This window comes from Varibaculum sp. C0165D1 (assembly GCF_056590355.1).
In genome coordinates, this window is record NZ_JBWPVY010000001.1 from 114,925 (window position 1) to 172,595 (window position 57,671).

Annotated in this window: 51 protein-coding genes and 1 other RNA gene (2 of these 52 only partly in view); 45 read left to right on the plus strand and 7 right to left on the minus strand. The window is 53.1% G+C overall.

Translation table 11 applies throughout. The annotated features are described in order from the left end of the window. Positions 1-555: the 3' portion of an AEC family transporter gene (locus AC1EKS_RS00520; protein ID WP_481008318.1), read on the plus strand. Its footprint begins 357 nt before the window's first position; 555 of the gene's 912 nt are visible here — the last part of the coding sequence; the start codon falls outside the window, past its left edge; its stop codon occupies positions 553-555. A 19-nt stretch (positions 556-574) separates the two neighbouring features. Here the strand turns inward: AC1EKS_RS00520 and AC1EKS_RS00525 are convergent, their stop codons facing one another. Continuing rightward, positions 575-2,059: a DUF1846 domain-containing protein gene (locus tag AC1EKS_RS00525; RefSeq protein ID WP_481008319.1), complete on the minus strand. Its 1,485-nt coding sequence runs from the start codon at positions 2,057-2,059 to the stop codon at positions 575-577. Positions 2,060-2,270: 211 nt separating this feature from the next. Here AC1EKS_RS00525 and AC1EKS_RS00530 point away from each other — a divergent pair, with 211 nt between their 5' ends. Both AC1EKS_RS00530 and AC1EKS_RS00535 read left to right on the plus strand, forming a co-directional pair. Beyond that, positions 2,271-3,092, plus strand: coding sequence for a Nif3-like dinuclear metal center hexameric protein (locus AC1EKS_RS00530; protein ID WP_481008320.1), 822 nt, complete (start codon positions 2,271-2,273; stop codon positions 3,090-3,092). 11 nt (positions 3,093-3,103) lie between these two features. Beyond that, positions 3,104-3,835, plus strand: coding sequence for a zinc ribbon domain-containing protein (locus AC1EKS_RS00535; protein WP_481008321.1), 732 nt, complete (start codon positions 3,104-3,106; stop codon positions 3,833-3,835). A gap of 15 nt (positions 3,836-3,850) precedes the next feature. Here AC1EKS_RS00535 and gdhA read toward each other — a convergent pair whose 3' ends face one another. Next, positions 3,851-5,188 (minus strand): NADP-specific glutamate dehydrogenase, encoded by a 1,338-nt coding sequence (gene gdhA, locus AC1EKS_RS00540; RefSeq protein ID WP_481008322.1) that lies wholly within the window; start codon positions 5,186-5,188, stop codon positions 3,851-3,853. A 272-nt stretch (positions 5,189-5,460) separates the two neighbouring features. On the opposite strand from gdhA, the gene uvrC reads away from it, so the two are divergent. The 14 genes from uvrC (at position 5,461) to AC1EKS_RS00610 (ending at position 20,249) form a co-directional block, all read left to right on the plus strand. Continuing rightward, positions 5,461-7,422 carry an excinuclease ABC subunit UvrC gene (uvrC, locus tag AC1EKS_RS00545; protein ID WP_481008323.1) on the plus strand — a complete coding sequence of 654 codons (1,962 nt, stop codon included), beginning with the start codon at positions 5,461-5,463 and terminating at the stop codon, positions 7,420-7,422. Between the two features lie 29 nt (positions 7,423-7,451). Continuing rightward, positions 7,452-8,405 (plus strand): RNase adapter RapZ, encoded by a 954-nt coding sequence (gene rapZ / locus AC1EKS_RS00550; RefSeq protein WP_481008324.1) that lies wholly within the window; start codon positions 7,452-7,454, stop codon positions 8,403-8,405. Continuing rightward, entirely contained in the window at positions 8,402-9,400 is a 999-nt protein-coding gene (locus tag AC1EKS_RS00555; RefSeq protein ID WP_481008325.1) for a gluconeogenesis factor YvcK family protein, read from the plus strand. The genes rapZ and AC1EKS_RS00555 overlap by 4 nt, the downstream gene beginning before the upstream one ends. Before the next feature lie 61 nt (positions 9,401-9,461). Then, on the plus strand, positions 9,462-10,439 hold the full coding sequence (whiA, locus tag AC1EKS_RS00560) for a DNA-binding protein WhiA (protein ID WP_481008326.1): 978 nt from the start codon (positions 9,462-9,464) through the stop codon (positions 10,437-10,439). A 220-nt stretch (positions 10,440-10,659) separates the two neighbouring features. Continuing rightward, on the plus strand, positions 10,660-11,667 hold the full coding sequence (gene gap, locus AC1EKS_RS00565) for a type I glyceraldehyde-3-phosphate dehydrogenase (RefSeq protein WP_481008327.1): 1,008 nt from the start codon (positions 10,660-10,662) through the stop codon (positions 11,665-11,667). A gap of 108 nt (positions 11,668-11,775) precedes the next feature. Then, a complete protein-coding gene (locus AC1EKS_RS00570; RefSeq protein WP_481008328.1) occupies positions 11,776-12,972 on the plus strand; it encodes a phosphoglycerate kinase in 1,197 nt (398 codons plus the stop codon). 2 nt (positions 12,973-12,974) lie between these two features. Further along, positions 12,975-13,748, plus strand: a complete 774-nt coding sequence (gene tpiA / locus AC1EKS_RS00575) for a triose-phosphate isomerase (protein WP_481008329.1) — start codon at positions 12,975-12,977, stop codon at positions 13,746-13,748. A gap of 128 nt (positions 13,749-13,876) precedes the next feature. Beyond that, a complete protein-coding gene (secG, locus tag AC1EKS_RS00580; protein ID WP_215523135.1) occupies positions 13,877-14,125 on the plus strand; it encodes a preprotein translocase subunit SecG in 249 nt (82 codons plus the stop codon). Positions 14,126-14,167: 42 nt separating this feature from the next. Beyond that, positions 14,168-15,481, plus strand: coding sequence for a CapA family protein (locus AC1EKS_RS00585; protein ID WP_481008330.1), 1,314 nt, complete (start codon positions 14,168-14,170; stop codon positions 15,479-15,481). A gap of 205 nt (positions 15,482-15,686) precedes the next feature. Next, the gene (gene tig / locus AC1EKS_RS00590; RefSeq protein WP_481008331.1) at positions 15,687-17,045 is read left to right on the plus strand and encodes a trigger factor; all 1,359 of its coding nucleotides are present in this window, start codon (positions 15,687-15,689) and stop codon (positions 17,043-17,045) included. A 220-nt stretch (positions 17,046-17,265) separates the two neighbouring features. Next, entirely contained in the window at positions 17,266-17,883 is a 618-nt protein-coding gene (locus AC1EKS_RS00595; RefSeq protein ID WP_481008332.1) for an ATP-dependent Clp protease proteolytic subunit, read from the plus strand. A gap of 3 nt (positions 17,884-17,886) precedes the next feature. Then, a complete protein-coding gene (locus AC1EKS_RS00600) occupies positions 17,887-18,552 on the plus strand; it encodes an ATP-dependent Clp protease proteolytic subunit (protein ID WP_481008333.1) in 666 nt (221 codons plus the stop codon). 84 nt (positions 18,553-18,636) lie between these two features. After that, on the plus strand, positions 18,637-19,878 hold the full coding sequence (gene clpX / locus AC1EKS_RS00605; protein ID WP_481008334.1) for an ATP-dependent Clp protease ATP-binding subunit ClpX: 1,242 nt from the start codon (positions 18,637-18,639) through the stop codon (positions 19,876-19,878). A 47-nt stretch (positions 19,879-19,925) separates the two neighbouring features. Continuing rightward, entirely contained in the window at positions 19,926-20,249 is a 324-nt protein-coding gene (locus tag AC1EKS_RS00610; protein WP_481008335.1) for a chorismate mutase, read from the plus strand. A gap of 54 nt (positions 20,250-20,303) precedes the next feature. On the opposite strand, the gene AC1EKS_RS00615 is transcribed toward AC1EKS_RS00610, so the two are convergent. The 4 genes from AC1EKS_RS00615 to AC1EKS_RS00630 all read right to left on the minus strand — a co-directional run bounded on the left by AC1EKS_RS00615 (position 20,304) and on the right by AC1EKS_RS00630 (position 27,192). Continuing rightward, positions 20,304-22,220, minus strand: coding sequence for an AMP-dependent synthetase/ligase (locus AC1EKS_RS00615; protein WP_481008336.1), 1,917 nt, complete (start codon positions 22,218-22,220; stop codon positions 20,304-20,306). Between the two features lie 20 nt (positions 22,221-22,240). After that, positions 22,241-24,928: a valine--tRNA ligase gene (gene valS / locus AC1EKS_RS00620; protein WP_481008337.1), complete on the minus strand. Its 2,688-nt coding sequence runs from the start codon at positions 24,926-24,928 to the stop codon at positions 22,241-22,243. Positions 24,929-25,179: 251 nt separating this feature from the next. Further along, positions 25,180-26,142, minus strand: coding sequence for a DUF5692 family protein (locus tag AC1EKS_RS00625; protein WP_481008338.1), 963 nt, complete (start codon positions 26,140-26,142; stop codon positions 25,180-25,182). A gap of 3 nt (positions 26,143-26,145) precedes the next feature. Then, positions 26,146-27,192: a hypothetical protein gene (locus AC1EKS_RS00630; protein ID WP_481008339.1), complete on the minus strand. Its 1,047-nt coding sequence runs from the start codon at positions 27,190-27,192 to the stop codon at positions 26,146-26,148. A gap of 204 nt (positions 27,193-27,396) precedes the next feature. Between AC1EKS_RS00630 and AC1EKS_RS00635 the strand changes: the two genes are divergently transcribed. From AC1EKS_RS00635 to AC1EKS_RS00645, 3 genes are all read left to right on the plus strand, one after another. Next, the gene (locus tag AC1EKS_RS00635; RefSeq protein ID WP_481008340.1) at positions 27,397-28,743 is read left to right on the plus strand and encodes a DUF5692 family protein; all 1,347 of its coding nucleotides are present in this window, start codon (positions 27,397-27,399) and stop codon (positions 28,741-28,743) included. Positions 28,744-28,790: 47 nt separating this feature from the next. Next, positions 28,791-31,625, plus strand: a complete 2,835-nt coding sequence (uvrA, locus tag AC1EKS_RS00640) for an excinuclease ABC subunit UvrA (RefSeq protein WP_481008341.1) — start codon at positions 28,791-28,793, stop codon at positions 31,623-31,625. 115 nt (positions 31,626-31,740) lie between these two features. Next, on the plus strand, positions 31,741-33,558 hold the full coding sequence (locus AC1EKS_RS00645; protein ID WP_481008342.1) for an AMP-dependent synthetase/ligase: 1,818 nt from the start codon (positions 31,741-31,743) through the stop codon (positions 33,556-33,558). Here AC1EKS_RS00645 and rnpB read toward each other — a convergent pair. Further along, positions 33,559-33,909: RNase P RNA component class A (gene rnpB / locus AC1EKS_RS00650), an RNA gene on the minus strand. A 112-nt stretch (positions 33,910-34,021) separates the two neighbouring features. On the opposite strand from rnpB, the gene AC1EKS_RS00655 reads away from it, so the two are divergent. The 25 genes from AC1EKS_RS00655 to rpe form a co-directional block, all read left to right on the plus strand. Beyond that, positions 34,022-34,645: an L-threonylcarbamoyladenylate synthase gene (locus AC1EKS_RS00655; protein ID WP_481008343.1), complete on the plus strand. Its 624-nt coding sequence runs from the start codon at positions 34,022-34,024 to the stop codon at positions 34,643-34,645. Continuing rightward, the gene (locus AC1EKS_RS00660) at positions 34,645-35,997 is read left to right on the plus strand and encodes a replication-associated recombination protein A (RefSeq protein ID WP_481008344.1); all 1,353 of its coding nucleotides are present in this window, start codon (positions 34,645-34,647) and stop codon (positions 35,995-35,997) included. Before AC1EKS_RS00655 ends, AC1EKS_RS00660 begins: the two co-directional genes overlap by 1 nt. A 113-nt stretch (positions 35,998-36,110) precedes the next feature. Then, the gene (gene rpsD / locus AC1EKS_RS00665) at positions 36,111-36,734 is read left to right on the plus strand and encodes a 30S ribosomal protein S4 (protein ID WP_481008345.1); all 624 of its coding nucleotides are present in this window, start codon (positions 36,111-36,113) and stop codon (positions 36,732-36,734) included. A gap of 133 nt (positions 36,735-36,867) precedes the next feature. Then, entirely contained in the window at positions 36,868-37,218 is a 351-nt protein-coding gene (locus tag AC1EKS_RS00670; protein WP_481008346.1) for a DUF948 domain-containing protein, read from the plus strand. Positions 37,219-37,220: 2 nt separating this feature from the next. Then, positions 37,221-37,397 (plus strand): hypothetical protein, encoded by a 177-nt coding sequence (locus AC1EKS_RS00675; RefSeq protein ID WP_481008347.1) that lies wholly within the window; start codon positions 37,221-37,223, stop codon positions 37,395-37,397. Positions 37,398-37,447: 50 nt separating this feature from the next. Further along, on the plus strand, positions 37,448-40,129 hold the full coding sequence (alaS, locus tag AC1EKS_RS00680) for an alanine--tRNA ligase (RefSeq protein WP_481008348.1): 2,682 nt from the start codon (positions 37,448-37,450) through the stop codon (positions 40,127-40,129). Then, the gene (gene ruvX, locus AC1EKS_RS00685) at positions 40,129-40,605 is read left to right on the plus strand and encodes a Holliday junction resolvase RuvX (protein WP_481008349.1); all 477 of its coding nucleotides are present in this window, start codon (positions 40,129-40,131) and stop codon (positions 40,603-40,605) included. The genes alaS and ruvX overlap by 1 nt, the downstream gene beginning before the upstream one ends. Beyond that, a complete protein-coding gene (mltG, locus tag AC1EKS_RS00690; RefSeq protein WP_481008350.1) occupies positions 40,605-41,861 on the plus strand; it encodes an endolytic transglycosylase MltG in 1,257 nt (418 codons plus the stop codon). Before ruvX ends, mltG begins: the two co-directional genes overlap by 1 nt. Further along, positions 41,849-42,682 carry a shikimate dehydrogenase gene (locus AC1EKS_RS00695; protein ID WP_481008351.1) on the plus strand — a complete coding sequence of 278 codons (834 nt, stop codon included), beginning with the start codon at positions 41,849-41,851 and terminating at the stop codon, positions 42,680-42,682. Before mltG ends, AC1EKS_RS00695 begins: the two co-directional genes overlap by 13 nt. Before the next feature lie 4 nt (positions 42,683-42,686). Next, positions 42,687-43,337: a prepilin peptidase gene (locus tag AC1EKS_RS00700; RefSeq protein ID WP_481008352.1), complete on the plus strand. Its 651-nt coding sequence runs from the start codon at positions 42,687-42,689 to the stop codon at positions 43,335-43,337. An 85-nt stretch (positions 43,338-43,422) separates the two neighbouring features. After that, on the plus strand, positions 43,423-44,634 hold the full coding sequence (gene aroC, locus AC1EKS_RS00705) for a chorismate synthase (RefSeq protein WP_481008353.1): 1,212 nt from the start codon (positions 43,423-43,425) through the stop codon (positions 44,632-44,634). After that, positions 44,631-46,340 (plus strand): 3-dehydroquinate synthase, encoded by a 1,710-nt coding sequence (gene aroB / locus AC1EKS_RS00710; protein ID WP_481008354.1) that lies wholly within the window; start codon positions 44,631-44,633, stop codon positions 46,338-46,340. The genes aroC and aroB overlap by 4 nt, the downstream gene beginning before the upstream one ends. Continuing rightward, complete coding sequence (locus AC1EKS_RS00715; protein WP_481008355.1) at positions 46,333-46,860, plus strand: shikimate kinase; 528 nt, start codon at positions 46,333-46,335, stop codon at positions 46,858-46,860. Before aroB ends, AC1EKS_RS00715 begins: the two co-directional genes overlap by 8 nt. Before the next feature lie 84 nt (positions 46,861-46,944). Next, on the plus strand, positions 46,945-47,508 hold the full coding sequence (gene efp / locus AC1EKS_RS00720; RefSeq protein ID WP_481008356.1) for an elongation factor P: 564 nt from the start codon (positions 46,945-46,947) through the stop codon (positions 47,506-47,508). 6 nt (positions 47,509-47,514) lie between these two features. Then, on the plus strand, positions 47,515-47,967 hold the full coding sequence (gene nusB, locus AC1EKS_RS00725; protein ID WP_481008357.1) for a transcription antitermination factor NusB: 453 nt from the start codon (positions 47,515-47,517) through the stop codon (positions 47,965-47,967). Between the two features lie 67 nt (positions 47,968-48,034). After that, complete coding sequence (locus tag AC1EKS_RS00730; RefSeq protein ID WP_481008358.1) at positions 48,035-49,333, plus strand: dihydroorotase; 1,299 nt, start codon at positions 48,035-48,037, stop codon at positions 49,331-49,333. A gap of 18 nt (positions 49,334-49,351) precedes the next feature. Then, on the plus strand, positions 49,352-50,206 hold the full coding sequence (pyrF, locus tag AC1EKS_RS00735; RefSeq protein WP_481008359.1) for an orotidine-5'-phosphate decarboxylase: 855 nt from the start codon (positions 49,352-49,354) through the stop codon (positions 50,204-50,206). 100 nt (positions 50,207-50,306) lie between these two features. Next, a complete protein-coding gene (mihF, locus tag AC1EKS_RS00740; RefSeq protein WP_071128262.1) occupies positions 50,307-50,618 on the plus strand; it encodes an integration host factor, actinobacterial type in 312 nt (103 codons plus the stop codon). Positions 50,619-50,709: 91 nt separating this feature from the next. Further along, positions 50,710-51,261, plus strand: coding sequence for a guanylate kinase (gene gmk / locus AC1EKS_RS00745; RefSeq protein WP_481008360.1), 552 nt, complete (start codon positions 50,710-50,712; stop codon positions 51,259-51,261). A gap of 55 nt (positions 51,262-51,316) precedes the next feature. After that, complete coding sequence (gene rpoZ / locus AC1EKS_RS00750; protein ID WP_481008361.1) at positions 51,317-51,592, plus strand: DNA-directed RNA polymerase subunit omega; 276 nt, start codon at positions 51,317-51,319, stop codon at positions 51,590-51,592. Positions 51,593-51,599: 7 nt separating this feature from the next. Next, positions 51,600-52,811 carry a bifunctional phosphopantothenoylcysteine decarboxylase/phosphopantothenate--cysteine ligase CoaBC gene (coaBC, locus tag AC1EKS_RS00755; RefSeq protein WP_481008362.1) on the plus strand — a complete coding sequence of 404 codons (1,212 nt, stop codon included), beginning with the start codon at positions 51,600-51,602 and terminating at the stop codon, positions 52,809-52,811. After that, positions 52,808-54,886, plus strand: coding sequence for a primosomal protein N' family DNA-binding protein (locus AC1EKS_RS00760; protein ID WP_481008363.1), 2,079 nt, complete (start codon positions 52,808-52,810; stop codon positions 54,884-54,886). The genes coaBC and AC1EKS_RS00760 overlap by 4 nt, the downstream gene beginning before the upstream one ends. 42 nt (positions 54,887-54,928) lie before the next feature. After that, positions 54,929-55,882, plus strand: a complete 954-nt coding sequence (gene fmt, locus AC1EKS_RS00765; RefSeq protein ID WP_481008364.1) for a methionyl-tRNA formyltransferase — start codon at positions 54,929-54,931, stop codon at positions 55,880-55,882. After that, the gene (locus tag AC1EKS_RS00770; protein ID WP_481008365.1) at positions 55,882-57,408 is read left to right on the plus strand and encodes an RsmB/NOP family class I SAM-dependent RNA methyltransferase; all 1,527 of its coding nucleotides are present in this window, start codon (positions 55,882-55,884) and stop codon (positions 57,406-57,408) included. Before fmt ends, AC1EKS_RS00770 begins: the two co-directional genes overlap by 1 nt. Before the next feature lie 2 nt (positions 57,409-57,410). Then, positions 57,411-57,671, plus strand: partial view of a ribulose-phosphate 3-epimerase gene (rpe, locus tag AC1EKS_RS00775; protein WP_481008366.1) — the start only. The gene runs 399 nt beyond the window's last position; 261 of the gene's 660 nt are visible here — the first part of the coding sequence; its start codon is at positions 57,411-57,413; the stop codon falls past the right edge of the window.

The following is a 57,671-nucleotide window of genomic DNA, read 5'->3' on the forward strand; positions in this document are numbered from 1 at the left end:
ACTTCCGCAGTGGCACCGGTAATTATTTTCCAGCTTTGCTTTCTAACCCCGTTTTCTTTTGTCATGATCGACCTGGCGGCCAACAAACAAAAACTTTCGATCGGTCTGGCAACAAAAATGGTTTTCACCAACCCGATGGTGATTGCGGTACTGCTGGCGTTAGCGATTAACGCCGCCCAGCTGCCGGTACCACGCCTAGCGTCTTCGCTCGCTGACCTGTTAGGGTCAGCGGCACCGGCAATGGTGCTGCTGGCTTTCGGGGCCTCCCTAAAAGATATGCGCCCCAAAGAGCTTAACTGGAAAACTGTGGGGCTAGTGGCAGCCTGTAAAGAGATCCTGCATCCCCTGCTCGCGTGGAGCGCCGGGATGATGCTGGGGCTGAGCGGACACGCGCTGCTGGCCGTGACCGTCATGGCGGCGATGCCCTCGGCGCAAAACTGTTTCGTGGCCGCTACCCGCGCGAAAGCTGGTGAGCAGGCTGCCCAAGGGGGCATTATGGTCACTACCGCCTTATTTGCGCCGGCGGTAGTGACCATAGCGGCGCTATTAACCTAAAGCAGCGCCACTGCTTCCGTTATTTCTTGAATAGGGTTTTGCGGGCATATACCGGTTCGGAAGTTACCTGCAACCCTAATTGCCGGAAAATCTCGGTGTCGACCGAACCTAAAATGGTGGTGGTGTGCACTTCGCTGCCCCGCAAATGCACCAGTTCATCTAGGGCTTTGCGCGCATTTTCATCGGTGTCAGCCGAAACTGATAGCGCAATCAAAACCTCATCAGTATGCAGCCGCGGATTACGTGCCCCTAAATGGTCAACTTTTAGGGTCTGGATAGGTTTGATTGACGAGGGCGCCAGCAGTTGGACCTCTTCATCAATGCCCGCCAAAATTTTCAAAGCATTAAGCAACATGGCAGAACAGCATCCCAACAGGGGAGAAGTCTTACCGGTAATAATCCTCCCATCGCTCAGCTGCATAGCTGCCGCCGGAGCCCCGGTTTCGGCCTCTAAATTTAAAGCCGGCCGAACCACGTAACGATACTCTTTGGTAATCCCCAGTTTTGCCATAGTCATCGCAATCCGGTGCGATTCGATGGGATCAGCATGAGTTGCTTCCTCGTTACCCAAGGCGTGATAGTAACGGCGTACCACCTCTTGTTTAGCGGCTTCTTGACAAACTAAATCATCGCTAATACAAAAGCCCGCCATATTAACCCCCATATCAGTAGGGGACTGGTAGGGGCAGGAACCCGCTAGTTGCTGCAGCAGGGAGCGCAGCAGGGGAAAAACTTCCACGTCGCGGTTATAGTTAACTGCCTGTTTGCCGTAAGCCTGCAGGTGGAAGGGATCAATCATATTAACGTCATCCAGGTCAGCAGTGGCCGCTTCGTAGGCGAGATTCACCGGATGATCTAGAGGGAGATTCCAAATTGGGAAAGTTTCAAACTTGGCGTAACCAGCTTTTATACCTCGTTGATATTCGTGGTAAATCTGCGAGAGACAAGTTGCCAGTTTTCCGGATCCCGGTCCGGGGGCAGTTACTATCACCAAGTCGCGGGTAGTTTCTACATATTCATTGCGCCCGAAACCGTCCTCCGAAACGATGAGCTCAGTATTGGAGGGGTAACCGGGAATCGGGTAGTGCCGCGCAACTTTTAGTCCGGAACGCTCTAGACGTTCTTTGAATAACTTGGCGTTGTGATTATCCTCTTCCATCTGGGTCAAAACAATGTTTTCGACTAGGAAGCCGCGTTCGCGAAATACATCAACTAGGCGGAGAACATCTTGTTCATAGGGAATCCCGAGATCGGCGCGAACTTTCTGGCGGTTGAGATCTTTGGCGTTAATCGCCACAATGATCTCCATTTCGTCTCGCAGACGTTCCAACATCGAAATTTTATTATCGGGGGTAAATCCTGGTAAAACCCGAGAGGCATGGAAGTCGTCAAAAAGCTTGCCCCCCATCTCCAGGTATAGCTTGCCGCCTATCTGTTTGCGACGCTCATCAATATGCTCCGATTGCGAAGAAATATACCGCTCAGAATCAAAACCAATACGCATTGCGCCCTTCCTGTCGTACAACTTAGCGGGGGACAAGGCGCCCTTACCCATAATAGTGTCTTAGTGCCTAAGGGTTAAACCTGGAGGATATCCGGAAAGTCGTGGGTTAGAAACGGGGCTATGGTGAGGGGCTAGGTTACGGGCCAGCAAATATCCTTGGTCAGGGGCGCGGGGTGCCCTCAGCTTTCCATTTGTCTATTAAGATCAAATAGTGAGTGTAAAGTTAAGTCGCATTGTGGAGCGCTTAGAAGAGCTGTATCCGCCCCAGTTAGCCGAAGAGTGGGATCGGGTGGGATTAATCACCGGGCATCCAGATTTTGAAATAGAAAAAGTCCTGGTAGCGGTAGATCCGGTGGCCAAAGTTCTGGAACAAGCGATCGAGGTCGGAGCACAACTTATTGTTACCCACCACCCCCTCTATTTGCGAGGAACCTCTTTTGTGGCAGCTACGGATCCGAAGGGAAGCCTGGTTCACCGGCTAATAGAAAACGGAATCGCCCTTTTCAATGCCCACACCAACGCCGATTCTGCTGCTGGTGGGGTTGCCGATTGCTTGGCGCAGACAGTGGGGCTAGCAGATACCCGTCCGCTGATACCGCTTACGGAAAATACTGGTAGTGGACGTATCGGAGATTTACCGGTCGCTTTACCGCTGAAAGATTTTGCCCGCCAGGTAGCACAGTCTTTACCGGCTTGCCCAGCAGGAATCCTGGTGGGGGGAGACTTAGAGGCGAAAGTTAAAACTATTGCGGTTAGTGGCGGCAGTGGCGACTCTTTCTTAGATACTGCCCGCAGTGCGGGCGCAGATGTCTATATTTGTGCCGACCTGCGACACCACCCCGCTTCGGAACATTTAGAGGCGGGAAAACCTTATTTGATATGTGCTACCCATTGGGCCAGTGAATGGCCCTGGGTGCCACAGTGCGCGCGCAACCTAGAACTAACTTTTGGGGGAGAACTAGCGGTGGAAGTTTCGAAGATTTGCACCGACCCCTGGGCGGAACGGATCACGCCCGAACTATCGGAAAATTAGAGGAGAACGTGATGGAAGCCCCTTGGAAAGATCAGCTAGCGCTATTAGATTTACAAGAACTCGATACCAAAATCACCCGGCTGCGATTTCGGCTCAAAAAAATGCCGCAGCTAGCGCAACTAGCGCAGGTCAGCGAAAAAGACCGGAAACTAGATGACAAACAAACGCAATTGTCGGCCCAAAAAACCGATAGGCAGCGAGAAATTACCGGTCTAGAAAATGATTTGGCCTCTATTCAAAACCGGCTACAAACTCAGCAGGAGCGCTTAGATGCCGGACAGGGCAGTCCCAAAGAGCTAGTCAGTCTGCAAGAAGAAATCCAGCAGATGAACAAGCGGATCGTTGATTTAGAGGATCAAATGCTCTCGGTGATGGACGAGATGGAGCGCTTAGAGGATATCGGACAGCAAATAAAACAGCGCAAACAGGAATACGCTCAGGAAATTTCTCAGCTAAAAGATGAGGTAGGAGAAGAAAATTCCCAGATTACTGCTCAGCTCGAGCAGCTAGAAAGTCAGCGTGAGCAAAAGGCCGGTCCTGTGAACGAGCAGCTGCTGGATCTCTATGAGCAGGTAAGAGCCCAAACCGGTGGGGTAGGTGCCATCAAGGTAGTTGCTGGCAGGCCAGTAGGATACGACTTGTCTTTTTCGGTAGCCGAAACCGCGCGCTTGCGGGCAGCTAAACCAGAAGAAGTTATTACCTCCGAAGACGAAGGCTATCTGCTGATTCGCTGCCCGCAGTAGTCGCTGTTCTGTTATTTAGACGATGCCCTGTTCCGTCATGGCGTGAGCAACTTTCAGGAAGCTATTGATATTAGCGCCCATCACATAGTCGCCGGCGTGGCCATATTCTTCGGCGGTTTGCGCGCATTCATCGTGAATGTTGTGCATGATCTTGGTGAGTTCCTTCTCTACCTTCTCGAAGCTCCAGGAAGCGCGGGAAGCGTTTTGGCTCATTTCCAAGGCGGAGGTGGCGACCCCGCCCGCATTTGCCGCTTTACCGGGAGCGAACATCACCCCGGAATCTTGGAACAAACTGGTGGCATTGGGAGTGCAGGGCATGTTCGCGCCCTCGGCAACAACTTTCACTCCGCCATCAAGCAGGCGCTTAGCATCCTTGGAAGTAAGCTCATTTTGAGTGGCGCAAGGCAGCGCAACCGTTCCGCCAACCGCCCAAGGCTTGGAACCGGAATGATAGGTAACGCCGGGCTTGCGGTTGGCGTACTCGGTTAGGCGGGCGCGTTCTACCTCTTTGACCTGCTTCAGTAGCTGAACATCGATTCCGTCCTCATCTAGAACCCAACCGGAAGAATCAGAAACGGTAACTACCTTCGCGCCTAGCTGCTCAGCCTTTTCAACCGCGTAAATCGCCACGTTACCGGCTCCCGAGATCAGTACTCGCTGGCCTTCTAAATCCATGCCCCGGGTTTGTAACATTCTTTGCGCAAAGAGCACAGTGCCATAGCCGGTAGCTTCTGGACGCGCCTGAGAACCACCCCAAGACAGGGATTTTCCGGTGAGGACGCCGGTTTCAAAACGGTTGGTTAGCCGCTTGTACATGCCGAACAGGTAGCCGATTTCACGTCCACCAACCCCGATGTCACCAGCAGGAATATCGGTATATTCCCCGATGTGGCGGTACAGCTCGGTCATAAACTGTTGACAAAAGCGCATCACTTCGGTGTCGGAGCGACCGTGGGGATCAAAATCCGAGCCGCCCTTGCCGCCGCCGATACCTTGACCGGTTAGGGCATTCTTGAAAATCTGCTCGAAACCCAAGAATTTCAAAATCGAGCGGTTCACTGACCGATGGAAACGTAATCCGCCTTTATAGGGACCGAGCGCGGAGTTGAACTCGATGCGGTAACCGCGATTTACCTGTACTTCACCGTTATCGTCCACCCAGGGAACCCGGAAAAGAATCTGGCGTTCCGGTTCAACCAGACGGTCAAGAAGTTTTGTCTCCGCGAACTCGGGATGCTTATCTACTGCAGGACCAATGGATTCCAGGATTTCTCTAACTGCCTGGTGAAACTCGGGTTCATTCGGGTTACGATCGAGAACTTCATCGTAAACCTTCTCCACAACACTGCTCATCAGCGCCTCCTTAAAACTATATCGGTGAGGTGAGCTTCGTTCGCCTGTAAGAACGAAGCGCGCTACCCTTTTAGGTTTTCATTTTCCGCCGAAACGTTACCACCCCTATCCACATTTTGACTAAAGCATTAACTTTTTTGCCTTTCTCACATTTATTAAGGAGCAGGAAGGGACCTAAGGCGCAGATTCCTTACTCGCTAGGCCGGCCTTAGCTAGCTAAACTGGAGCAATACCAGATTAGAAAGAATCGGCGGGAAGGTAATCTAAGAGACATGGCTGATCCCGCATCTTACCGACCCGCTCCGGCAGATATTCCTCCTAGTCCCGGGGTTTATCGTTTTTTAGATAAGAACGGTCGGGTTATCTATGTGGGTAAAGCAGTTAATTTGCGTAACCGCCTGGCAAACTATTTTCAACCCCTAGATTCACTACATCCGCGCACCCGGAAAATGGTTACCACCGGCGCAGCAGTTAAATGGATTACCGTTGATAATGAGCTAGAGGCACTTTCCCTGGAATATTCCTGGATAAAAGAATTCGCGCCGCGCTTTAACGTAATGTATCGGGATGACAAATCCTACCCCTATCTCGCCTTAACCATGGGAGAAGAGTATCCCCGGATTCACATTACCCGGGAACGGCGGCGAGCTAATTCACGGTATTTTGGCCCCTACACCCAGGTGTGGGCAATCCGGGAAACCATGGATTTGCTGCGTAAAGTTTTTCCTTTACGCTCCTGTACCAAAGGAGTTTTTAATCGTTCCCAGGCGTTGGGACGCCCCTGCCTGGAAGGCTATATCGACAAATGCTCGGCCCCCTGTGTAGGGCGGATCTCTGCGGAAGATTACCGCCAGCTTGCCGAACAGGTAAGTGCTTTTCTAGATGGTAAAACCGAGCCTTTTACTTCCCGCTTACGCGGGGAAATGGAGGAGGCAGCCTCGCGGCTGGATTTCGAACAGGCGGCCAAGCTCCGTGATCAGCTGCGCGCCCTCGAAAAAGTTAGGGAAAAAAATACGGTAGTCCTCGACGAAAGCGTTGATGCCGATGTGTATGCCCTGGCTAAAGATGATCTGGAAATGATTGTGCAGGTCTTCTATGTACGGGCTGGGAGAATCCGGGGGGAGCGCGGCTGGGTTGTAGACACCCCGGAAGATTCCGATCTTCCCGAAATGTTGGAGAGCTTCTTAGAACAGGTTTACGGGGAATATCGGCAGTTTAATAAAGCGATGGCGCCGGCCAAAAGCGTAGATGACGTTGCCCATACCCCCACGCAGGCGATTCCCTCCGAAATATTGATGCCCGTGTTACCGGCAGACGCACAGACCTTAAGTGCCTGGCTAGCGCAGATCCGAGGGAAAAAAGTTGCAATTAGGGTCCCGAAACGGGGAACAAAACATGCCCTGATGGAAACCGTGGCGGAAAATGCTGCCCAAGCGCTGCGATTGCATAAAACCAAACGGGTGGGGGATTTAACTCAGCGCTCGGAAGCCTTGCGGGAGCTGCAAGAATATTTAGAGTTAGCCGACGCCCCCCTCAGGATAGAAGGATACGATATTTCCCATACCCAAGGCACTCACCAAGTCGGTTCCATGGTGGTCTTTGAGGACGGAGCCCCCTTAAAACGGGCCTACCGCAGCTTCAATATCCAAAGCACTTCCGCTGATTCTGCTGATGACACTAAAGCTATGAATGAAGTGCTAACCCGACGTTTTGCTAGGCTGCGCCAAGAAGAAGAGGCGGCACAAAAAGAGTTAGTGAGCGCTGAAAGCTCCGGGGAGCTTACTTTACGGCGTTTTTCGTATCCTCCAGACTTAATCGTCGTGGATGGGGGAGCCCCCCAGGTGAATGCAGCGCAAAAGGCACTGGAAGCAGTGGGTGCCAATGTAACGGTAATCGGATTAGCCAAGCGTCTAGAGGAAGTGTGGCTACCGGGATCAGAATTTCCAGTCATCTTGCCGCGCACCTCGCCCGCCCTTTACCTTTTGCAATATTTGCGGGATGAGTCCCACCGCTTTGCCATTACTGCGCATCGGAAAAAACGGGGGAAAACCGTGCGAAAATCGCTCCTAGATACCGTTCCGGGGTTAGGTCCAGTGCGACAAAAAGCCTTGTTAAAACACTTTGGCTCCCTAAAAAGACTCCGGGAAGCCGAGGAAGGCGAAATCGCAGAAGTTGCGGGCATCGGAGAGGTTATGGCAAAGCAGATTTTTCAATCCCTCGCCGATAGCCGGTAAGTTGACGCGCTTCGTAGCATACTAAGAACATGGATGAAGCTCAGCCACACTACGAATCCTCCCCGCCCACGGTGCCCGAGGGAGTGCCCATACTTGATGAAACCGCTCCGCCGCGGGAGGCCAATGTACCCGAGATGATCATCATCACCGGAATGTCCGGAGCTGGGCGTTCGCGAGCAGGGCGGGCCTTAGAAGATCTGGACTGGTATGTGGTCGATAATCTGCCCCCGGCCATGCTGGTACCTTTCGCGGATATGATGACCCCGGAAGGTGAAGGTATCCACCGCCTGGCAGCCATTGTGGATGTGCGCAGTGGGGAACTGTTCTCAAAGCTGCAACATGCACTGGATGAACTCTCCCGGCGAAATATCCGCTACCAGCTAGTATTCCTTGATGCTGACGAGCGAGTCCTGGTGCGGCGCTACGAATCGAATCGGCGTCCTCACCCGTTGCAAGAAGGAGGACGCATCCTTGATGGAATCCGCTCAGAGCGGCGGATTTTGGCACCTATCCGCGCCCGCGCCGATGCCTTAATCGATACCACCAATATGAACGTGCATGACCTTAATCGGCATATGCGCGATGTAGTGGCCGGCGAGGGCGATCGTCCCATGAAGCTTACGGTGATGTCCTTCGGGTTTAAGAATGGGATTCCCCTCGATTCCGATTGGGTTTGCGACGTGCGCTTTCTAGCTAATCCCTACTGGGTCAGTGAACTGCGACATTTGACGGGTCGGGATGGGCCGGTAGCTAAGTACGTGTTGGATCAGCCGGGCGCCAATGAGTTCGCCTTAAATATGGTGAATATGTTGACCCCGATCTTTGATGGGTATCTCACTGAATTAAAACCTTTCGTAACCATCGCGGTCGGGTGTACTGGCGGACAGCATCGCTCGGTGGCCTTAGCGGAAAAAATAAGTGAGTTATTCCGGGCGCAGGGGTTGCCCGTGCGCACCGTACATCGGGATCTGGGGTTGGAATGAAAACATTACTAGATTCAAACGGTTGGATTACTCGCGGCTGGACGGGTCCCAATATTGTCGCGCTAGGAGGCGGACATGGGCTGTCCGCCACTTTGCGAGCTCTGCGCCATATTACTCGGCAGCTAACCGCGGTGGTGACCGTGGCTGATGATGGAGGATCCTCGGGGCGTTTGCGGGAAGAGCTCGGGGTGCTTCCTCCCGGAGATTTACGAATGGCACTTTCGGCCCTATGCGACGACACCGAGTGGGGACTGACCTGGCGTGATGCCATGCAGCATCGCTTCAGCTCCGACGGTCCCCTCGACAATCATGCCTTGGGCAACCTGCTAATCGTCACCATGTGGGATTTATTGGGGGACGTAGTCGAAGGATTGGATTGGGTGGCGAGACTGCTGAACTGCAAGGGGAAAGTGCTACCCATGTGTGCAGACCCGATGGAGATCGAGGCCGATTTAGTCCTGAATGGTAAAAAACGGACCGTGCATGGTCAGGCAAAAGCGGCTAAAGCTCCGGGGAAAGTAGTTGATGTGCGTCTGAGCCCGACTCACCCGCGGGTTTGTCCGGAGACTATCCAGGCGATTAAAGATGCAGAGGGGATCGTTCTCGGGCCGGGGTCTTGGTATACCTCGGTGATTCCGCACTTGCTAGTTCCCGAACTAGCCGAGGCTTTGCAAAAGTCATCAGCTGGAAAAGTAATGGTGATGAATCTTGAGCCCCATACGGAAGAAACCGAAGATTTAACTCTGTCGGGACATATCGAGGCATTTCGGCATTTCGCTCCCGATACTAAAATCGACGTGGTGATTGTGGATCCCACCGCTATCGAAGATGACGATGATCTGGAAAGTGCCGCGGAATCCGTGGGGGCTAAACTGGTTATGCGCCAGGTCAGGGCGGGTTCTGCCTCGGAGCAACATGATCCTTTGCGACTGGCGGCTGCCTTGCGAGATGCCTTCGAAGGATACCTATCGGAAGTGGGACTTTCCGAGCTCTAGTTAGAATGATCCCTAGAAAGAAGCTGGACACTTATTTTGTAGGGCGGAAGGAGAAGCCGAGATGTCTTTGACCTCAGATATAAAAAATGAGCTGGCGGAGAAAACTTTAGCTAAGCAGTCTGAGGCGCAGGCGCAAACCGCCAGTATTCTGCGCTTTGCCGGCGGCATCCATTTAATTAATCGCAATATCGTGGTAGAGGCCGATGTAGACAACCTAGCGGTGATGAAAAATCTGGTTGATTGTCTGCAAGATCTTTTTGATGCCCATCCCGATGTGGTGAAAGTACAAGCCAGGGGAATACGATCCGACGATCGCTATGTGGTGCGAGTAGTCGAAAATGCCGGAAATCTAGCGCGACTGACCGGCTTGATTGATCGCGCCGGGCGGCCGGTGCGGGGCTTATCTCCGCGGCTGGTTTCCGGGGATATAGGAGTATCGAAGGCTACTTGGCGGGGAGCTTTTATGGCCCGCGGATCTTTATCGCAACCGGGGCGCTCGGGATCCTTAGAAATTACTTGCCCGGGCCCAGAGGCAGCATTGGCGCTGGTGGGGGCAGCTCGCCGGCTCGGGGTGAGTGCGAAGTCTCGCCAGGTTCGCGGTCAGGATCGAGTAGTCGTGCGCGATGGGGAGCAAATATCGAAACTGCTTACCATGATTGGAGCGAACCGGGCGCAAGAAGTTTGGGAGCAGAATCGCGAAACCAATCAGGTGCGGGGTTCGGTTAATCGTTTAGCGAATTTTGATGATGCCAATCTGCGGCGCAGTGCCCGAGCAGCAGTTGCCGCAGCCGCCCGCGTTAGGCGCGCTTTCGAAATTTTGGGCGATGACATCCCCGAGCATCTTTTACAGGCTGGCCAACTTCGGCTGCAGTACAAAGAAGCATCCCTAGAGGAACTGGGGCACAAGGCCGATCCTCCCCTAACTAAGGATGCAGTCGCAGGCCGGATCCGGCGACTGTTAGCGATGGCAGATAAAGTGGCCCATGAGAGGGGATTGCCGGCAACTCAAGCGGCGGTTGAGCAGCCAGACGATGAATAAATATTGCTGGCAGCGATTTCAGAGCTTTTTGAGCGTAAAATCTTAGTAAATAACGACAATAGGCCTAAGCGTAAGAGTCCCATCCCGTGTAAACTAGATACTAAGAGGACGGCTCAAGATGATCGTCCCCAAGGTTGTGGCTGCTGGTTTCACTAGGTGGCCACTGATCTTGACTTTGCAATTGACTCCGCTGGTAAACCAGCAGTTCAGGAGGATAATAGTGACTATCCGCGTTGGAATCAACGGCTTTGGCCGTATCGGTCGTAACTTTTTCCGGGCCATTCGGGCCCAGGGTGCCGATATCGAGGTTGTAGCTGTTAACGACCTCACCGACAACAAGACTCTTTCTCACCTGCTAAAATACGATTCTATTCTGGGGCGCCTAGATGCCGAGGTTACCTACGATGAAAAATCCATTACCGTAGGCGACCACAAGATCGTAACTTTCGAAGAACGTGATCCCGCTAACCTGCCCTGGAGTGAAGTGGGTGCCGATATTGTGGTTGAATCCACCGGCTTTTTCACCGATGCCACTAAGGCAAAGGCACACCTGGAAGGGGGAGCCAAGAAAGTTATTATTTCCGCTCCCGGCAAGAATGTGGATGCTACTTTCGTAATGGGTGTGAACCACACCGATTACGATCCCGAGAAGCACACCATTATTTCTAATGCTTCCTGCACCACCAACTGCCTTGCCCCCATGGCAAAGGTACTAAACGACAACTTCGGGATCGAGCGTGGCCTGATGACCACGATCCACGCTTACACCGGCGACCAGCGTTTGCACGATGCTCCGCACAAGGATCTGCGTCGCGCCCGCGCTGCTGCCCTAAATATTGTGCCCACCACCACCGGTGCTGCTAAGGCAGTGTCCCTGGTGCTGCCGGAACTGAAGGGCAAGCTGGATGGTTATGCCCTGCGGGTACCGGTACCCACCGGTTCGATTACCGACCTGACCTTCACCCCCTCCAAGCCCTGCACCGCTGAAGAAATCAATGCGGCGATGAAGAAAGCTGCCGAGGGTGAGCTCAAGGGAATTCTGGCTTACTCCAATGACGAGGCGCTGGTTTCCACCGACATCGTGACCGATCCGCACACCTCAATCTTCGATTCCGGCTTGACCAAGGTAATCGATGGCCAGGTGAAAGTGGTTTCTTGGTACGACAATGAATGGGGCTACTCCAATGCTCTGGTCAACCTGACCAAGCTGGTAGGAGAAAAGCTCTAAACTAATGCGACGTGACGCATAAGGTATGCCCGCCTGCCTGTTTCAGGCAGGCGGGCATAGTCTTATTGTTCGCTTTATGCCCGCCGGGGCAGGAAGGTTAAGTAAACAATGGCTCTACGAAATATTGAGTCTTTAGGAGATTTAGCGGGACGTAAAGTCCTGGTACGCTCCGACTTTAACGTGCCGTTAAAAGACGGCAAAATTACAGATGATGGGCGTATCCGTGCGGCATTGCCCACCCTGAAAGCTCTGGTGGATGCCAAAGCGAAAGTTGTGGTGATGGCTCACCTGGGTCGCCCGAAGGGTCAGGTTAACCCGGAGTTTTCTTTAGCGCCGGTGGCAAAACGGCTAGGAGAACTACTAGGGCAAGACGTGGTCTTGGCGAAAGACACCGTTGGCGAGGATGCCAAGGCTCAGGCGGCCGCCCTCAAAGAGGGACAGGTCTTATTACTGGAAAATGTGCGTTTCGACGGGCGGGAAAACTCCAAAGATGATGCGGAGCGCGAGGCTCTAGCCAAAGAATACGCTCAGCTAGCTGACTGCTTTGTTTCTGATGGTTTCGGGGTAGTACACCGCAAGCAAGCCTCGGTATATGACATTGCTAAACTTCTGCCCTCCGCGGCCGGATTCCTGGTGGTCAAAGAAATCGAATCTTTACGCCGGGCAACCGATAATCCGGAGCGTCCTTACGGAGTGATCCTGGGCGGCTCTAAGGTTTCAGACAAGCTGGGTGTGATTGCTAATCTGCTGGAAAAAGCGGACTTCCTGGCAATTGGCGGCGGTATGGCCTACACTTTCTTAGCTGCCAAAGGTTATGAGGTAGGCACTTCGCTACTAGAAACTGACCAGATCGAGACCGTTAAAGGTTATATGGAAAAAGCCGAGGAGCGGGGAGTAGACCTGTTGCTGCCGGTTGATACCCTAGTGGCCCCGGAATTTTCCGCAGATGCCCCGGCAACTTTGGTTGACTGCGACCAGATGCCCAGCGGCCAGATGGGACTCGATATTGGACCCAAGACCGCCGAACTGTTTGCGGACAAGATTGAGTCTGCGAAGACGGTGGCGTGGAACGGCCCCATGGGGGTATTCGAATTCGCTGCCTTTAGTGAAGGCACCAAAGCGGTAGCGCAAGCGCTTGCCGACTCCGAATGCTTTAGCGTGATCGGTGGGGGAGATTCTGCCGCTGCCGTGCGTACCCTAGGATTTGATGAAACCAAGTTCAGCCATATTTCTACCGGTGGCGGAGCTTCTTTGGAACTATTAGAAGGCAAAACCCTTCCGGGTATTGCTGTATTGGAGGATTAATCATGACTCGTACTCCCTTGCTAGCTGGCAACTGGAAAATGAATATGAACCACCTGGAGGCAACTCGTCTGGTTCAAGAACTGGCTCTAGATCTGCAAGATCACCGCTTCGACTACCGTAATGATGTCGTAGTGATTCCCCCGTTCACCGATATTCGTTCGGTGCAAACTGTGGTCGAATCTGACAACTTGAAGATCACCTACGGGGCACAGGACGTGTCCGTGCACGAATCCGGTGCCTACACCGGGGAAATCTCCGCCTCCATGCTAACCAAGCTGGGCTGTTCTTGGGTGGTAGTCGGACACTCCGAACGCCGCGAATACCATAACGAGACTGATGAACTGGTGGGGCAAAAAGCCGAGGTGGCCTTGGAAGCAGGCATGACCCCGATTATTTGCTGTGGTGAAGGTCTGGAAATACGTAAAGCCGGTCAGCACGTTGCCCATGTGGTAAAGCAGATTGAAGGTGCCTACCAGGGTATTTCCGCTGATGATGCGGTTAATACTGTGGTAGCTTACGAACCGATCTGGGCAATCGGTACCGGGGAAACCGCCACTCCCGAAGACGCCGAAGAAGTATGCGGAGCCATCCGGGAAAAACTAGCGGAGCTGTATTCCGCTGACGTAGCCGAGTCGATCCGGGTTCTCTATGGTGGCTCGGTAAAATCGGCGAATGTAGCCGAGATTATGGCGAAGCCGAATGTGGACGGCGCCCTAGTTGGGGGAGCCTCCCTGAAAGCTGAAGAATTTTCGAAGATCGCTCGTTTCGATGACTAGCGAGTTCTGCAACTGATTTTTTCGCTGCTAGGCGGTGAAGTTGCTAACGATTGGCGGCGGGTCTACTGTGACCCGCCGCCAATACGCTATAGTTAGGGCTGTTCGTATATTACTGGGAGAATAATTTAGTGCAAACCGTAATTGAGATTATCGCGCAAGTAGTGCTGGTGCTATCCAGTTTGTTCCTGATTCTCACCATCTTGATGCATAAAGGCTCAGGTGGAGGCCTATCTGACATGTTCGGAGGAGGTCTGACTTCTAGCGCTGGCTCTTCGGGGGTTGCCATGCGTAACCTCAATCGGATCACTATCGTGACCGCCATTATTTGGCTAATTAGCGTGATTGTTCTGGGGCTTTTGCCGAGAATATTTTCATAAATTCTAACCGGATAAAACGATTTCTAGATAAAGGTGTTCCCCATGACCCGTGAAAATGAAACCAGTCCTTCTCACCGCCGGCGCTCTAAATTTTCTTGGAGGAAAGTTCTAGCAGCCTTAGGTGCCTTTACTCTGATCGCACTGATTGCGGTGGGGGGAGTCTTCGGATACTCCATGTATCAAGCGGGCAAAGTTAACCAACCGAAAGCTACCAGTGCTTCTAAGGTTACGGTAAAATCTCCGAGCCCCACGACTCCGCCTCCGCCGAAAGAAGTACAAATAACTCTGGCAGCGACGGGGGATGTGCTGGCACATGGACCTGTGGTAGAGAATAGCTGGAAGCACGGGAACGGCAGTCATTACGCACCACTGATTGAAAAGATTCGCCCCTGGATTGCGGGAGCTGATATTGCTCTGTGCCATCAAGAAATTCCTTTCGGAAAATCTGATAAAGATTCCCAGGGATATCCCGTGTTTAAAGCGCCAATCGGTTGGGCGAAAGATACTAAAGAACTGGGATATGACGGGTGTTCTACCGCCTCTAACCACACTTTAGATCAAGGGCGCGATGGGGTCGCGCATACCATTCAGACGCTTCGTGCCGCCGGTCTGGGGGCAACCGGATCCGCTGAAAGTGCTGATGCGCGCCGTTACCAAATGTACGAGATAACTAAAGAGGGACGCTCGTTTAAGTTAGCTCAAATTTCTGCCGCCTATGGCTTGAATCAGGGAGAAATCCCCGTCTATAAGCAAAATCCCTGGCTGGTCAACCTCACTACCGATGGCAAAATTATTGTGGATATAGCCAAGCAGGCGCGCGCAGATGGCGCTGACTTTGTAGTTGCCTCTATCCATTCGGGGGTGGAATATAGCTCACCTCCCTCTGCCGAGCAAGAACGGATCGCCAAGACTCTAGCTGATTCGGGGCAAGTTGATCTCTACCTGGGGCATCATGTGCACGTTCCGCAACCAATTCGAAAATTCCCAGGTGGGGTAGATGGTAAAGGAATGTGGGTTTACTACGGAGTAGGCAACTTGCTTTCGGCGATGAATCCCGGGCAGGGTGCCGGTACCCAGGCCGGCCAGATCGCTTTTCCCACCATTACTTTACCGGCGAGCGGTAAACCCTACGTTTCGGCTGCAGGTTGGGTGCCCCTGATTATGGATCGGGCTACTTTGCAGGTAGTTCCGGGATACCTTTACGAGACTTCCGAGGGAGCTGGCACGACCTTGAGTAAAGCTACGGCCGCTCGCTATTTGGATAATCTGCGTAAAGTCACCGAGAATCAGGCTACGGAGCTAAAGACGCCCCCTACCGCTGATTCTACTGCCCAGGTGAAACCGCTAAATAGCTAAAACCATCCTCACTGGGTTTAGGTAGTAAAAATCGCTTAGCAGAGGCGGAGCTTAATCTTTTCGGTACGCTAGCTCACATCTGGAGCGCTCTCATTTCCAGAATAACGCGTTGTGCCCTAAGATTATCAGCGTTGCAATTTATCCGAAAAGGGGAAATCTGCCGTATACAGGCAACCCCCCGAATACAAACCGCGGGAGCGTATTTGTGAAAACAGACGTGGAAAAGCTGGAAGAAACCAGGGCGAAACTAACCGTTCAGGTACCCTACGAAGATCTCAAACCCGAGATCGATAAGGTATATAAGCAACTAGGTAAACAGGTTGCTGTTCCAGGATTCCGCCCTGGACATATCCCGAATCAGATTATTGACCAGCGGATCGGACGTGGCTACGTACTCGAACAGGCCATAAATGAGCGTCTGGGGGACTTTTACGGCCGGGCGTTAAACGAAGCGGAGCTAACTCCCCTGGGCCAGCCCGAGGTTGAGGTGGTAGAAACTCCCGCAGTTGAGGGCAAACCCGGTGGGGATCTTAAGTTCACGGCGGAAGTTGATATTGTCCCCGATTTTGAGCTGCCCTCCCTGGATGACGTTACTTTAGAGGTAGCGAAGCTGGAAGTAAGTGACGAGGACGTCGAAAAAGAACTCGACCAGCTGCGTGACCGTTTCGCTTCCCTGAAGACCGTAGAGCGACCCGCTCAAGACGGGGACTTCACCTCTATTGATATGGTTGCCAAGATTGGAGACGAGGAAATCGACTCAGTTTCCGGGGTTTCCTACCAGATTGGTTCCCAGTCTATGCTCGCCGGGATGGATGAAGCCCTGACCGGAATGAGCGCAGAAGAAACTACCGAGTTTAAATCCACCTTGAAGGGCGGAGACCACGAAGGCGAAGAAGCTGATGTGACCTTAACCCTCCATAAAGTTAAAGAGCGGGAACTGCCCGAGGCCGATGATGATTTTGCCCAGATGGCTTCCGAATTCGACACGATTGGAGAGCTCCGTAGCGACTTGCGGGGCAATGTTGAGAAGATGCGTCGCCAGCAGCAGGCGCTCGAAGCCCGGGAGAAACTACAAGACTACCTGGTAGAAAACACGGATTTCCCGCTGCCGCAGCGCTTTGTTGACGGCGAGGTTGATCGCCTAGCCGAAGGTAAAGAAGACGCTGACCGCGATGAAATCGCCGAGTCGGTAACGAAGCAAGCCAAGCAGCAAATTCTGGGAGACCGGATCGCTAATGAGCGTGAGGTCGAGATTGACCCCAATGAGCTTTACCAGTCCATCTTCGAGATTGCCCAGATGTATGGGGTTGATCCGATGCAGATGCTGCAGGACCAGAACCAGGTGGCTGCGATGGGACAAGATCTGCGCCGTAACCGCGCCTTGGTGTCGGCACTACGGGAAGTAACTGTTAAGGACGAAGACGGCACCGAAATTGACCTTTCGGAGTTCACTAAGGACCCGGCGGAGGCTCGTGCCGAAGCGGCGGCCAAGGCTGCGGCCGAGGCCTCTGACACCGCTGAAAATGAAGCGAGTGCAGAAGAAAATCAGGACCAAGAGAACTAGTTCTCTTTAGGGATCAGTTAACCTTTTAGATCTGGTGGGGCAGGAAGCGGAAGCTTTTTGCCCCACCAGCATTTACCACAGATACTCTTGATGAAGATGGATCAAGCATCAGATTGTCCTGCGCTAAAAGCGTAAATGGGCATGTATAGGAAGAAAACCGTCCCTAAAGACGGTAGTTTGATAGAGAAGTATTTTTAGTCCCATAGATAAGGAAAAACCTGTGCAAACTGCGCCAGTAAGAAATGAGGGAGACCAGCCTAGCTCCCTAGCTTTAGGTGACCATGTTTTCAATAAGCTGTTAAAAGAACGGATTATTTGGTTGGGGTCAGAAGTTGCGGAGGAAAACGCCAACCAGATTTGCGCCCAGATGATGTTGCTGGCGGCGCAAGACCCGGAAAAGCCGATTTTCCTCTATATCAACTCGCCGGGTGGCTCAGTAACTGCCGGCATGGCTATCTACGACACCATGCAATATATCCAACCCGAGGTAGTAACCGTGGCGCTGGGCATGGCAGCCTCAATGGGACAGCTGCTCCTTACTGCCGGTACTCCCGGTAAGCGCTACGCGACCCCTCATGCCCGCATTTTGATGCACCAACCCTCGGGGGGAGTGGGGGGTACTGCCTCTGATATTCGGATTAATGCCAACTTGATTTTGCAGATGAAGCAGGAACTGGCAGAAATAAACGCGCAACGTACCGGCAAATCAGTCGAAAGAATCCGAGAAGATTCGGAACGTGACCATTGGTTCACGGCTCAAGAGGCGCTCGAATACGGTTTTATCGACCATGTTATCGAGTCGGCTCGCAACCTCGGCGCTGATGGAAAGGAACTGTAAACAATGGCTTTTTCACCTTTATATCCGGCGGGCGCCCCGCGTCTAGCTGCAAATATGCCGATTGACCGCTACGTGCTTCCCGAGTTTGAAGAACGTACCTCCTACGGTTTCAAGCGTCAAAACCCCTATACCAAACTCTTTGATGAGCGCATCATTTTCCTGGGGGTGCAGGTAGATGATTCTTCTGCCGATGATGTGATGGCGCAGCTACTGGTATTGGAATCGCAAGATCCCGATTCTCTAATCACCATGTATATTAACTCTCCCGGTGGTTCCTTTACCGCTATGACTGCTATCTACGACACTATGCAGTATGTTAAGCCGCAGATCCAGACGGTTTGTTTGGGGCAGGCGGCTTCGGCGGCGGCAGTGCTGCTAGCCGGAGGCTCTGCCGGAAGCCGTTTGGCTTTGCCCAATGCCCGGATTGTGATTCACCAGCCGTCAATGCAGGGTTCGCAAGGGCAGGCTACCGACATTGAAATTATTGCGGAAGAGATCGATCGGATGCGTACTTGGCTGGAAGATACTATCGCCAAGCATTCGGGACAGACCGCCGAGCAGGTGCGGAAGGATATCGAGCGCGATAAGATCCTGACGGCCCCGGCAGCTAAAGAATACGGCCTGATTGACCAGGTTTTGGAGTCCCGTAAAAGCCCGCTAAAACCCTAGCACCCTTAGTAAGCGTGTTGGCGCTGCCAAGCTGCAAAAATACGTTTAGGCTAAGAGATGCAGGTTTGATTTAGGAGGAACTGGGTGGAGGACGAGGCCGAGCTGTTAAAGTGCTCGTTTTGTGGAAAGACCCAACGGCAGGTGCGCAAGCTTATTGCCGGGCCCGCGGTCTATATCTGTAATGAGTGCGTTGATCTCTGTAACGAGATTATGGAAGAGGACAGCGCGAAGCATTCACGTTCTAAAGCTAAACCCCTACCGAAGCCAAAAGAAATATTTGACTTCCTCAATCACTACGTTATCGGCCAAGAACAGGCCAAACGCGCACTTTCAGTAGCGGTTTATAACCATTACAAACGGGTACAGGCAAAAGAGCGCGGTCAGAACATCGATATGTCTCTGACCAAGTCGAATATCTTGCTGCTAGGTCCCACCGGCTGCGGTAAAACTCATTTGGCGCGGTCCTTAGCGAAACTACTCAACGTCCCGTTTGCCATCGTGGATGCCACTGCATTAACCGAAGCTGGGTACGTGGGCGAGGACGTCGAAAACATCCTGCTCAAGCTGATAAACGCTGCTGACGGAGATATTAAACGGGCAGAACGCGGGATTATTTATATCGATGAGATCGATAAAATTTCCCGCAAAGCCGAGAATGCCTCGATCACCCGAGACGTGTCGGGGGAAGGCGTCCAGCAGGCGCTCCTAAAAATTATTGAGGGCACGGTCGCGTCGGTACCTCCGCAAGGGGGACGGAAACATCCGCATCAAGAGTATCTAGAGATTGACACCAATTCGATTCTGTTTATCGCGGCGGGTGCTTTTGCCGGGATTGATGAGATCGTTAAGTCTCGGCTGGGCCAACATTCTACCGGGTTTGGCTCCTCCTTGAAATCTGCTGCTGAACACGGTGACCTGTATGCCCAGGTCAGTGCCGATGATCTACATCGTTTCGGGCTCATCCCCGAATTTATTGGGCGTTTACCAGTCTTAACTTCGGTAAAAGAACTTACCGAGGCAGATTTGGTGCGAGTACTAGTAGAGCCCGAAAATTCTCTGGTTACCCAGTATTGTTCGCTATTTGAACTAGATGGGATTGACTTGCATTTTACCGATGGGGCGATTCACGCGATGGCCCGCATGGCGCAAGAGCGAGGCACTGGGGCGCGAGCACTTTCCTCCATTATGGAGGCAGTTTTAAAAGAAACTATGTTCGAGGTACCCTCGCAACCTGATGTGCGCTCAGTTACCATTACCGAAGAAGTCGTGAAGCAGGGGGCTAAACCCACCTTGTTAGAAGCTGTTTCCAATTCGAAGACCGCCTAGCGTGGACAGTACTCGCTCTTGCCCGCGCCCTCCTTTATTCTGAAAACATGACTAAAGAGCAGCGCCCAGCAAACAGTGGTTCTATTCCGCCAGAGTTAGCACAGGCACGCGCCACTATCGATAATATCGATGCGGCGCTAATCCATATTTTGGCGGAACGTTTCAAATGCACCAAAAAGGTTGGGTACCTAAAAGCGAATCTCGGTCTTAACCCGGAGGATAAGGGTAGGGAACAGCAACAGGTGGCCAGGCTGCGAGCTTTGGCGGAAGAGGCGGGACTGGACCCGGTGTTTGCGGAAAAGTTCTTGAACTTCATCGTAGAGGAAGTTATCCGCCACCATATCGATATCGCGGAACAACAGCGGAGCTAACCGCGCTTAAGAGTGGCTATAAAAAATTCGCCGGGTGGGGACCCGCCTAACTACTTATTCCTCTTCTAGAGGGCCGCCGTAGATAGCGTTAATTTCGTTTTCAAAACGCTTTAGCACTACCGAACGTTTTACCTTTAGCGAGGGGGTCATGGTGCCGTTTTCTAAAGAGAAATCGATGGTTAATACCCGGATTTTACGGATAGATTCGGCGCGGGAAACCTTTTGATTAGCGCGCGCCACTGCTCGCTCCAAAGCCTTTAAGACCGCGGGGTGGCGGGCAGCGCCGGAAATATCCATAGGCGGCAAGTTGTGGTTCCGCAGCCAGCCCGGAAGCATCTCGGCGTCCAGAGTTACCAACGCGGCAATGAAAGGACGACGATCCCCAACTACCACCACATTTGATATGAGGGGGTGTCCACGCAGACCGTCCTCGAGAATTTCTGGAGAAACATTCTTGCCACCGGCAGTAACAATAATTTCTTTCATGCGACCGGTGATATGTACGAAACCTTCGGAATCAATCCAGCCTTTATCTTCAGTACGTAGCCAACCGTCCTCGGTATAAAGCCCAGCGGATTCTTCCTTTAGATTCAGGTATCCCGGGGACATGGGATCGCCCTGGAACTGTACTTCACCCTGCTCAGAGACGCGTACAGCAATCCCAGGCACTGGCTGCCCCACCGAACCGATCTTGGCGCGGTCAGGTACATTCACGGTAGCCGGGCCTAAAGTTTCGGTCAAACCGTAGCCTTCGCAAACCGTGACGCCAATACCGCGGAAGAAATGACCAAGACGTACTGAAAGGGGACCGCCCCCAGAAATAATATATTTGGCGTTTCCTCCCAAAAGGCTGGTCAACCGGGACAACACCAGTTGGTAAAAGACTTGCCGACGTACCTTCAAGGCTCGTGATGGCCCTTCAGGAGTGTCTAAGGCTTTGGAATAGTCAATCGCAGATTTTGCAGCCAGGCGGAATAAACGCAGTTTTATCCCGGTTCCCGCCGAGGCATCGGCGGCATTGTAGATTTTTTCCAGGACGCGGGGGACGGCCAGCAGATAGGAGGGCTTAAAAGCAGCTAAATCTGCCAGCAGGTTCTTGGTGTCCGGCACTAGGCCTAGTACCCCCGGCCCGACTAACGCTCCCCAGGAAACTAAGCGGGCAAGGGCGTGCGCTACCGGTAGGAATAGCAGGCAACGGGTGGTTTTCTGCAACCCGATCTCCGCCAAATAGTCCAGAAGATTCGGTAGCAAGGCCGTAGCATTCCGCTGAGTGATAATCGTGCCTTTAGGGCGGCCGGTCGTTCCGGAAGTGTAAATAATGGTGGCAATAGTGTCGCCGGTGATCTGGGCGTTATAGGAGTCAATCACTGCCGGTGCAATCTGGCGTCCCGCCTCAATAATAGTCAGTAGATCCCCGGCAGCCAGGGAATATATGCGGCATTTGCGGTCTGCTCGTGCCGCTACTGCCTGGATTAGCTCCTGAGCCGACTGGTTAGCAGCGATTGCGTAGCGAATATCGGAGTCCTGCAAGATCCATTCGATTTGCGCGGCAGAATCCGTTTCATAAATCGGGACGGTAACGATCCCGATTGCTAGCGCTGCCATATCAATCAGTGTCCACTCATAGGAAGTAGGACCATGCAAGGCTAAGCGGTCGCCGGGCTTTAAGCCGATACCGAGTAGTCCCCGCGCTACCGAACTGATTTCATCCCAGAACTCTCCGGCAGAAACTTTGCGCCACTGTTCCCCGAGCATCGTTTTTTGCTCAATAACCGTCTGCGTGGGATCTTGAGTCACGCGACGGCGAAACAGGGAGACAACATTGTCGTGTTCGGCGCGTATCTTGGTCGCCGGCATGGAAAACTCTGTCAAGGTGCCGGGAGTTTTCCCGGCCACCGCAATCGTTCCTGGTGGGAAGGTAATTTCCTTTTCCACGTTGGTTTCTTGCTTCTGATTGAACCAGTTAGTCACGCTTTTAGCCTACCTTACAGTTACTTGCGCGGTTTCTTTGGCGGAGGGGTGCCTAAAATCGCATCCTGAGTAATGACCTGCGCCTCGGCATCTTTATTAACCTGGACGGTTACCGTTCCAGTTAGTGAAGCAGCCGCATCTAAATCGGCGCGCACTGCCGGCAGGTTCTCTGCTGACCACTCATCGGAGTAAATAATAGTTACCTGCTCGAACGGAGTACGCTGGCCTACCTTCGCTTCGGACTTTACCTTGCGCAGGACGCTCAGCGTGTCGCCCGCTAGTTTCAACAAGTCTGCATCTCCCGCTGCTGCCTGCAAAGCAGCGGTTACCTGCGGCCAAGGAGCAGTATGAACGCTGCCGGTGCGGTACCAGGACCAAACTTCCTCTGCCGCGTAGGGCAGGAAGGGAGCCAGCAGCCGGGTCACGTTATCAACCACGAGGGCGAGGGCGGTGCGGGCAGAATCCTGCACGCCGCTGTCCCAGCTCCCGGCGAAGTTATGGGCGCGATCTTTAACCAGCTCCAGGTAGTTATCACAAAAATCCCAGAAGAAAGACTCGGTTTGCTCTAGCGCCCGGGTATGGTCATAGTTTTCAAACGCGCTGGTAGCGGTGGTAATGACCTCATTTAGCCGGGCGATTACCGCTTTATCTAAGGGAGTAGTTACCTTTGCGGGGTCTAAACACAAACCGGCATCCTCGGTCATCGACAAAGCAAACTTAGAGGCATTGAGCAGTTTCATTGCCAGGCGTCGCCCGATCTTCATTTGTGCTTCTTCAAAAGCAGTATCGGTACCTAGGCGAGCCGCAGCTGCCCAGTAACGCACCGAATCTGAGCCGTGTTTTTCTAGCAGCCCCATGGGAGTAACGACATTGCCTTTAGATTTCGACATCTTCTTGCGATCCGGATCTAGAATCCAGCCGGAAATTGCAGCGTTCTTAAAGGGAAGGGCATCGAACTCCAAATGGGCACGCACCATGGTAGAAAACAGCCAGGTGCGGATAATATCTTGGCCTTGAGGACGCACGTCCATGGGATAGACCCGTTTAAAGAGATTATTATCTCGCAGCCAACCGCCCGCAATCTGCGGGGTCAGCGAAGAGGTGGCCCAAGTGTCTAAAATATCGACTTCGGCGGCAAACCCGCCCGGTTCACCTCGTTGATCCTCCGTAAAACCTTGAGGAACATCGCTGGTGGGATCAATCGGCAAGGTTTCTTCCGCGGGCATGATCACCTGGTCGTAATCGACTTCGCCATTCTGGTCAACGTGATACCAAAGCGGGATCGGCACCCCGAAGAAGCGCTGGCGGGAAACCAGCCAGTCATTATGTAGACCATGTACCCAGTTTGAGTAGCGCACCTTCATGAAATCTGGGTGGAACTTTAGTTCTTCACCACGGGCTAGCAGCTCACTATTGAGGTTGTCGCGGTGTCCACTCAGTGTGTAGTCACTGCCGCCATTGCGGATATACCATTGCCGGGACATCACGATTTCTAGGGGGCGGTCACCTTTTTCAAAGAAGTTGGTTTGCCGCATGGTTTTCTGCGGTTCTCCCTGCAGTTCTCCGCTCTCTTTGAGGGCATCCACGACGATTTGCCGCGCGGTGAAAGTGGTTTTACCGCGGATAGCATCCATAAGTTCAATACCTGCCGGATCAGTGATCCAATCGGTAGCTTCGTGAGTGATCCGCCCATCTTTAGCCAGAATCACCCGGGTGGGTAGTTCTAGGTCGCGCCACCATTCCACATCGGTAACATCGCCGAAGGTACAGCACATGGCGATGCCGGCGCCCTTATCCATTTCCGCCGCCGGGTGGGCTAACACCGGAACCTCAACGTTAAAGCCGGGGCTAGTTACGGTTTTACCAAATAGGTGCTGGTAACGCTGGTCATCCGGGTGCGCTACCAGGCAGCAGCAGGCTGCCAGCAGTTCGGGACGGGTAGTTTCAATAATCACGTCCTGTCCATCCGGTAGATGGAAAGCGAGCGCATGGTAAAAACCGGGATAGTCACGCGCCTCTAGTTCCGCCTGGGCAACCGCGGTTTGGAAAGTTACATCCCATAGACCGGGTGCTGCCGATTGATAGGCTTCGCCGCGTTTTAAGTTCCGCAAAAACGCAGTTTGCGCAACTTTTTGGGAATCCTTAGAAATGGTTTGGTACTGATGTTTCCAATCGACACTGAGCCCCAGGCGGCGCCAGAGTGCCTCAAAAGACTTCTCGTCCTCTTTGGTCAGCTCTTCGCACAGTTCAATAAAGTTCTTACGGGAAATCGGCACTTGATCGCGGGCCTTTACCGATTTGGAATCTCCGTGATGAGGCGGCACAAAATCCGGGTCGTAGGGCAGGGTAGGGTCGCAGCGGACTCCATAATAGTTTTGGGCACGACGCTCGGTAGGCAGCCCGTTATCGTCCCAGCCCATGGGGTAAAACACTGCTTTGCCCTGCATCCGCTGGTAGCGCGCCAGGCAATCGGTGTGAGTATAGGAGAACACGTGGCCTACGTGCAGCGATCCGGAAGCCGTAGGCGGGGGAGTATCAATCGAGAACACCTGCTCGCGCTGCGCCTCGCGGTCGAAAGCATAAACCTGTTGTTCTTCCCAAGCCTCGGCCCAGCGTTCTTCGAGGCCGTCTACACTTACTCGGCCCGGAACCTGGGGGGCGGGTAAGTTCAGATCTGCTAAATCCCGGTGATCATGGGGATTACTCATCGGCCATCTCCTATTTCATCTTTTTCCTGTTTACCGCCTGTTCTTCTATATCGCAGGACAGTAACTGGCGTTTATATACCTTACTAAACTACTCGGTTTACCAGGCCAACCCCAAAATCTAGTTCCACTCTTTCGAGGTACCTTAAGCATTGGAAACGCAGCTGTTTTAGGAAAAGCCCGCCACCCGAAATCTTCAGCAAAGATCAAAATCGGGTGGCAGGCTCTGCTGCAAATGCCTCAACAAACAGCTGCTAACTATGTTGAATTTTCCCGCCGTTTTCGCGAGCAATCTGCAAATTGTAGGGAGTGTCCCAATAAACTTCCTGTTTAAAGGGATTACGTCCGGTGGAACGCACCTTATAGATGTGGTATCCGAACACCACCACATTGGCCACTAGCGCTGCTGCCGAAAGCAAAAACATCGCAGTGGGGTTGTGAGCGCTGCGGTGGGCGAACATGGAATCTTGCATAAAGTGCGGGAAGGTTAGCACTATCGCTGACCAGAAGGTCAAGGTGTAGGCGCGGTATTGAATCCAGGCACCTTTCCCGAAGGCTAGGAAGGCCGGGATGGTACAAGATGCCAGCAAGGCCACTCCCGAATACCAGGCGCGGTCAGCTAGACAGTTGTAAACGTAGGCTACATTCCACAGATCGTAGGCAATAATCCAACCAATAGTCAGATCGCCCCAAATAATCTGTTTGTTCTTGCCTTTGGATACGTAAATACCCATCCAGCCCGAAATCATCAGGAAGTTTAGGATTCCGGCAATACCATTCATGATGTTCCAGGGGCCGCCCCAGGTAACCATCCCTTGCGAGGGATCCACCCCGTGGATGCCGTAGCACTGGAAGTCACGAATCACGGCCTCGATAATATTTATCGCCAAAATGAACGGGGGAATACAAAGGTACCAGCGCTTATCACGCAGCTTCGGGAAATATTGTAGCGCCACCAGCGACAACGACCCGATTAGCGCGGAATATTGTTTCACTATCGGGAACCAGCCATCAGAGTTAGTACCGGCCCGCGAATAGGGCCACCAAAAAATAGTGAGCGCCACCGGGATCACGATGAATACTGCAATCGCAACCCATTTGTAACGGATCGCTAGCCAGGCCAGTACCGCGAGCCCCGCGATCACTACCACTAGCATCAAATAGTCGTACCACTGGCCAAGTTCAAAGAAGAATAGGGTGGGATAGTCTGGTTTCATCAGTTATTTCGCCGCCTTTTTGCCCCAGCCAGGAAGATAGGTTTTCTCTTTCTTTTGCCGGATTTGCTCCTCCCAGGAAAACTCCGGTTCTTCCCAATCAGTGAAATATTCACTATCAATATCCTGCGCCCACGGGGAATCGGAGGAGGTAGGAGGCCAAGTGGGATTATCGGTTACCGGAGGGCGTACCTCGTTTACCGCAGGGTCTTGGCGGCCATAGCGCAGCCACTGGTTGTGGGTCTCTTCGTAGAGTTCGGTGCCGTCCCAGCGTCCCGCGGGAGTGTCATATCCGAAGAGCTTGCCTCCCAGTACTGCCCGCTTAATCCGTCCTTGCCATTGCGGTTTCTTCCGGAACTCCGCTACCCGCTTAACATAGAGGTTTTGCAGATGCGCCATGCATCCGCCGATCAGTTCAATGTTTATCCAGTTGATGGCAGCCGCAAACTTGGTATCGGGTTCAAAACCGATACGCCAATGGTTGATTAATCGACAGCGTTCTCCTTTGAGGGGAATCAGGTAAAAACACCAGGCGGCCGCGTAATGCTTCATCCCTGGGTAGCGGAATGCGAAGGATCCGGGAGCCCGCGGTGGATGCTTGGTATCAACCCATTGGGAAAGATACTTCCCCGGTACTACATCCGCCCATTCCATAGACATCCCGGTGAAGTCAAAGGCGGCGATATCTCCGGGTTTCAGAGCGTCTTCACCTTGCCACTGTTCTTGAATTTCGTAAGAGTTGAAGAAAGGTAGACGCGCAAAAGTGCGTTCCAAGAATTCGGAAGAATAAGAGCCTGCCTTGTCGCAACCTAGCTGTTTTAGGTGCCGATAAACCGCATAGGCGGGAGCGTCAATATTAATGGCGTAGGTTGAGGAGCGACCATTGGAATAGCAACGGTCGATTAAATCATCGGAAGGGTAGTGCCATTCGTTTTCCTCTGCGGTGGCTTTCCCCGAAAACTGACTGAAGCCCAGCATTCCGCCGAGGGCGACGCTGCCCCCGAAAGCGCCGAGGCGCAATATTTTTCCAATTCGACTGTGGTTAGCAGACATTGATCTTCTCCGTAGGTTATTTCTTTTAAAAAAGACAACATCGTTGTCGTCCTTGCGTTAACATATAATACACTACTGTATTAAGAATAGCGGCCTCTTTTAAAGAGAAAAATAGCGTCATATTCGCAGATAGTACTCAATTTAAAAGACAATAGGTAAGCTCAAAACGACCGGGCAGCGTCGCTCGGTTTAAAAGGAACAGTCATGGGATTTTTATGGGAAGTCGGCCCAATCTGGGTCTACCTTTTCTGGATTCTAATTTTTGCTCTCCAAATGTTAGTGGCAGAAATGCATCGCCGCTGGACTTGGACCGCCTTCGCCGTCTGGACAGTCGGTGGAGTTTTACTGATTCCCTATGTCATCATTCACGGGGTTCCTATGGTGGGGTGGTTCCCTTTCGGAAAATTCATCATCATGCTGGCCACCGCCACCATGACTGCTTTCCTGCTGCATTGGGGTAAACGCAATCCCTTAAAGGCCCGTCGCTACGCTATCTGGTTTGGCGTTGCCCTCTGGATCGGCCTGGCAGTAAACATTATGGAAGCCAATATTCGTGACCTGACCATCTACTTTGAAGCCGACACTTACCGCGCCTGCGCCACGAACTTTCAATGCCTGATGGATATTGATTCCTCCCGCTCGATCTCGATGATCGAGGGGCTACCCGAAACCCGCGGAATCACCGCTGCCAGTGGCTCTGTCGCCTGGTATCAAGCGGCTGCCGATGCCTTTAAAGCCAGTGGAGTAGGGATCGACCCGGCCACCGGGTTCCGCACTATCGGCGGATACTGGAATCTGCTGTCGGCCGCCGCCGGGCTACTAAACATCATTACCATCACCGGCCTGGGAAAAATCTTTATTTCTTCGGCAAAGAAAGGGAAAGTACAAGGGCTGATTTGGGCAGATATGGCCTGGCCGTGGATTATTGCCTATGACCTGTGGAACCATTCCTTCCTATATAACTCACTCGCGGACTACACCTGGTACTGCACCTTGGCATTGCTGCTCGCGTGTACGGTTCCCGCTTTTACTTGGGCAAAAGGGCAATGGATCTGGTTCCGCTGTTTCACCTTGATGTTCTGGATAGCAGCTAACAACATTTTGCCGGAGTTGCTAGTGAGGCCCTCCATAATGACCAACTACGCCACGATGAACCCGGTGGCGAATATCGTTTGTGCTTGGCTGGCACTGATTTCTAATGTGGCGCTGTTTATCTATTGGCTATACAAGATAACCAAACATCACCGCAATCCCTGGACAAACTGCCTCTTCTTCGAACTGGGAGCCTTTAGAAAAGTAGTAAAGCTCTACGCGGATGATAAAGACAAATATTTCTTGACCGACTTTATCCTCGAGACTCCCACGCAGCTAGGCTTCGAACCCAAATCTGCAACCCCGCCGGTAGACGGATATGTGGGTTGGATGCCTTGGTGGAAACAAGACAAACGCTATCCGAAGCCGCGTACCCCACTGTCTGCCGACCCTAAGTTGGTAGAAAAGGGGATCAAATCTGATCCCCGCTGGGACGTCACCAAGTCAAAGGAAGCGTAACCGCCTGCAGAAATGCAAAATAGAACGTTTGTTCGTAGGATAGGAATGTGGATGAAAAACTGGTAGTTAAAGGGGCAAGAGAACACAACCTGCGCAATGTGGGCATTGAGATTCCTCGCGACAAGATGGTGGTGTTTACTGGGCTTTCTGGGTCGGGTAAGTCTTCGCTGGCCTTCGACACGATTTTCGCCGAAGGACAACGCCGCTATGTAGAGTCGCTCTCTTCCTATGCGCGTCAGTTTCTCGGGCGCCTGGATAAACCGGATGTGGATTTTATTGCCGGGCTGTCTCCAGCGGTTTCTATCGACCAAAAATCTACCTCCCGAAACCCCCGTTCGACTGTGGGCACCATTACTGAGGTTTACGACTATTTGCGTTTGCTGTATGCGCGGGCTGGGCAGGCCTACTGCCCGGTATGTGGGGAAAAAATTCAAGCGCAAACTGCCCAGCAAATCGTGGATCGCCTGCTAACCCTGCCGGAAAAAACCCGATTCCAGATTTTGGCTCCGGTGGTGCGCGGACGCAAAGGAGAATACACCGAGCTTTTTGCAGACCTAGTTACCCAGGGGTTCTCAGCGGCAGTGGTGGACGGGGAAACCGTGCGCCTTACCCAGCCCCCCAAGCTGGAACGCAAAATCAAACACGATATTTTTGTGCGCGTCGATCGCCTAGTGATGAAAGAGGGGGTACGTACCCGGCTCTCCGACTCGATTGAGACCGCCCTTAAACTTGCAGACGGGCTGGTAGTAATAGATTTTGTGGACCGAGATGAATCGGATCCCGAGCGTTCCCGCCGTTTTTCTGAAAATCGTGCCTGCCCCAATGATCACCCGCTGCAGCTAGAGGAAATCGAGCCGCGTACTTTTTCCTTCAATGCCCCCTATGGGGCTTGCCCAGACTGCTCCGGTCTTGGTTCCCATCTGGAAGTAGACCCGGAGCTAGTGGTGCCCAATCCGGAGCTATCTATCTCCGAAGGTGCAATTCGCCCCTGGTCCACCAAAAATAAATATTTGATGAATATGGTTGCCGGCCTGGGGGAGGAGCTCGACTTTGACCTAGAGACTCCTTTCCGTAAGCTATCGGCCTCCCAAAAGAAAGCCCTTTTACGCGGGCGCGACTATCGAGTGAAAGTAAAGTTCCGGAATCGTTGGGGGCGGATGCGCACCTACTCTTCCGGATTCGAGGGCGCAATCCCTTGGATCATGCGCAAACGGGAAGAAACCGAGTCCGAAATAATGAGGGCGCGTTACGAGGGCTACATGCGCCAAGTTCCCTGTTCTACCTGCCATGGCGACCGTCTAAAACCGGAAGTACTGGCGGTAAAAATCGGGAACCTAAATATCGCGGAGCTAACGAAGCTAGCTATTTCCGCCAGTGGTAAATACCTGGCGCAAGTAGAACTCACCGGGCCGGCGAAAAAGATCGCCGAACCGATTTTGAAAGAAGTGCAGGTGCGCCTGCAGTTCCTACAAGACGTGGGCTTGGGATATTTAACTCTAGCGCGGGGAGCTGCCACCTTATCGGGGGGCGAAGCCCAGCGGATTCGCTTGGCCACCCAGATAGGATCCGGGCTAGTCGGAGTACTTTATGTCCTGGATGAACCCTCAATTGGGTTGCACCAGCGCGATAACCACAAACTAATCGAGACGCTAAAGAAGCTGCGCGATTTAGGGAATACCTTACTGGTGGTCGAACATGACGAGGACACCATTCGGGCTAGTGACTGGATAGTCGATATCGGCCCGGCAGCCGGGGAAAATGGGGGAGAAGTCCTTTATTCCGGTCCAGTACCGGGGATCGCTGATTGTAAGCGCTCCCTTACTGGGCAGTATTTGTCGGGTAAAAAGCAGATTGCAGTTCCTAAAAAACGGCGCAAAATTGAGAAAGATCGGCAGCTAAAAATTATTGGGGCGCGAGAAAACAACCTACAGAACCTGAATGTTTCGATTCCTTTAGGTAAGTTGGTCCTGGTCACCGGAGTTTCTGGTTCGGGTAAATCGACACTGATCAACCAGGTGATGTACCAGGCTTTAGCGGCGCAACTGCAGAGAAAAAGAGTGGTTCCCGGGCGTCATAAAGCTATCGAGGGACTGGAGCATCTGGACAAGGTGGTGCACGTAGATCAAAGTCCGATTGGACGTAACCCCCGCTCAAACCCGGCCACCTATACCGGGGTCTGGGATGCAGTCCGCTCCCTCTTTGCCCAAACTCAAGAGGCACAGCTCCGAGGCTACGGACCCGGACGGTTCTCATTTAACGTCAAAGGGGGACGCTGTGAAGCTTGCAAGGGAGACGGCACCCTCAAGATCGAGATGAACTTCCTGCCCGATGTATATGTACCTTGCGAAGTGTGCGGAGGCGCGCGCTATAACCAGGAAACCCTACAGGTCAAATATCGTGACAAATCGGTAGCCGATGTGCTCGATATGCCGATCAGTGAAGCGGCAGAGTTTTTCGCTCCCATCGGTAAAATTTCCCGGCACCTCAACACCTTGGTAGAAGTGGGGCTCGGGTATCTGCGTCTGGGGCAAAGTGCTACTACTCTTTCCGGGGGAGAAGCTCAGCGGGTGAAACTTGCCAGTGAGCTGCAGCGTAGGTCCAATGGGCGCACCATTTATGTACTGGATGAGCCCACCACCGGCCTACATCTGGAAGATATTCGCAAGTTAATGCTGGTGTTGCAGTCGCTGGTCGACAAGGGCAACTCGGTGATCGTGATCGAGCATAATCTTGATGTGATCAAGTGCGCCGACTGGGTGATCGATTTAGGTCCCGAGGGCGGAGACGGCGGGGGAACTCTGGTGGCGCAAGGAACCCCGGAGCAAGTAGCGAAAGTGAAAGCCTCCTACACCGGGCAGTACTTAAGCAAGATTTTAAAGTGACAGTAGCTGTGGTATCTGTGCAAGTGAGCCCGATCCACGAGGATTAGCCATTTTTGTTTTTCTGCTGTGTTAACCTACGGACAAGAGAAACCTATTTTGAATTGGAGATTCGCCAATGGGAGCTCCCGCTATCGATCTAATGCAATTCACTTCGGTGGCCGCAGCGGTACTGGATCGCGCCAGTAATCGGGCGCGAGAAATCGCAGTTGAGCGTCCCTCCGCGTTGGGAGCCGCGTGGGAAAAAATCTCTGCAGCTTCCTTGGGAGACGCGATCCGGGCAGCCGGTTTAGGGTGGATCGGTCTGGGGTTAAAACCCGGAGATGCAGTCTCCATTCTGGGATCCACCTCCTACGAATGGATGATTATGGATCTGGGAGCGCAAGCAGCTGGGCTAGTTACCGTGCCCATCTATGAAACCGACTCCTATGAACAGGTAAAGTGGATTGCCCAAAAAGCCCAGATAAAGGCAGTAATTACCGATTCTACGGCGCAGGCGAATATGATTCGTCAGCTGGATAAGGAACCTGAACTCGCCGGACAAATCTCGGCAGTGTTTTCTTTAGACGATTCGGGCTTAACCCGTCTTTTAGAACACGGACGCACTATTTCCCCCTCGGAACTAGATGAACGCTTAGAACAGATAAAACTTGATGACCTTTGCACCATTGTTTTTACTTCCGGGACCACCGGACGCCCCAAAGGGGTAGAAATTACCCACGGAAACTTCCTGCGCCCCCTAAATGCTGTCATCGAGCGGGGCAGTTGGAACGAATGGGTTTTCGACCCCGGTGCCCGGGTAATTTACTTCCTGCCGGTAGCCCACGTAATGGCTCGTTTCCTGGGTTATCAGCAACTGGTAGGTCACGGCACCGCCGCATTTTTACCCAACCCCAAGACCATAGTCCAGGATATGCAGACTTTTAAACCAAATGCTCTGCTAGTAGTGCCGCGGGTGCTGGAAAAAATCTATAATGCCGCCGATGCTACCGCAGGTTCCGGGATTAAGCTGCGGATTTTCCGTTTGGCTGCCCATACTGCGGAACAGTGGGCACGCACACAAGACTTAGGGAAAGAAATTTCGTTTGGGCAAAAGCTAAAGATTGCTCTAGCTCGGAAGTTAGTCCTTAATAAGATCCAAAAACTTATGGGCGGAAACCTGCAGGGAATCGTATCTGGGGGAGCGCCCATGGCTGAGCGGCTCGGCCACTTCTTTATTGGGTGCGGCATCGAAGTTTTGCAAGGCTACGGCGCTACCGAAACTACCGGACCGCTTACTATGTCTGAGCGGATTGGAAACAAAACCGGATACGTAGGCCGACCCCTGCTTTGTAACCAAGTGCGCCTGGGCGAGGGCGGCGAACTGCAGGCACGCGGCGGCTCGATTATGCGGGGTTACTACGGGGAACCAGAGCTTACTCGGGAAGCTTTCACCGCGGACGGCTGGTTGAAAACTGGGGATATTGCGCAAATCGATGCTGATGGCAACGTTAAAATCACCGGGCGCGCCAAAGAAATTATTGTGACCGCCGGCGGGAAAAACGTAGCTCCCGAGTACCTAGAGGAACGTTTGAAAGGACATCCGCTAATCTCACAGGTAATGGTAGTAGGGGATAATAAACCCTTTGTGGCGGCGCTGGTTACCCTGGATCAAGAAATGTTACCCACCTGGCTGAAGAATCACGGGATGGAACAGATGGATATCACCCGGGCAGCTAGGGATCCGCGGGTGCTGGAAGCTTTACAGCGGGCAGTCCAGCGGACTAACCGGGCGGTGTCGCGGGCAGAATCGATCCGCAAAATCAAGATTCTTACCACCGATTGGACGACTGAAAACGGGATGCTGACCCCCTCTATGAAAATAAAGCGCAATCGGATTCGCGCCGTTTACGGGGAACAAATCGAAGATTTATTTACTAAGCGGCAAGAAAAATAGCAGATCAGCCGGCCTATAAGCCGGGTTCTGTACTGGCGAAGCCAGCGGCGACCATCTATCTACGACCTGCGTTACCGCACGCCTGAAGCAACCTACCCGCAAGCTAAAGGCGGACCACCCAACTTGCTGCTTGGTCTTGCTCCGGATGGGGTTTACCTAGCTGGCCAAGTCACCTTGACCACTGGTGGTCTCTTACACCGCCTTTTCACCCTTACCAACGCGAAAGCGTGGCGGTTTGTTTTCTGCGGCACTAGCCCGCGGGTCACCCCGGGTGGCTGTTAGCCATCATCCTGTCCTGTGGAGCCCGGACTTTCCTCGACTATTACTAGCCGCGGCCGCCCGGCCGACTGATCCGGGTCAATAATACCTAAAGGCGCCCGCTGACCGAAAAGCAAGGCGCTAGTTTATGAATCTAAAACGGCAAGGGGGCTGCCGATTTTCTAGAGGTTGCTAAACTAAAGGCATGGTTGCCTATATAGATATTCACCCAGTTAATCCGCAAGCCCGGCTAATTACTAAGGCCGCTGACATTATTCGTGACGGGGGCGTAATCGCCTATCCCACTGATTCGGGTTATGCCCTGGGGTGCAAACTTGGGAATAAAGCGGGACTAGAACGGATCCAAACTATCCGCAAACTTCCTAAAACCCACAACTTCACCCTCATTTGCCACGATTTTAAGCAATTAGGGAAGCTGGTAATCGTTGACAATTCGGCGTTTAAGCTGATAAATCGGCTCACTCCCGGTCCCTACACCTTCATTATGAAAGGGGATAAGGCAGTGCCGCGGATCATGGTTAATCCCAAGAAAAAGACGGTGGGGGCGCGCATTCCCAATCATGTAACCACCCTGGCGCTGGTAGAAGAATTGGGGGAGCCTCTGATGTCCTCTACTTTGATTTTGCCGGATAAGGATGTTCCAGAAGCTAACGGTTGGGAAATCCGTGACGAGATTGGCTACCTACTAGATGCGGTTATTGAAGGGCCGGTAGATGAAGCCCGGCCCACTACGGTCATCGATCTCACCGGGGAAGTTCCCCAGGTGGTTCGCCAGGGCGCCGGTGATCTCTCGGACGTTATGCTCTAGTGGATCTTTTTCAGCAGGCCTCGCTTAACGAACAGGGGATTCCCGCTTTTTCAGACTCTGCGCCCCTGGCAGTGCGGATGCGCCCGCTCAATATTGACGAGGTGGTGGGGCAATCCCACTTGCTCGAACCCGGCTCTCCTTTGCGCCGGCTATTGGAGCCCCAAGGCAGCGCCGGGGCGGTGAGTTCCATTATTTTTTGGGGACCGCCGGGAACTGGGAAAACTACCCTTGCCTATTTGGTAGCCACGGCCTCAAAACGAAACTTTGTGGAAGTTAGCGCGGTTTCGGCCGGGGTAAAAGAGGTACGCGCAGTTATTAAAGAGGCGCGCGAGCAGCTGCGCGCAACCGGGAAACAAACAGTGCTTTTTGTGGACGAGGTACATCGCTTTTCTAAGTCCCAGCAAGATGCCTTGCTCCCGGCAGTAGAAAACTCCTGGGTAATTCTGGTGGCCGCCACCACCGAAAATCCTTCGTTCTCGATCGTCTCCCCGTTGCTGTCGCGGTCTTTACTGCTAACTTTAAACCCCTTAAACAGTGAGGACGTGAAACAGTTGCTGCGCCGCGCCCTCAGCGATGAACGCGGGCTTAAAGGCAAGGTAACAGCAGACGAGGAGGCACTGACCCGCCTGGCAGATTTGGGGGGAGCCGATGGCCGCAAAGCGCTGACCTTACTAGAGGCTGCCGCCGAGGGAGCGGTATCGGCGGGGCGCAGCACTTTGACCACAGAAGATATTGCTCGCGCTGCCGACAGTGCAGTAGTGAAATATGACCGTGACGATCACTATGACGTGATTAGTGCTTTTATTAAATCCATGCGCGGATCCGATGTGGATGCCACTTTGCATTATTTGGCACGCATGATCGAAGGGGGAGAAGATCCCCGCTTTATCGCTCGCAGAATCATGATTTGTGCCAGCGAAGACGTGGGGATGGCAGATCCGAAAGCCTTAGAAATTGCGGTGGCTGCCGCGCAAGCAGTACAGATGATTGGGATGCCCGAGGGGCGGATTATCTTAGCGCAAGCCGCAGTGGCAGTAGCCACCGCCCCGAAATCGAATGCGTCCTATTTGGGAATTGAAACCGCAATTAAAGATGTGCGCGCCGGAAAAAGTGACGCGGTACCTGTCCCGCTGCGTGATTCTCATTACCCTGGCGCCTCAGATTTGGGAGTGTCCGGCTACAAATATGCTCACGATTATCCGCACCATATTGTTAAGCAAACTTATCTACCTGCATCTTTAGTTGGTACTCAGTATTACCATCCCACTGACAATGGGTATGAGGAGTTGGTATCTAAGCGGCTGCGCACCATTCGCGGCATCTTGGCCGATGGCAAAGGTGAACCAAAATAGGCTAATCTAAAACCTGTTGTCTACAGGCAACCCTGGGGTCTTAGCCCGCGTGGTGACCCCACCGGCATATCCGGTGAAATGAAAATAGAAGAACACATACAGGAGAAAACTAAATGGGAAATAAACGTTCGCGTAAACAGGTTCGGCTATCTCGTGCTTTGGGGATTGCCTTAACTCCCAAAGCTCAGCGCTACTTTGACCGGCGTCCCTACGGGCCCGGCGAGCATGGTCGTGCTCGGCGTCGCAGCGAATCTGACTACGCTATCCGTTTGAAGGAAAAACAGCGTTTGCGCGCTCAATACAATATTCGCGAGGCCCAGATGCACCGCCTATTCGAAGAGGCGCAGAGCGTTAAAGGGATGACCGGTGACAACCTGATTGTGCTACTGGAGTCCCGGCTGGATGCGTTGGTATTGCGCTCGGGCTTCGCTCGCACTATGCCCCAAGCTCGCCAGACGGTAGTTCACCGTCACGTCCTGGTAGATGGAAAACTGGTTGACCGTCCCTCCTACCGGGTAAAGCCGGGACAGGTTATCCAGATTCGCCCCAAGTCCCAGACCAAGGATCCCTTTATCGTAGCGGCGGCCGGCTCTCACCGCGACGTCCTCCCGGATGTACCCGCATATTTGGATGTTAACCTGGAACAACTCCAGGCCACCTATGTGCGTCTGCCTAAGCGCGATGAAATCCCGGTAGTCTGCGACCTCCAGATGGTCGTTGAGCACTACTCGCGTTAAGCTTAAAAACTTTTGGTCTGATGCCTCCCGATTTTTCGGGAGGCATCACCCATATATCCGGCTTGGTTCTAGGCTTAGGTGCTCGGTAGGGTAAAATTCAGCGATATAAGCATTTCTTAGGGAAGGAAGAACAATGAGCGTTGGTGAGGTAGCTTCATTAATCGCCGCTTTAGCGTTTTTACTGCTAGTGGTGTTTCTAGCGATACCACTGTGGAAACTGGGGAAAGTTTTTGACCAGCTTCAAGGATCCATTAAGCAGGTAGCAGCCGATACCGGCGACACCGTTAAAGAGGTTTCCCAAACGGTCAGGGACGCCAACGCCCAACTGGTGCGGGTCGATGCGGTCACTACCTCGGCTGCGCAAGTCGCTCAAGATGTTTCTGCGGTTTCGACCTTGGTTTCTTCCACCTTCGCCGGCCCGCTGATTAAACTCTCGGCCTTTTCCTATGCGGCCCGCAAAATGTTTAACAGGAAAGGTCAGTAACCATGAAGAAACTGGTGAAGCTAGGGATTACAGTAGCAGTAGTAGGCGCTATCGCCTACTCGATTCCGCCGGTACGGGAGCGGATGCAGGCCGCTTACGCCTCTTTCCAAGAGGATTTTGAGAATAGGGAGCGGCAGCTGCGTGCGGCGCTAATGCCCGAAACCACCCCCTTAAGTTAATCGCTTTTCAACTAGGAGGTAGCTCCTCCTCATAAAGATTTAGAGGCATAATGCAAACATCTGAAATTCGTTCCCGCTGGTTAGACTATTTTGCGAAGCAGGGACATCATTTGGCACCATCAGTTCCCCTGGTGTCTCCCGATAAGTCGATTCTGTTTACTATTGCGGGAATGGTGCCGTTCATTCCCTATATTGTAGGTACGGAACCGGCACCTTGGCCGCGAGCTGCCAGTGTGCAAAAGTGCATCCGCACTAACGATATTGAAGAGGTCGGCAAAACCACTCGGCACGGTACTTTCTTTCAGATGTGCGGGAACTTTAGTTTCGGTGACTACTTCAAGCAGGGCGCCTCAACCATGGCTTGGGATCTGCTCACCGGCTCCGTGGAAGAAGGCAAATACGGCCTGGACGGAGACAAACTCTGGGTGACGATTTGGGAAGAGGATGACGAGGCCGAGGACGTGTGGCTAAACCAGATCGGCCTGGATCCCCTTCACCTACAAAAGCTCCCCCGGGAAGAAATCTTTTGGGATACCGGGCAGCCGGGACCGGCCGGTCCTTGTGCCGAAATCCATTTCGACCGCGGTAGCGCTTACGGACCCGAGGGCGGCCCGGAAGTAGATACCGGTGGGGATCGCTACCTCGAGCTATGGAACCTGGTGTTCGACCAGTACCTACGGGGAGAAGGAACCGGTAAAGACTATCCGCTGCTGGGCGAGCTGGACAAGAAATGTATCGATACTGGGTTGGGATTAGAGCGACTAGCGTTCTTGCTGCAAGGCAAGGACAATATGTACGAGATTGACCAGGTATTCCCGGTAATTGAGAAAGCGCAGGAACTGTCGGGAAAGCAGTATACCCAAGGTAAAACCTCGAAAGATCCTAATGATATTCGGATGCGGGTAGTCGCTGACCATGTGCGCAGCGCCCTGATGCTGATTGGGGACGGGGTACGGCCTGGAAACGATGGACGCGGATACGTTTTGCGCCGCCTGATTCGCCGGGTAGTGCGCGCTATGCGCTTATTGGGAGTTAAAAAGCCGGTATTCCCGGATTTGCTTCCCGTCTCAAAACAGGTAATGGCGGATTCCTATCCGGAATTAGACAGGGACTGGAAAACTATTTCTACGGTTGCCTACGAAGAAGAAGATGCCTTTAGGCGCACCTTAGAGTCGGGTACTTTGATTTTTGACCAGGCAGTGAGCCAGGTTAAGAAACGCCACGAAAGCCAGTTGTCTGGTAAAGACGCATTCACCTTGCACGATACTTACGGCTTCCCGATTGACCTAACTATCGAGATGGCCGAGGAACACGGCATTAAGGTTGATCGCGACAAGTTCACCCAGCTAATGCAAGAGCAAAAGGATCGTGCCCGTGAAGATGCGCGGGCCAAGAAGACTGGACATGTAGATGCCCGCGTCTACCACGAGCTCGAGGCGGAACTAGGTCACGACGTCCAGTTCGTGGGCTACAGCGAAGACAGCTGTAATGCCAAAGTTATTGGGCTGCTATCAGAGGGCCAGGCAGTTCCCACTGCCGCGGCAGGCAGCAAAGTTGAAGTCGTCCTCGATACCACTCCCTTCTATGCGGAAATGGGCGGGCAGCTGGCTGACCATGGAGTAATCCGTTCCTTCCAGGGCGCCAAGTTCAAAGTCGAGGACGTACAAAGTCCGGTAGCGGGTCTGCGGGTCCACCGGGGAACCTTAGAGCAAGGGCAACTAACCGTAGGAGATGAGGTAGTAGCGGCGATCGATACCGCAAGGCGCAAAGCTATTGCCCGCGCCCATACCGCTACCCATATGTTGCATAAAGCCCTACAAGAGAACCTGGGGGCGCAAGCCACTCAGGCAGGCTCAGAAAACAATGAAAATCGGCTGCGCTTCGATTTCCACCACACTCGCGCCCTCAGCGGGGAGCAAATGGCGGCGATTTCTGATCGTATCAATGACCGCCTGCGCGATAACCTGCAAGTAAACACCGAGGTTATGCCGATTGAAGAAGCCAAAAAGTCCGGAGCTACCGCCCTGTTTGGAGAAAAATACGGTTCGGTAGTGCGGGTGGTTGATATTGGTGATGGTTGGGATCGCGAATTCTGCGGCGGAACCCATATGCCTTCTACCGGTTATCTGGGACAAGTCGTCCTGATGGGGGAGAACTCTATCGGTTCGGGGGTGCGGAGGATAGAAGCTTTGGTCGCCGATGAAGCCAATGAATTCCAAGCCAAGGAACACGCCCTGGTTTCTCAGGTAGCTTCGATTATGGGGACTAAGCCGGAAGAGATTCCGGCACGGATCGATGATGCTTTGCTGCGTTTGAAGCAGGCACAAAAGAAACTGGCAAAACTGCAGGAAGAATCGTTACTTTCCCGGGTAGGGGAAATTGCGGCCTCGGCTAAAGATATTCATGGCACTCGCGTGATTACTTTTAACGCCGGAGAGGTATCTGCCGACGCCTTGCGTACTCTGGCGCAATCTTTAAGGCAAAGGCTCGAAGATACCAACTCCGTCATTAGCGTAGGTGGGATTGCTAAAGACCGTCCCCAGGTGATTGTGGCTACCACGAGGCAAGCCAGAGACAACGGTTTGAAGGCGGGCAACCTGGTAAAGATAGCTGCGCAAACTATGGGAGGCGGCGGCGGCGGACGCCCGGATCTGGCGCAAGGCGGGGGTAAGGATGCCACGAAACTTGGTGACGCTTTAGAAGCCATCGCCCAGGAGATTGCGCGAAAATAATGCGCCCCGGGGTACGGATTGGGATTGATCTTGGTACTCGCCGGATTGGAGTGGCACGTTCCGATGCGGCGGGGACTTTAGCGCTGCCAGTGGAAACGGTTTACCGGGCAGGCGGACAAGAACTATACCGCATCGCTGAACTGGTTGCTGAGTATGAAGCTAGAGAAGTCGTCATTGGCCTTCCTTGTTTAATGAGCGGAAAGGAAGGAAAAAATGCTGCTGACGTACGTGCCTGGGGTGCCGAGTTGGAACAGCTGTTACCAACTTGTAATATAAGACTTGTGGATGAGCGTCTTACCTCGGTAAGTGCTCATCAACAACTGCGTTCGGCCGGACTGGGCGGGCGCGAGCACAAAAGCGTCGTCGACCAACAGGCTGCAGTGTTAATCTTGGAGCAGGCGTTAGAAATAGAGCGGCGAACCGGAAAAGCTCCGGGAGTACCGCTGGGCAACGGATCCGAAAGCGAGGAGGCCTGATGAGCCGGGAGCCAGAAAACAATCCGCCCAAGCGGCATTTTCCATCCCGCCGCGCCGATAAAAAAGCTAACGCTGATCCTTCGCAAAGTGATAACCCCACTAACCTTGATAACTACTGGGAAGAAGAAGCGGCAAGTCCCGCGCACCCAAAACTAGCCGTTACTGGACGCAGTGCGCGGCGCAAAGCCCGGCGTAAGAAACGTACGATTGCGGCCATCGTGATTTTGGTGGTCGTCGGCTTAATCGCCGGCGCTTCCTTGATCGCAGCCAAAGAGCTGGGCGGAATTAGCGGAATAATCTCTGGCGGAGAAGACTACCAAGGGAAGGGCTCTGGGGAAGTAATCGTAGAGATTCCTGAGGGCGCCTCGGGTAAAACTATCGGCGCGATCTTAGAGAAACACGGGGTTATCGCCGATGCCGAAGTATTCGCCGATATTTTCAAGAAAAATTCCTTAGCACAAGGAGTGCAGGCGGGGCGGTTTAGGCTACATAAACGGATGTCTTCTCGCGAGGCCTTAGCGATGCTATTAGATCCCACCTCCAAAGCGGATATCAAGGTAACTATTCCTCCCGGATTCACGGTTAAACAGATTAAGGCGCGTTTGCAAGAAACTGTCGGGTTTAGTGCCGATCAAGTAGCTGAAGCTTTTTCGGACCCCGAAGCTTACGGGATACCGGGGCAAAGTGAAGAATCTTTTGAAGGCTGGTTGGCACCCGATACCTATACGGTCTCCACTAAGCAGACCGCTACCGATTTAGTGAAGATCATGGTGGATGCCCAGATAAAACGACTAGATCAGGCCGGAGTTGCCCCCGCTCAGCGAGCAGCCGTGTTAATTAAGGCTTCGATCCTAGAAAAAGAAGTCAACCTGGATAAATACTATCCCCAAGTAGCCAGGGTAATTGAGAATCGCCTGCAGGATAATCCAGATACCCACGGATTCTTGCAAATGGATTCTACGGTGGTTTATGGCCTGGGTCGCTCGGGGGGAATTCCCAGTTCGGAAGAGCTTAAAAAAGATACCCCCTATAACACCTATAAACACAAAGGGCTGCCTCCCACCGCTATCGGTACCGTAGGGCCCAAGGCTCTGGCGGCTGCAGTGAAACCGGCGGATGGGAAATGGCTCTACTTCACCACGGTTAACCTGGATACCGGAGAAACTAAATTCGCGCTTACGCTAGCAGAGCAGAATAAGAGCATCGAAGAACTGAAACAGTGGTGTCAGCAAAACCAAGGAAAATGCAAGCGTTAAGCCCCTGGGCGGCGGTAATCGGATCTCCAATCCAGCATTCTTTATCCCCGGTACTGCACCTGGCAGCTTATCGGGATTTAGGGCTGAATATCGACTATCGGAGGATCGAGGTTACCCCGGATACTCTGGGTTCTTTCCTCGCCCGCTGGCCCGAAAATTTGGTGGGTCTTTCGGTTACTATGCCTTTAAAACAAGTGATCATCCCCCTGCTTTCCCAGGTAGATGGTTTAGCTAAAGCAGTAGGAGCCGTAAACACCGTGGTGCCGTTTCCAGGGGGAGTGACCGCCGGATTTAATACTGATGTTTATGGGTTGGTAGCGGCAATAAGGGAAGAAAAGGGCAAAGATTTCAGTCCCGAAAAAGCGGTGATTGTGGGATCGGGTGCTACCGCGTCCTCGGCCCTAGCAGCCCTAACAGAACTGGAAGTAACGCAAATTAATCTGCTGGCCCGCCGAGTTTCCGGAGCCGGTAATGCAGTGCAGGCGGCTACCCGACTGGGGATAGATCCTGGTTATGTTCCCTTGACAGCCACAGATAAAGCCCGGAAAACTATCGAGAATGCAGATTTGATTATCTCAACTGTTCCTCGCGAAGTACTTGATGATTTTTATAAATCTATCTCCTTTAATGCTAGTCAAACGGTATTAGATATCGTCTATGACCCCTGGCCTAGCGAACTGGTAAAATCAGCTCAACGCCAGCAAGCTACCATCATTTCCGGGAAATCCATGTTGCTACATCAGGCCCTGATGCAGGTGAAGTTGTTTACTTCTCGCACGCCCAGCTTGGATGTAATGCAAATGGCTCTTAAGGAGGCCTAACGCCATGAAAATGCAACTACTAGTTTTGCTAATAGCGCTGGTATTTGCGGGAATTGGAAACTTAGTCTACGGGCTGCCCAAGGTGGAAAAGTACTTCCGACTGTCGGGACGGTCAAGAGCGTATTGGAATCAGGCCTGGGCAATAGGGATAGTTTCGATGCTGGCGGTTGCTGCGGCAGTGATTTTACGTTACGGCTCGATTAACTTGCTGCTATTATTTCCGCTACTGACTCTGGGGACGGTACTAACTGTCATTGATGCCGGTACCCAACGGCTGCCGCGCTCTATGACGGCAGCTGTCTTGGTGCTGGTGTTAGTGGCGGTTATCCTGGCCGGGTTCGTTACCGGACAGTGGGTAAAACCGGCATATGCCCTGATCGTAGCTTTAGGAACTTTCATTTTGCTGCTTCCCGGAACTTTTGTTCGAAACGGTATCGGGGTGGGGGATTTACGCCTAGCTCCACTTTTGGTGGGCTTAGCTACCTGCTCTTCTTGGCACTGCCTGTTGTTAATGGGAATACTATCGGTGGTCGGCAGCGGGCTCTGGGCGCTCTACTTGGTGGTAGCGAAGAAAGCTAGCGGCTCTACCCGGCTAGCATTCGGGCCGTGGCTACTAATGGCCACCTATATTGCACTCCTAGTCGTTCCCCGTTAGCGCTCGGCTATTTTTTACCGCTTCGCGGGATTTTTAGGAGTGGAAGCTTAAAACGCAAAAAATAGTTCCATGAAACAATGAATCTATGTTGAGATGGATGAGCGCAGGTGAATCACATGGAGCTGCCCTGGTGGGAATTCTCGAAGGAATGCCCGCGGGAGTGGAGATTACCACCGCTAAAGTGGCGGAATACCTGGCCAGTCGGCGAGCCGGTTACGGACGTGGGGCCCGCCAAAAATTTGAGCAAGATCGGGTCCATCTAGTAGGTGGGGTAATCAGGGGCAAAACCACCGGAGCCCCAATCGCATTGGTTATTGAGAATAGCGAATGGCCAAAATGGAAAACCGTGATGAGCCCCGATCCAGTGGATCCGCAGGATTTACAAATTGATGCCGGCAAAGGCGACCAACGAGAAGTGGCCCGCAATCGCCCCTTAACTCGTCCTCGGCCCGGACACGCGGATCTGGCGGGGATGCTCGCCTATGATTTAGAGGAGGCTCGCCCGGTGTTAGAGCGGGCGAGTGCCCGGGAAACCGCGATGCGGGTGGGTCTGGGAGCTTTCGCCCACGAGTTCTTGAAACAGGCGGGTGGGATCGAACTGATTTCCTATGTAACCCAAATCGGACACGCCAGCCTCGAGGAAGCTCACCCAATACCGCCGTTAACCGAGCAGCAAAAACTCGCTGAAAACCCGGTGCGGTGTCCGGACGAAAAAGTCAGTGAGCAAATGATTTCCCAGATCGATACCGCGAAGAAGAATGGGGACACTATTGGGGGAAGCGTGGAGGTTGCAGCCTACGGGGTGCCGATCGGGCTAGGTAGTCATGTAGCTGCAGATCGCCGGCTAGACACTCGCTTAGCGGCCGCCCTGATGTCGATCCCCGCAGTGAAAACCGTGAAAATAGGAGATGGTACCCAGCCGTATCTGCCGGGCTCGGCAGCGCATGACGAGATCGTACGCGGGGAGGAAGGAGAAATAACCCGGGCCTCCAACCATGCCGGCGGGATTGAAGGTGGCATGTCGAATGGGCAACTAATTCGGGTCAGTTGTGCCTTTAAACCGATCTCAACCGTACCCCGGGCTTTGCGCAGCATTGATTTGGCCAGCGGGGAAGTCAGCCCGGCGATTCATCAACGCTCCGATACTTGCGCGGTAGTGCCAGGAGCAGTTATTGCCCAGGCACAGGTAGCTTTGGTACTGGCAGATGCACTTTTAGAACACGTAGGCGGGTATTCGCTGGCCCAGGTGCGTGAAAATCTGCAGGCATACCAACAGCGAGTGGAGGCGCGACTATGAATGCCAAAAAACAAATAGTATTTATCGGCTTGCCAGGCAGCGGGAAAACCTCGGTAGGAAGCCTGGTAGCCGCACGTTTAGGGCGTGCTTTTATTGACGCCGACCAAGAAATTTCTCGGCAGGCACAAATGTCTATCCCCGAAATTTTTACTACCCGCGGTGAGGATGCTTTTAGGGATTTAGAGGTCAAGGTGATCGATGAGCTTTTACGCTCAAATATCGAAGTGCTAGCCCTCGGGGGAGGGGCACTCACTCGCCCCGAAACCGCCGCTGCCCTCGCAGATAAAGAGGTAGTTTTCTTAGATGTTTCTCCCACTGTTGCCGGGGCGAGAGTGGGGAAGGATTCCATGCGCCCCCTCTTGCAGGCAAGTGAGAATCCCGGTCATCAAATTGCAAAGCTCGAACAACAACGACGCGCAAATTACCTGGAAGCAGCCACTTTAAGCGTGCCCGCAGATGGCAGCCTCAGCGAGGTAGCCACTGCCGTAATTCGAGGTTTGAAACTAGAAGAAACCCGACCGGTATCTCACTACGATTTAAGTTCCTTGGGCGCGCTGCCGAAACAAACTCCAGAAAAAATTCGGCAGATTCCGGTGACTTCTGGCAATGGATACCAAATCAGCGTAGGCAGCAACTTTAGCTCCCGAATCGGACAGATACTGCAAGGTCGTCCCCGCAACCTGTTCTTGATCTGCCCGGCTCCCCTCGAAAAAGAGGCTCGTGACTTGGCACAATCTTTGACTCAAGCCGGCCAGGTAGTCAAAATTTTTCCGCATCCCGATGGGGAAGCGGCCAAGAACATTAGAGTAGTTGAAGATGCCTGGCGGCTCCTGGGAGAATACCATTTTTCGCGCGAAGACACAGTAGTGGCACTAGGAGGCGGGGCAACCACTGATATGGGAGGTTTCGTGGCCGCGACTTGGCTACGGGGGATCGAACTGATCAATGTGCCTACTTCCCTGTTAGCGATGGTCGATGCGGCAGTCGGGGGGAAAACCGGAATAAATACGTCCCTGGGAAAGAATCTAGTGGGCTCTTTTTATCCCCCTAGCGCAGTAATTTGCGACCTCGATTATCTGCAAACTTTGCCCCCGCGCCAGCTGCGCGCCGGTTTGGCGGAAGTTATCAAATGCGGTTTTATCGCCGACCATAAAATCTTGGAACTACTAGCCGCGGGCAGCGTAGAAGAACTGCTGTCCTCCGAGGCGATATTAGAAGAAGTCATTAGTCGCGCTATCCAAGTAAAAGCCGCTGTGGTTAGTCAAGACCTGCGCGAAAGTGGATTGCGTGAGTGCCTTAATTATGGGCACACACTGGCGCACGCGATTGAGAAAGCCAGCTCCTACCAGGTCTTACACGGCGAGGCGGTAGCGATGGGAATGGTCTTTGCCGCCCAGGTGGCAGTAGAAATGGATATACTTACGCCCGCACAAATGGAAAGTCAACGTCGCCAGATCGCCGCGCTAGGGTTGCCGACTAGCTGCCCGCAATATTCTTTCGAGCAGCTAGTAAAAATTATGGCCTCGGATAAGAAAGTGCGCGGGGGAATTATTCGGATGGTATTAACTGGCGGTGACGGACAGGTAAGCGTGGTTCCCGTTAGCGACTACCAGCTACTGCAAAGTGCTTTTAACTCCATAAATGAAGGCAGGACTGCCGGGAGTGACCCCGAAAATCCTAGCGACGGAGAGAGCGAAGTTGGCTAGGAAAGTTTTCTTAATTGGTCTGCCCGGTAGCGGAAAATCTAGCATTGCCACGGCCCTAGCCAAAAGATTCGGTTGGAAATTGGTAGATACGGACACCCTGGTAGCCGCAAAGTTGGGAGTGCCACTGGCTACTGCGGTGATTAGCGCCGGTGAAAAAAGATATCGGCAGGTAGAGCGGGAAGTTGTGATCGCCCTTTTAAAACAAATGCCGGCCGAGGACACTATTGTAGCTATGGGTTCCGGGGCGCTGGATAACCTGCAAACCCGACAAGAACTAGCTGAACTTCCTGGCAGAGAAATAATAGAGCTAGTGATTGACCTGTCCACTATGGCGGATCGCGCCGGGCTGAACCGTCCCCGCTCTCTGGGATTGGGAATGCCGAGGGCTTGGCTGCGGCAAATGGGGCAAGAGCGGCGCGAAGGCTGGCAGATATTAGCTCCGCTAGCAGTGGAAGTCTCGGGTTTATCACTGACGCAAGTGGTGGAAAAAGTAGCAGATTGCCTTAACTTCCGGGGCTAAAAGCGCCGCTTAGAGGCGATATTTTCCCCCGCCGCGCGATTAAAGTAAAGTAGAGACGATTGATTTTGACTTGGGGGTTATAAGTTGGCGACAACAAATGATTTGAAGAACGGTCTGGTACTAAAGCTGGATAACCAGTTATGGCAGGTTGTTGAGTTTCAGCATGTGAAACCGGGGAAAGGCCCGGCGTTTGTGCGTACCAAGATCAAGAACGTACTTAGCGGCAAAACTGTGGATCGCACCTTCAATGCGGGGGTGAAAGTTGAGACCGCGACGGTTGATCGTCGAGATATGACCTACCTGTACCAAGATGGTACTGATTTTGTGTTTATGGATGATGACACCTATGAACAGGTGATGATCACTGCGGAAATCGTAGGAGACGCCAAAAACTTCTTGATCGAGAATCAGCGCGCGGTGGTAGCTTTCCACGACGACCAGGTATTATTCCTGGAGCTGCCGGCCTCGGTAATTATGCAGATTACCCATACGGAACCGTGGCTGCAGGGTAACCGTTCTTCGGCGGGAACCAAACCGGCTACCGTTGAAACCGGGTATGAAGTACAAGTTCCGCTCTTTGTGGAAGAGGGCGAGAAGATCAAGGTCGACACCCGCTCTGGCGATTATATTTCTCGGGTTAAGGAATAACCGACAGTGGCAAAAAATCGGCTATCGCGGCGTACTAAAGCACGTCGACGGGCGGTTGATACCCTTTATGAGGCGAATCTAAAAGGTTTAGATCAAGATCCCGAAGATTTGCGGGAGCTGGTGGCTGAGAGGCAGCGTTTAAGTACCGCGCAGACTACTTTGCCGGATTACGCGGCGGAGATTGCACAGGGAGTAGCTGACCACCTATTCGATATTGACATGATGCTCAGTCAGTATTCTCGGGCCTGGGCACTCGATCGGATGCCTAAACCGGATCTGGCGATTTTACGCTGCGGAGTATGGGAAATCCTTTACAATGACGATGTTCCCTGGAAGATTGCGGTTGATGAAGCCGTTGGTACCGCGCGTGCGATTTCGACTCCGGAATCTCCCGACTTTGTTAACGCAGTGTTAGATGCCATCGGGCACTCCACCGACAATAACTCAAGTGAGCAGTAGCCAACAGAACTGAAGGGACGGATACGTTCGCGCCCGCGAGGCTACACTCAGATTTTAGGAGGTAGCTATGAGCGCATTTCTTTTTCGCGACGCAAATATTCTGGGGGAACAGCGCGCCGATATTTTGGTTGAAGGCGCACAAATCCGCCAGGTGGGTACGGATTTACCGCTAAGTGCTGGCAGCGGGGTACAGGAAGTAGATGCGCGCGGCCTGGTGGCGTTACCAGGACTGGTGGATCTGCACACTCATTTGCGCGAGCCGGGCGGATCTGATGCCGAAACTGTTGATACCGGCACCGCAGCCGCGGCTAAAGGCGGATATACCTGCGTATTCGCGATGGCGAACACTACCCCCACCCAAGATTGTCCTGCGGTAGTAGAGCAGGTGCTGGACCTAGGACATCAGGCAGGTCGAGTGGACGTGTATCCGGTGGGGGCAGTAACTAAGAATCTGGCGGGTAAAGAGCTCTCTGATCTGCGGGCAATGCACAATTCTCGCGCAGCGGTAAATGTGTTTAGTGACGACGGTAAATGTGTTTTTGATCCGCTGCTGATGCGTCAAGCCCTAGAGATCGTTCGTGATTTTGACGGGGTAATTGCCCAACATTCCCAAGAGCCACGTCTAACCGCCGACTCGCAAATGAACGAATCCTACCTGGCGCAAGAGCTGGGATTGAAGGGGTGGCCAACCGTTGCGGAAGAAATGATTATTGCCCGCGATATTTTGCTGTCTGCCTACTTGGACGTGAGGGTTCATGTTTGTCATCTTTCCAGTGCCACCGCAGTGGAACTGGTACGTTGGGGTAAGTCCCAAGGCGCGCGTATCAGCGCGGAAGTTACTCCCCATCACCTGTTTTTAACGGAGGAAGAACTACGAGGGCGCGATCCGCTGTTTAAAGTAAATCCGCCGCTGCGCTCCCAAAAAGACGTTGCGGCAGTACGAGCCGGATTAGCTGACGGTACGATTGACCTGGTGGGGACGGATCATGCTCCCCATCCACGCCGGCTCAAAGACTGTGATTTTGAGTGTGGCGCTTTCGGGATGATTGGGCTGGAAACTGCGCTGCCAGTGGTTGCCACCACTATGGTGCAAAGCGGAAAAATGGCTTGGCGGGATTTGGCCCGGGTAATGTCGGTTACCCCGGCAAAAATTGGGAAAGCAAAAGGTCAAGGTGAGGAGATTGCTGCCGGCTCTACTGCGAATCTTTGTTTCGTAGCCCCCGATGCCTCTTGGATAGTTAACCGCGAGAGCCAAGTTTCGCGTTCCGATAACACCCCCTTTGTAGGCAAGGAACTGGTGGGGCAGGTACGACACACCTGCTACCGCGGGAAACTGACGGTACTTGCTGGACAGTTGCAGTTTTAAGGAGGAACTAAAGGTTTTATGAATCGCTACGGAGTGCGCCTGGCGCAGGCGATGAAAAAGTTCGGCAATGTGTGCGTAGGAATCGATCCTCATCCCTCACAGCTTGCCGCCTGGGGGCTGGATGACAATATTCAAGGGCTGCGGAGCTTTTCCCTGACCTTGGTGGAAGCAATGGCCGGACAGGTTCCGGTAGTAAAACCACAGTCGGCTTTTTTCGAACGCTTTGGTTCCCAAGGGATCAAGGTGCTGGAGGAAGTGCTGGCGGCTTGTCGGCAGGCGGGGCTACTCACCATCTTGGATGTTAAACGTGGTGATATTGGCTCTACTATGGCCGGTTATGCGCAGGCATATTTAAGCCCCGATTCTCCCTTGGCTGCCGATGCGATTACGCTTTCGCCCTACCTCGGATATGGCTCGCTGACACCGGCCCTGGACTTAGCAAAAAGCAATGGGAAAGGCCTCTACGTACTGGCACTTACATCCAATCCGGAAGGTTTCCAGGTGCAACATGCAAAATGCGCCAATGGTAAAAGCGTGGCGGCCGACATAATTTCGCAGGCAGAACAGACGAATAAAGCCGGTAGTGATGAAGGTCATATTGGCGATGTGGGGTTGGTTGTCGGCGCCACCACCGGAAACGCTGCAAAAGACTTGGGGATCGATTTTTCCGCATTTTCGGGGTCGGTTTTATCACCTGGAATCGGTGCCCAAGGGGCTGGACCAGCGGATATACATAATATTTTCGGAAAAAGTGCCTGTCGAGTCCTGGCATCGACTTCGCGGGGAATCTCTTCCGCCGGTCCGAAGATTACTTCTTTGCAAGCAGCAGCAAGGCAAATAAACGAGCAAATGAGTGATATTTTTCGCAACTGAACTGGCAAAACTTACTCGTTAGGTTGGCTTAAATGGAAGAAAAGAACTAATCTTTTTCGTGTTGTTAACCCATAAATCTAGATGAAGAGGTAAATACTAAATGGCACTTCCTTCTTTAACTCCCGAACAGCGCGCACAGGCTCTGGAAAAAGCTGCTCAGGCTCGTAAGGCTCGCGCGGAAACCAAGGCGAAGCTGAAGAATCGGGAACTAACCTTGTCCGAAGTAATCAAGAAGGCTCAGGATGATCCTTACTTGGGCAAAATGAAGGTTCAGGCTCTGCTGGAGGCCCTACCTCGCGTAGGCGCCACCACTGCTGCTGCGGTTATGGAAGAGATTGGCATTGCCAAGTCTCGTCGTATTCGCGGTCTCGGTGAGCACCAGCGCGCCGAACTGGTTCGCCGCTTCGGCTAGTAAAATCGCAAACTAATTACAGTATGGGGCCCAATATTTGGGTCCCATACTGTTATTTTCAGGTCAAAATTAGAAGTGGACAGGTTTTCCAATGTCACGCCTTTATGTATTGGTCGGCCCTTCCGGAGTAGGGAAAGGAACTGTGGTTAAAGCCTTACGAAAGGCACATCCACAGGTAAAAGTAGCCGTTTCCGCTACTACCCGCGCTCCGCGTCCGGGTGAACGCGATGGCATCGACTATCACTTTTTAAGTGAAGCCCAGTTTGATGAGCTGGTGAACACTAATGGCTTTGTTGAGTGGGCATTAGTTCATGGCCAAGCGCGCTATGGAACGCTGCGCTCAGAAGTAGAAAAATATATCACCCGGGGCGAGGACGTAATTTTAGAAATCGATCTCACCGGGGCACGCCAAGTGCGGCGTACTAATCCCGATGCCTGTTTTATTTTCTTGCAAGCGCCTAGCAAAAAGATTTTGCAAGAGCGTTTGCGAGGAAGGGGAACCGAGGGAGAAGCCGAGGTAGCGCGTCGCTTAAAAACCGCAGAAATCGAAATCGCGGCAGCTGGAGAATTTGAGCACGTGGTAGTAAATAATCACCCTGATCAAGCGGCTGGGGAACTAGCCGCCCTAATGGGAATAGCGTAAGATTCTTCGTGAAGAGGCGGCTTTACGTCGCTGGAAAAAGAAATGAGAGGACAATATGTCGGGTACTGTTGCTAGCCCCGAGGGGATCACCAACCCCCCAATAGATGATTTATTGGAAAAGGTGGAGTCCAAGTATGCGTTAGTGGTCTATGCCGCCAAACGGGCACGCCAGATTAACACTTACAATTTGGAGATTGCGGAGGGAATGTTTTCCACTCCTGGTCCGCTGATTGACTCTAATCCGGAAGACAAGGCTCTCAGCATTGCCTTACGAGAGATCGATCAGGGGGTATTGAATCTGAAAGAACATGACGAGTCTTCACAGGACTAGCTAAATCATGTCGCAGCGCCGCCAAATTGTAGTCGGGGTAGGGGCAGGGATCGCCGCCTATAAAGCCACGAACGTGGTGCGGACCTTGGTTAAAGCCGACTATGACGTCTGGGTGGTTCCTACCCCCGCCTCGTTGAAAATGGTGGGAGCGGTTACCTGGCAGGCGCTTTCCGGAAATCCTGTCTACACGCAGGTAGATGCACCCCCAAGTGGGGCCGGACATATTGAATTGGCTCGACAGGCCTGCGCAATTGTCGTTGTTCCCGCCACCGCTGATCTGTTAGCGCGAATAGCACACGGCATTGCCGACGATATGCTCACCAACGTGATTTTGGCGGCTAACTGTCCGTTATTGTTGGCGCCGGCAATGCATACTAATATGTGGCAAAACTCGGCTACCCGCGACAATGTTCAAACCTTATGCAGTAGGGGAGCCCGCTTTATCGGTCCGGTAGCCGGGGCGCTTTCTAGTGGCGACCAGGGGTTAGGGCGCTTGGCGGTAGAAGCAGATATTTGTGCCGAGATATTCGAGATTTTATCCGCAGGCCAATGGCAAGGGAAAAAGGTCTTAGTAAGCGCGGGAGGAACCCGCGAGAACCTTGATCCGGTTCGATTCTTAGGCAACCGCTCCTCCGGGCGTTTTGGGGTAGAGATTGCTCGCCAGTTTGCCTGGCAGGGAGCACAGGTAACTTTATTGGCCGCGAATATTGATTCCGCGCTACTTGCTTCTTTACCGGCATCGGTAGCAGTAGTTTCCACTCCTAGCGCTGCGCAGATGCATCAGGCTGCACTTAAGTATTTTCCGCAGGCTCAGGTGGCGGTGATGGCTGCCGCGGTAGCTGACTATGAGCCAGTGGAATTTCACGCCGAAAAGATGAAGAAAAACCCGGATCAAGATCAGTTTTCTTTGCAGCTGCGGCCCACCGCCGATATTTTGGCGGATTTAGCCACCAAAAAACGTCCCGATCAGCTTGTTGCCGGCTTTGCTGCAGAAACAGGCAGCTGGGAACAGGTATTGCAGCTCGGGAAAGAAAAAGCCCGCCGTAAAGGGGCCGACATTATTTTTATTAACCAAGTAGGCGAGAGCAGTGGCTTCGGCGATATCTCGACTAAGGTTTGCGCAGTCGACCACCTAGGTATGGAAATCGGGCAATTCTCCGGGACTAAACCCCAGGTGGCGGCCAAGATAGTGACGCTGGTGCGCCAGCAGGTAAAGTGATTGACCAGATGCCGCGTTGGAGCGGCACAGACCCCCTCGCGAAAATTCGCTCGCGTCCAGAGGGGAAAACATTAACCGGAAAGCAACAAGAATTATTGGGGATCCCGACAAAGCCGCGCGGAAAATGGAACAATAGTGATCCGATTGCTCGAGTTATTCCCGACACTCCTGTCTTTCATTTGGCCGAGGGCTTAGATTACACGATTCCCGCCCGCCTACTAGAAAAAGTACAGCCCGGATGCCTGGTGAGTATAAAAATTAGTGGCAAGCTGGTCCGTGGTTGGGTAAGGAGTGTTCGCGGCCCGGAACCCACGCAGCAACGTCTACGCGCAATCAGTAGGGTACTCAGCCCCCAGGCTTTGGTTTCAAAGAGCAGCTTCGATTTAGCAGAGCAAGTAGCCAAGCGTTACGCCGGAAATTTATCTTCAGTGTTACGCCAGGCGATTCCTCCGCGCCGGGCTAATATTGAAAAAGAATTCTTCAAATCTTTTACCTCCTCAGCCTCCACGCCTGCGAAGTCAACATTAGGGGAGGAGTCTTGGGATTTAACCGCTAATGAACCCCTGATTTCCTCCTATCCTGCAGGTAAAGGGCTATTAGAGTCCTTAGGACAGGCCGGAGGCAACCGAGTAGTGTGGCAAGCGCTTCCAGAACCAGATAGACCTGCTCCCTTTAGTCAGATCAGCCAGCTAATTTTCCGCTCCTTGGCCGCTCCCGGCTCGGTGCTATGTTTATTCCCCACCAGTAAATTGGTGCAAGAGTTTTGTTCCTATTGGCGCCAGTTCGCGCCGGCAGGGGCACCTTCACCCCTGGAATATCATTTCGAACTAGGGGCGAATGAACGTTATCGTGCCTTCTTGCAGTCTCGCTTTAACCATCCACGTCTGGTGGTAGGGACCCGCTCCGCTGTTTTTACTCCCTTAGAAAAAATCTCTTTACTCTTGATTTGGGACGAGGCCGCCGAAACCTATCAGGAACCCTCCGCCCCCTATTGGCACACCCGGCAAGTGGCAATGTTGCGCAGCAGGCGCGAAAAGTCTTCTCTGATTCTGGGCAGTTTTTCGCGTTCACCCCAGGCACAAGCTTTGGTAATGTCCACTTGGGCTCGCGAGCTTACTTTCCGCAAGCATCAAATATTGCTTCCTAAAATTTTTATCCCCGAATATGAAGATCGAGACGACCCCACCATCGGGCAGACCAAACTATCTTCTACTGCCCTGCAGTTCTTACGAGCCGGACTAGAAAAGGGGCCGGTACTTATCCAGGCTCCCCGCAAAGGTGGACGGGGGAGCCTTAGCTGCGCCAATTGTTTAGCCCCGGTTCGCTGCCCGCAGTGCCTAGGGCGAGTACAGCAGCTCCGCGGTAAATTTATCTGCAATAGTTGCGCTCATAGTTTCCAGTTTTCTTGTCCGCGTTGCGGAGGGAAAAATACGCGGGCCCGGGTGCGCGGGCATCAACAAGTGGGGAGAGAAATTGCAGCTGCCTTCCCTAAGGTGGCAGTTTATAACTGCGATGCGGCTAATCCTTTAGACCACATCAGCGCAAAACCCGCGCTGATTGTGGCTACCACGGAACAGGAACCGGTCGCTACCGGCGGTTACGCAGCAGCTTTAATCTTAGATGCGGGGATGCTCTTGAGTCTGGATCGAATCTGGGCAGCTGAAGAAGCTTTGCGCCGTTGGGCAAATACCGCCGCAAAAGTTGCTCCTGGCGGTGGGGTGATGCTCACCGGCGATCCGGGGGAGCGGCTAGCTGAAACTTTTAAAGCCCGAAGCTTTAGTAAGTGGGCCAGCCAGGAGCTACTAGAGCGCGCGGAAGTGGGAATCCCACCCACCGCCGCCTTAGCGCTGATTCGCGGGGGTAAAGATACTCTCCAGAAGCTTCTGGCCTCCGCGGACTTTGAAGATACTCAGGTGATTGGGCCGGTTAAGAACGCGACTAACTTCCAATTGTTAGTACGCTCCCGCCTCGAGCATGGCGAACGGCTACGAGAGGAGTTGCGCCGCCTACAAGCAGTGGCATCCCGAAGAAAGTGGGGGGCGCTCCAGGTACAGATCGATCCCCACGAGCTTTAATGTTTCCAGTGATAGACCCCTATAACTGATAGGATTTTCTTTATGCGTGTCTTATTTGCCGGTACCCCCGACTCTGCGGTACCTGTCCTGAAGTATTTACTGGACTCGGAACATGAAGTAGTGGGAGTGCTTACTCGCCCTCCTGCCCGCTCCGGTAGAGGGCGCAAACTTACGCCTTCACCAGTGGCGCAGCTAGCCGAGAAAGCCGGGCTGCCGGTATATACTCCCACTTCTCTAAGGGGCGAAAACCAACGCCCGGATTTTAAGGCCTTGGACGCAGAGGTGGCAGTAGTAGTTGCCTACGGGCTGCTCATTCCGCAAGATTTGTTGCAGGTCTTCCCGCATGGCTGGATTAACCTACACTATTCGTTGCTGCCCAAATGGAGGGGGGCCTCCCCGGTACAACATTCGCGCATCGCTGGGGAAGAAATCACCGGAGTTACCATCTTCCGGATTGACGAGGGGATGGACACCGGGCCGATCTACGCAGTTGATCCTATCCGGGTAGCCCCCCAAACCACTGCAGATTTGTTGCTGCAACGCCTAACCGACACCGGAATCAAGCTGTTACCCCACGTGCTCGGGGCTTTGGAGGCCGGAAAAGCTAAAGCTCACCCCCAACCTAGTGAGGGAGCCAGCTATGCCCCCTTACTTACCAAGGCAGATGCCCAGATACCGTGGACCAAAGACGCCACGCAGGTAGCTAATATGATCTTCGCGTTTACCTCTCAGCCAGGAGCTTGGACCATGCTTCCCGATGGCAGTCGGATCAGTATCTACCCGGTGATTGAAATGAAAGACCAGTGCACCCTGCAGCCGGGACAGGTGCGGGTCACCAAACACGAGGTCACCGTGGGCACCGGCAGTAATGACGTGAAACTAACTTTTGTCACTCCAGCCGGAAAACGGGAGATGACGGCCGACGCCTGGGGGCGGGGACAGCGATTCGGGGAAGAGTTCTTCTTTAAGCTTCCCAGCGAAAGTGAGGATAACTAGTGCAGCGAGAGCGTCCTCAAAAAAAGTATTCGGCGAGGAAGTCACCCCGGAATAATCAGCGTGCTGGGCACCGTGAAAGTCGCCCCCCAAAGGACGGGTGGCGCCCCCAAACCGATCGGGTTCGTACTCTGGTTTATCAGGTGCTATTGGCGGTAGAAACCCGGGATTCCTATGCCAACCTGCTGCTTCCTCCGCGACTGACTCGCACCCGGATCAGTGGGCGTGACGCCGGTTTCGCTACCGAACTAACTTATGGGACCCTGCGAAGCCAAGGCTACTATGACTGGATAATCGATGAGTGTTCTACTCGCCCGGTAGCAACCTTGGAAAAAGAAGTACTAATTATTTTACGGATGGGCCTGCATCAACTGCTTAATATGCGGGTGCCTACTCACGCGGCGGTTAGCGAATCGGTTAATCTGACTAAACAAGAAGCTAATGAGGGCGCCGCCGGGCTAGTAAACGGGGTATTGCGGCAAGCGGTGCGCCTGGCCGAGAGCGGAGAGCTAGACGGCCGTCTAGAAGCACTTAGCAAATCTCGCCGCCTGGCAATCGAGTATTCCCATCCCGCCTGGATTATTGCCGCTTACCGCGCTGCCTTGAGCGAACAAGCAAAATTGGGGGCCCAGATTCCCAGTGATGATGATTCTTTGACAGCCTTATTGGCGGAAAACAACCGTGCCCCCTATATCAACCTGGTGGCGCGCCCGGGCCTAGTGGATCGGGAAGCTCTTGCCGATGCGGTGGAAGATAGCGGCCAGGACGTAGCTTATTCAACGCTGAGTCCTTGGGGACTGATTGTTTCCGGGGGCGACCCCGCGATTTTAGAGGATGTCGCTGCGGCTCGCGCGGGAGTAGAAGATCAAGGATCGCAACTGGTGGCCGGAATTGCCGCGCAATATCCGCTGGAAGGTTCTGACCAAAAGTGGCTAGATTTGTGTGCGGGCCCCGGGGGAAAGGCCGCGCTAATGGCGGCATTAGGACGCCAGCGGGGCGCCCAACTGATCGCCAATGAAGTAAGTAATCATCGAGCCAAACTGGTAGAGGATTCGGTGAAAGCCCTCGATAATGTGCAGGTTATTTGCGAGGATGGCACCCAATTTCCGCTTCCAGAGACCGGCTTCGACCGGGTATTAGTGGATGCTCCTTGCACCGGGTTAGGGGCGCTGCGCCGTCACCCCGAGTCGCGTTATCGTTCCCGGAACGAAACCATTCCGGACGTTACTGATTTGCAGGCCCGATTGTTACATCGAGCCTTGGAAGTTTGCCGACCCGGCGGCCTGGTGGTTTATGCCACCTGCTCGCCCCACCCGGCAGAAACTACTTTTCTGGTGCAGCGAGTATTGCAAGAGCATGGGGACGCCCAGCTTCTGGAACTTGCTCCCGTGCTTAAGCAACTAATCGACCCCGAAGCCTGGCCGCAGGGACTCGGGTGCGCTGACAAATACTTACAACTTTGGCCCCATATTCACGCCAGCGATGCTATGTTTGCAGTAGTGATCACCAAAAACCAGAAAGGCAACTAATCATGGGCGTAACTATTTCTCCATCGATTCTTAACTGCGACATCGCTAACCTAGCTAGCGAAATTGAAAAGATAAAGAACGCAGATTACGCGCATGTGGATGTGATGGATAACCATTTTGTCCCGAATCTTTCCTGGGGGCTACCGGTGGTGGAAGCGGTGATCCGCCAAAATATTGTGCCGGTGGATGCCCATTTGATGATTGAGGACGCAGACCGGTGGGCGCCTACCTACGCGGAGGCCGGATGCGCCTCCGTTACCTTC

Bases quoted from the DNA above. Each gene is read 5' to 3' on its own strand.
- AC1EKS_RS00525 (WP_481008319.1), bottom strand. From the start codon at position 2,059: ATGCGTATTGGTTTTGATTCTGAGCGGTATATTTCTTCGCAATCGGAG.
- AC1EKS_RS00535 (WP_481008321.1), top strand. From the start codon at position 3,104: ATGGAAGCCCCTTGGAAAGATCAGCTAGCGCTATTAGATTTACAAGAA.
- gdhA (WP_481008322.1), bottom strand. From the start codon at position 5,188: ATGAGCAGTGTTGTGGAGAAGGTTTACGATGAAGTTCTCGATCGTAAC.
- uvrC (WP_481008323.1), top strand. From the start codon at position 5,461: ATGGCTGATCCCGCATCTTACCGACCCGCTCCGGCAGATATTCCTCCT.
- rapZ (WP_481008324.1), top strand. From the start codon at position 7,452: ATGGATGAAGCTCAGCCACACTACGAATCCTCCCCGCCCACGGTGCCC.
- AC1EKS_RS00555 (WP_481008325.1), top strand. From the start codon at position 8,402: ATGAAAACATTACTAGATTCAAACGGTTGGATTACTCGCGGCTGGACG.
- whiA (WP_481008326.1), top strand. From the start codon at position 9,462: ATGTCTTTGACCTCAGATATAAAAAATGAGCTGGCGGAGAAAACTTTA.
- AC1EKS_RS00570 (WP_481008328.1), top strand. From the start codon at position 11,776: ATGGCTCTACGAAATATTGAGTCTTTAGGAGATTTAGCGGGACGTAAA.
- tpiA (WP_481008329.1), top strand. From the start codon at position 12,975: ATGACTCGTACTCCCTTGCTAGCTGGCAACTGGAAAATGAATATGAAC.
- AC1EKS_RS00585 (WP_481008330.1), top strand. From the start codon at position 14,168: ATGACCCGTGAAAATGAAACCAGTCCTTCTCACCGCCGGCGCTCTAAA.
- AC1EKS_RS00600 (WP_481008333.1), top strand. From the start codon at position 17,887: ATGGCTTTTTCACCTTTATATCCGGCGGGCGCCCCGCGTCTAGCTGCA.
- AC1EKS_RS00610 (WP_481008335.1), top strand. From the start codon at position 19,926: ATGACTAAAGAGCAGCGCCCAGCAAACAGTGGTTCTATTCCGCCAGAG.
- valS (WP_481008337.1), bottom strand. From the start codon at position 24,928: ATGAGTAATCCCCATGATCACCGGGATTTAGCAGATCTGAACTTACCC.
- AC1EKS_RS00625 (WP_481008338.1), bottom strand. From the start codon at position 26,142: ATGAAACCAGACTATCCCACCCTATTCTTCTTTGAACTTGGCCAGTGG.
- AC1EKS_RS00630 (WP_481008339.1), bottom strand. From the start codon at position 27,192: ATGTCTGCTAACCACAGTCGAATTGGAAAAATATTGCGCCTCGGCGCT.
- AC1EKS_RS00635 (WP_481008340.1), top strand. From the start codon at position 27,397: ATGGGATTTTTATGGGAAGTCGGCCCAATCTGGGTCTACCTTTTCTGG.
- AC1EKS_RS00645 (WP_481008342.1), top strand. From the start codon at position 31,741: ATGGGAGCTCCCGCTATCGATCTAATGCAATTCACTTCGGTGGCCGCA.
- AC1EKS_RS00655 (WP_481008343.1), top strand. From the start codon at position 34,022: ATGGTTGCCTATATAGATATTCACCCAGTTAATCCGCAAGCCCGGCTA.
- rpsD (WP_481008345.1), top strand. From the start codon at position 36,111: ATGGGAAATAAACGTTCGCGTAAACAGGTTCGGCTATCTCGTGCTTTG.
- AC1EKS_RS00670 (WP_481008346.1), top strand. From the start codon at position 36,868: ATGAGCGTTGGTGAGGTAGCTTCATTAATCGCCGCTTTAGCGTTTTTA.
- AC1EKS_RS00675 (WP_481008347.1), top strand. From the start codon at position 37,221: ATGAAGAAACTGGTGAAGCTAGGGATTACAGTAGCAGTAGTAGGCGCT.
- alaS (WP_481008348.1), top strand. From the start codon at position 37,448: ATGCAAACATCTGAAATTCGTTCCCGCTGGTTAGACTATTTTGCGAAG.
- ruvX (WP_481008349.1), top strand. From the start codon at position 40,129: ATGCGCCCCGGGGTACGGATTGGGATTGATCTTGGTACTCGCCGGATT.
- mltG (WP_481008350.1), top strand. From the start codon at position 40,605: ATGAGCCGGGAGCCAGAAAACAATCCGCCCAAGCGGCATTTTCCATCC.
- AC1EKS_RS00695 (WP_481008351.1), top strand. From the start codon at position 41,849: ATGCAAGCGTTAAGCCCCTGGGCGGCGGTAATCGGATCTCCAATCCAG.
- AC1EKS_RS00700 (WP_481008352.1), top strand. From the start codon at position 42,687: ATGAAAATGCAACTACTAGTTTTGCTAATAGCGCTGGTATTTGCGGGA.
- aroC (WP_481008353.1), top strand. From the start codon at position 43,423: ATGTTGAGATGGATGAGCGCAGGTGAATCACATGGAGCTGCCCTGGTG.
- aroB (WP_481008354.1), top strand. From the start codon at position 44,631: ATGAATGCCAAAAAACAAATAGTATTTATCGGCTTGCCAGGCAGCGGG.
- AC1EKS_RS00730 (WP_481008358.1), top strand. From the start codon at position 48,035: ATGAGCGCATTTCTTTTTCGCGACGCAAATATTCTGGGGGAACAGCGC.
- pyrF (WP_481008359.1), top strand. From the start codon at position 49,352: ATGAATCGCTACGGAGTGCGCCTGGCGCAGGCGATGAAAAAGTTCGGC.
- mihF (WP_071128262.1), top strand. From the start codon at position 50,307: ATGGCACTTCCTTCTTTAACTCCCGAACAGCGCGCACAGGCTCTGGAA.
- gmk (WP_481008360.1), top strand. From the start codon at position 50,710: ATGTCACGCCTTTATGTATTGGTCGGCCCTTCCGGAGTAGGGAAAGGA.
- rpoZ (WP_481008361.1), top strand. From the start codon at position 51,317: ATGTCGGGTACTGTTGCTAGCCCCGAGGGGATCACCAACCCCCCAATA.
- coaBC (WP_481008362.1), top strand. From the start codon at position 51,600: ATGTCGCAGCGCCGCCAAATTGTAGTCGGGGTAGGGGCAGGGATCGCC.
- fmt (WP_481008364.1), top strand. From the start codon at position 54,929: ATGCGTGTCTTATTTGCCGGTACCCCCGACTCTGCGGTACCTGTCCTG.